Source organism: Bacillus sp. EB106-02-03-XG38, assembly GCF_058792175.1.
The window spans coordinates 1-48,400 of sequence record NZ_JBYTED010000012.1 but is presented as its reverse complement, the minus strand read 5'-3'; the positions used below and the strand labels follow the sequence as shown (position 1 = coordinate 48,400).

Below are 48,400 nucleotides of genomic sequence, written 5' to 3'. Positions count from 1 at the left end.
ACACGGAAGTTAAGCTCTCTAGCGCCGATGGTAGTTGGGACCTTGTCCCTGTGAGAGTAGGACGTCGCCAAGCAACTAAAAACACAAGTCTTTTGACTTGTGTTTTTTTGTGTTTTTTAAACAGTATGTAAAAAGAAGTAATGGTAATACAAACACGTTGCCCAAGGATGAATCATATTATATAAGAAATTGATGTATATTTTTCTGTAAATTGTTAAGGAATAGAAGTATGAAATATGTCCATTTAAACAGGGAGGGAAGGATATGAAATCACAAAACGAAGTTTGTATTGTTTGTGAGACAGAAAGAAAAGAAGGAATATATGTTTATAATAATTTAATATGTTATGAATGTGAAAAGGACATGGTGAATACGGAGACAAATGATCCGAAGTATATATATTATTTAAAACAGCTTCGGAAATTAGAAGTATCATATTTTTAAATAGGCATATGCCTATTATTTTTTTTGTTCTGTATAATAAAGAAAGAATGAAATAATAAGGAAGAGATATAGATGAATCAAAATCGCATACCTTTATATGAGGCATTAATAGAGTTTAAAGAAAGAGGGCCGTTGTCCTTTCATGTTCCAGGTCATAAAAATGGTTTAAACTTCCCTCAGGAGGCAATAGAGGAGTTTAAAGACATATTATCTATCGATGTAACTGAGTTGTCAGGATTAGATGATTTACATAGTCCGTTTGAATGTATAGATGAGGCACAACAATTATTAGCTGATGTATATGGAGTCGAAAAAAGTTATTTTTTAATTAATGGTTCAACAGTCGGGAACTTAGCAATGATTTTGTCTTGCTGCGGGGAACATGATATTGTTCTTGTACAAAGAAACTGTCATAAATCAATTATTAATGGTTTAAAACTAGCAGGAGCAAATCCTATTTTTTTAGATCCATGGATTGATGAATCTTATAATGTACCGGTGGGAATTCATGATGAAATTATTAAGGAAGCAATTGAAAAGTATCCAAATGCGAAAGCACTCATTTTAACACATCCTAATTATTATGGTATGGGGATAGATTTAGAGGCAAGCATCGCTTATGCACATGCACATAAAATCCCCGTTTTAGTAGATGAAGCACACGGAGCTCATTTTTGTTTAGGCGGGGCATTTCCAAAGTCAGCGTTAGCATATGGTGCAGATATTGTAGTTCATTCTGCACATAAAACATTACCCGCGATGACAATGGGTTCCTATTTACATATAAATAGTCGCTTAGTGAAAGAAGAAAAAGTTTCTACTTATTTAAGTATGCTACAATCTAGTAGTCCGTCGTATCCAATTATGACCTCTCTTGATATTGCTCGTTTTACAATAGCGCGTATAAAAGAACAGGGACATGATGAAATCGCCGAATTTTTACAGGGATTTAAAGAAGCATTGCGTTCTATTCCACAAATAGCTATTTTACAATATCCATTACAAGACGAGTTAAAGGTTACCGTACAGACACGTTGTCAGTTATCAGGATACGAATTACAGTCTGTATTTGAAAAGGTCGGTATATATACAGAAATGGCAGATCCATATAATGTCTTATTTATATTGCCTTTGCAAGTAAATAAGGAGTATATGAAGGCTATAGAGATGATCCGAGTGGCATTGCAATCTTATGAGGCGAAAGACAAGAAGGAATCTATTCGTTATACTTATAAAGGAGAAATTTCTCCTTTACCGTATACATATAAGCAACTGGAAGGATATGAAACAAAAGTAGTATCTGTAGAAGAAGCAGTTGGGATGATAGCTGCGGAAATGGTAATTCCGTATCCACCTGGCATTCCATTGATTATGTATGGAGAAAGAATTACTTTAGAACATAAAGAGCAAATTATGTATTTAGAGAAAGCAGGCGCTCGTTTTCAAGGAAGTACGAAATACATGAAAGTGTATGATATAGAAAGTAGGTTTTAGGATGAAGGGATTATTTGTAACAATTGAAGGTCCAGAAGGCTCGGGTAAAACAACATTAATTCAAAGTTTATTGCCATACTTTGAACAAAAAGAAAAAAAGGTAATGGCGACGAGAGAACCAGGTGGTATTGCAATTTCTGAGGATATTAGAACGATTTTACATAAACAAGAGTATACGATGATGGAAGCACGTACAGAGGCGTTGTTATATGCTGCAGCACGTAGACAGCATTTAGTAGAAAAGGTTATGCCAGCACTTAATGAGGATTACCTTGTATTATGTGATCGTTTTATAGATAGCTCTTTAGCGTATCAAGGATATGCAAGAGGATTAGGTATGGATAAAGTATTTGAAATAAATCGCTTTGCAACAGAAGACTGTATGCCTAGTTTAACAATTTACTTAGATATTGAGCCAGAAGTTGGCTTAGCTCGAATTGCAAAAGATGCAGGACGTGAAGTGAATCGACTAGATATGGAAGATATCACTTTCCATAAACGTGTGCGCGAAGGATATTTACAAGTTGTAGAACGTTTCTCAGATCGTATTGTATTAGTAAATGCCGATCAGCCAATGGAAAAACTTATAGAAGAAGTTATTCAGGTTATAGAAGATAAATTGTTATAATAGAAGGAAAGAATTGAAATAAGTGAGGTATGCATTATGACGAAGACGTGGGAGCAGCTTTCTGCTATACAACCCATCGGTGTAAAAATGTTGATGAATAGCATTGCAAAAGAGCGTATATCCCACGCTTACTTGTTAGAAGGAGGGAAAGGGACAGGAAAGTTTGCGACTGCAATTCAAATGGCAAAGAGTTTCCTCTGTTCTCAGCGGAATGGGGTAGAACCTTGTCATGTATGTACAAATTGTAAGCGAATTGATTCAGGTAACCACCCGAACTTACATATTGTAAAACCAGACGGATTATCTATTAAGAAGCAGCAAATTCATGATTTACAAGAAGAGTTTTCAAAAACAGGATTAGAAGCAAATAAAAAAGTATATATTATTGAGCACGCAGACCGTATGACGGCAAATGCAGCGAATACACTTTTGAAATTTTTAGAAGAACCAAGTAGTGATACAACAGCTATTTTACTTACTGAACAAAGTCATCAAATTTTAAATACGATTTTATCTCGCTGTCAAGTTGTTACATTTAGACCTTTACCAACGGAATCTTTAATTAGAAGATTACAGGATGAAGGTATTACGGCATCTTTATCGACACTTGCTGCACAGCTCACGAATAGTTTTGATGAAGCTTTAGCTTTATGTAGTGATGAATGGTTTGCACAAGCACGAGCTTTAGTGATAAAATTATGTGAAGCGCTCGAAAAAGATAAAGCCTCTATTTTTTTTGTACAAGAAAAATGGGGAAAACACTTTGGAGAGAAAGAGCAATTACAGCAAGGTTTAGATATGTTACTCCTTATTTATAAGGATTTATTATATGTTCAACTTGGAGAAGAAGATCGTCTTGTTTTTCATGAGCAGAAAGAGATGTTTGAATCTTTCTCCTACGCTCAGAAGCGCATTGTATCAGCTCTCTTTAATATATTAGAGGCAAAAAATAGAATCAACGCTAATGTAAATGCGCAGCTTGTGTTCGAACAGTTAGTGTTGCGGTTGCAGGAGGGATGACCGTTTTGTATGATGTAGTAGGTGTTCGCTTTAAGAAGGCCGGAAAGGTGTATTACTTTGATCCAAATCAGTTCGATATCTCTGAAAATGAGTTTGTAATTGTAGAAACGGTAAGAGGTATTGAATACGGAAAAGTAGTTATTACCAAAAAGCAAGTTGATGAAAACGACGTTGTATTACCGCTAAAAAAGGTTATTCGTATTGCAAATGAAAATGATCGTACCATTGTTGAAGAGAACAAACATGCTGCGAAAGAAGCATATCAAGTTTGTCAGCAAAAGGTAGTAGAACATAATCTTGATATGAAACTTGTAGATGTAGAGTATACGTTCGATCGCAATAAGATTATTTTCTACTTTACTGCGGATGGTCGGATTGATTTCCGTGAACTAGTGAAGGACTTAGCGGCAATTTTTAGGACAAGAATTGAACTAAGACAAATTGGTGTTCGTGATGAAGCGAAGATGCTTGGTGGTATTGGTCCATGTGGTCGTATGCTTTGTTGTTCTACTTTTTTAGGAGATTTTGAACCTGTATCCATTAAGATGGCAAAGGATCAAAATTTATCATTAAATCCTGCAAAAATCTCTGGTTTATGTGGTCGCTTAATGTGTTGCTTAAAATATGAGAACGATGAATATGAGGCAGCAAAGGAACAACTTCCTGATTTAGATCAACGTATACAAACCCCGCATGGTACTGGCCGTGTTATCGGATTAAATATTTTAGAAAGATTAATTCAAGTGGAACTAGTAGACAAGGAACGGATAGTAGAATATACGTTAGATGAGTTAGTGAATAAAGGGGTCGTTTCGAGTCAAACCACAGATTAATGAGGTGGGTGCTTGTGGAGAAAAAAGATATTTTTGCATCGGTTTCTAGTATGGAAGAGCAAATTGGACATTTATACAAACAGTTGGGCGAATTAAAACAACATCTTGCAGAGTTGTTGGAAGAAAACCAACATATAAAAATGGAAAATGAAAATTTGCGACACCGCTTTGAAGAAGTGCAGATTAAAGAAAAACAAAAAACTCAAAAACGTAAAGAAGTGAAGCCGAAGACAGATATTGGTGAAGGCTACGATAATTTAGCAAGACTATATCAAGAAGGTTTTCATATTTGTAATCTGCATTATGGAAGTGTACGTAAAGAGGGAGATTGTTTATTCTGCCTGTCATTTTTAAATAAAAAGTGAAATTACCTTTCCAATGATAATTGGAAAGGTAATTTTTTATACATGAGAGTAGAATGAAATATGTTTTTTATTAGTTGAAGATGAAATAGGGTAGGTTAAGTGTAAGAAAAGGAGTAACATATGAATTTATATGAAGATGAACGTTTAGATTACTTATTAGCACAAGAGTTAAAGATTATACAAAGCCCGTCAGTATTTAACTTTTCGTTAGATGCTGTTTTACTTGCAGATTTTGCTTGGGTACCAATTCAAAAAGGTAATTTACTTGATTTGTGTACAGGTAATGCAGTTGTGCCCCTTCTATTAAGTACAAGAACGAAAGGGAATATTACTGGCGTGGAAATTCAAGAACGCTTATATGATATGGGAATAAGAAGTGTTCAATATAATAAGTTGGAAGAAAGAATTAACTTAATACATGGGGATTTGAAAGATATGCCGGGGAAACTTGGACGTCATCAATATGATGTTGTCACATGTAATCCGCCTTATTTCCAAACGCCTGCAACTTCTGAAAAAAATATGAATGAACATTTAGCGATAGCTCGTCATGAAATTATGTGTACATTAGAGGATGTTGTATCTGCAAGTAGTCAGCTAGTAAAGCAAGGTGGGAAAGTAGCATTTGTACATCGCCCAGGTCGTTTACTAGACATTGTTACATTAATGCGTAAATACAAAATTGAACCAAAGCGTGTACGATTTGTGTATCCTAAGGTAGGAAAAGAAGCGAATACATTGTTAATTGAAGGAATTAAGGACGGAAATGCCGATCTGAAAATATTGCCACCTCTTTTTGTATATGAAGAAAATAATGAATATACAAAGGAGATTCGTTCTATTTTATATGGAGAAGAATAAGCATTGTTTTTATGTAGTAGAGTGCTCTGATGGAAGTTATTATGCTGGATATACAAATCATATAGAGAAGCGGATTGAGACCCATAATGGCGGAAAAGGGGCTAAGTATACGCGTGCTAGACTTCCTGTTGTTTTAAAATACGTAGAATTTCATGAAGATAAACGTACAGCTATGCAAGCAGAGTATTATTTTAAGCAATTAAATAGAAAACAAAAAGAAGAATATATGCAAAAAGGAGAACGCTATGTGGCAACAAAAAAGCTTTCAACAAAATGAAAAGGGAGTTTTATATTTAGTACCAACTCCTATTGGAAATTTAGAAGATATGACATTTCGTGCAATTCGAATTTTAAAAGAAGCTGATTTAATTGCTGCTGAAGATACGAGACAAACGAAAAAACTTTGTAATTATTTTGAAATTGAGACGCCTGTGATGAGTTACCACGAGCATAATAAGGAAGTAAGTGGAAAGAAAATATTAGAGAAGCTAGACGAAGGGAAGACTGTAGCACTTGTTAGTGATGCTGGTATGCCGTGTATTTCCGATCCAGGTTACGATATTGTTGTAGAGGCTGTAACGGAACAGTATCATGTAATCCCGCTTCCTGGGGCAAATGCAGCCCTTACAGCATTAATTGCATCAGGTCTTGAAACAAAACAGTTTTATTTCTATGGTTTTTTACAAAGAAATAAAAAAGAAAGAAAATTGGAGTTAGAGAAGCTTCGTTATGTACAAACTACAATGATGTTTTATGAAGCGCCTCACCGCCTGGATGATACTTTAATCTCGATGCAAGAAGTGTTGGGAAATAGAGAAATTGTATTATGTCGAGAGTTAACGAAAAAATTCGAGGAATTTATTCGAGGAACAGTCGAAGAAGCCATTGAGTGGACGAAACAAAATGAAGTTCGTGGTGAGTTTTGTATTTTAGTAGCTGGATCAACAGAAGAACCTGCTCCAGAAGAACAATGGTGGGAATCTATTTCAGTATATGATCATATTGAACATTATATAAATGAAAAAGGGATGAATTCAAAAGAGGCGATAAAAACAGTCGCGAAAGATCGAGATTTGTCGAAACGCGATGTATATCAAATCTATCATGTCGATAAAAAATAAGCTTCTCATAATTGAGAAGCTTATTTTGCTGTTTCGATATAATCTTGAAGTTCGTTTAAGATTTGCTCAGCGCCTTCTTTGCTTAAGATAATTTTACCTTCAGCTAAAGATAGGTTACCATCAGATACTTCACCAGTTACTTGGCAAGTCATGTTTGGCTTATATTTTTTTAAGATGATTTTCTCGTCATCAACGTAGATTTCAAGAGCATCCTTTTCTGCAATACCTAAAGTACGGCGTAATTCGATTGGAATTACTACACGACCTAATTCATCAACTTTACGAACGATACCAGTAGATTTCATAATTCTTTTCCTCCTAAAGAAATAGTTTATAAGTTTCGAGTCTATTTTCTAGATTCGTCATTTTTCGACAAAATACCCTATGGACATATGATACCAATCATTTACATTTCCGTCAATTCTTAAATTCTATATTTTTTAAAAAGATTTATAGATTTCTTACTTCTTATATATAATAGAATGTGAGTAATTTCTACTATTATTTCACTCTATTTTCAGAAAAATTTATAAATTATAAGTGAGGACTGTATATTTTCTTGAAATATGAGTAATAGATGATAAAGGTATCAAGTATTAACTCGTTTTTATCCCGCATTAATAAGCGGTAAGGTTTTAAATTTAAAATTCGGCTGGAGCAAATAGGTTAACTAGGATCCGGATTGCTCGTAAAAGCCCGATTGGTGCAGGCTAATAATCCACGGGAATGAACAAAACCCCTTACAGATTAAAGTTTCACTTTATATATAAGTTTTTGATATACTATTTATAAATACATATGAGGTTATCCGGGAGGTCCAAAACAATGACAGAGGAAAACAAATCCTTTTATATTACTACCCCAATTTATTATCCAAGTGGAAAATTACACATTGGACATGCTTATACAACAGTAGCAGGAGATGCAATGGCACGATATAAGCGTATGCAAGGATATAATGTTCATTATTTAACAGGAACTGATGAGCATGGACAGAAAATCCAAAAGAAAGCAGAAGAATTAAACGTTACACCACAAGCATATGTGGATAACATCGTTGCAGGAATTAAAGAACTTTGGGAGAAGATGGATATCTCTTATGATGATTTTATTCGTACAACGGAAGATCGTCATAAAGATGTTGTTGAAAAAATCTTCAAACAACTAGTAGATCAAGGTGATATTTACCTTGATGAATATGAAGGTTGGTATTCCGTACAAGATGAGACATTCTATACGGAGCATCAATTAGTAGATCCAATTATGGAAGGTGACAAAGTAGTTGGAGGAAAAAGTCCAGATAGTGGTCATGATGTAGAACTTGTTCGTGAAGAATCTTATTTCTTTAGAATGGGTAAATACGTCGACAGACTATTAAAATTCTATGAAGATAACCCGCATTTCATTCAGCCAGAATCTCGTAAGAATGAAATGATTAATAACTTCATTAAACCAGGCTTAGAAGATTTAGCAGTTTCTCGTACTTCATTTGACTGGGGAGTTCGTGTTCCAGGTAACCCAAAACACGTTATTTACGTATGGGTTGACGCATTATCTAACTACATTACAGCATTAGGTTATGGAACAGAAAATGAAGAGATGTATAAGAAGTTCTGGCCGGCAGACGTGCATTTAGTTGGAAAAGAGATCGTTCGTTTCCATACAATTTATTGGCCAATCATTTTAATGGCATTAGATTTACCTCTTCCGAAAAAAGTCTTTGCTCACGGTTGGATTTTAATGAAAGATGGAAAGATGAGTAAGTCAAAAGGAAATGTAGTAGATCCAGTTACATTAATTGATCGTTACGGATTAGATGCATTACGTTACTACTTACTTCGTGAAGTTCCATTCGGATCAGATGGCGTATTCACACCAGAAGGATTTGTGGAGCGTATTAATTTCGACTTAGCAAATGACTTAGGTAACTTATTAAATCGTACAGTAGCTATGATTGATAAGTACTTTAACGGAGAAATCCCTGCATTTAAAGCAAATGTAACGGAATTCGATGAAACGTTAGTAACATTTGCGCAAGATACATTGAAAAAAGTAGAAGAAGCAATGGAGAATATGGAATTCTCTGTAGCACTAAGCTCAATTTGGCAATTGGTTAGCCGTACGAATAAATATATTGATGAAACACAACCATGGGTACTAGCAAAAGATGAGAATGATCGTGAGAAGTTAGCTTCTGTAATGGCTCATTTAGCAGAGGTACTTCGTCAAACGGGTATTATGCTTATGCCATTCTTAACAGTAGCACCAAGCAAGATGTTCGCTCAGCTTGGCCTTACTGAAGAAGCACATACATCTTGGGAAAGCCTATCTACAATTGGCTGCATTCCAGCTGGAACAAAAGTAGAAAAAGGAAACCCAATTTTCCCTCGTTTAGAAATGGAAGTAGAGGTAGCGTACATTAAAGAACAAATGAAAAGTTCTGCTCCTAAAGTGGAAGAGAAAAAAGAAGAAGAACCGAAGGCAGAAGAAATTACAATTGATGATTTCTTTAAAGTAGAATTACGCGTAGCTGAAGTACTATCTGCTGAACCTGTGAAAAAAGCAGACAAGTTGTTAAAAATTCAACTAGACTTAGGCACAGAAAAGCGTCAAGTTGTTTCTGGAATTGCCAAATTCTATTCACCAGAAGACCTAAAAGGTAAAAAGGTTATTTGTGTAACAAACTTAAAACCTGTAAAATTACGCGGTGAATTATCACAAGGTATGATTTTAGCGGGTGAAGAGAATGGCGTATTGTCATTAGCATCAATTGATCAAAATCTACCAAATGGTACAAAAATCAAGTAATTAAGACAAGAAAAGAGATGTTTCACGTGTAACATGTGTGAAGCGTCTTTTTTCTTTTTACACTCTCAATTTTTGCATTAAGATTGTAGTATTGTTATCGTTAAGTTATGAAAAAGCTTATTTTTGTGGAATAAACTTGATTTCAATATAAAAGGAGTTATGTATTATGTTGTTTGATACACATTCACATTTGAATGCAGAGCAATTTGAAGAAGATTTACAAGAAGTTATTGCCCGAATGAAAGAAGCGGGAGTTACGTATACAGTTGTTGTTGGTTTTGATGAGATAACGATAAAAAAGGCGATTGAATTAGCTGAAGCCTATGATTTTATTTACGCTGCGGTTGGATGGCATCCAGTTGATGCAATCGATATGACAGAAGAACATTTAGCATGGTTAGAAGAACTTGCTTCTCATCCTAAAGTCGTTGCACTTGGAGAAATGGGCTTAGATTATCACTGGGATAAGTCCCCAAAAGAAATACAGAAAGAAGTATTCCGTAAACAAATTGCATTAGCGAAAAAGGTGAACTTGCCGATTATTATACATAACCGCGATGCAACTCAAGATATTGTTGATATTCTAGAAGAAGAGAATGCAGCTGAAGTAGGAGGTATTATGCATTGCTTTAGCGGCAGCGTAGAAGTGGCAGAGCGATGTGTTGATATGAACTTTTTAATTTCTTTAGGCGGACCAGTTACATTTAAAAACGCTAAGAAGCCGAAAGAAGTTGCTGCGGAGATCCCGTTAGAAAAATTATTAATAGAGACGGATTGTCCTTATTTAACACCGCATCCATTTCGAGGGAAACGAAATGAACCAAGTTATGTAAAACTCGTAGCAGAAGAAATTGCGAACTTAAAAGGAATTTCTTATGAGGAAGTAGCAGAAATAACAACAAAAAATGCAAAAGCTTTATTTGGTGTTGAATAAAAAGGAGTGGGAGAACCCATTCTTTTTTTATTTTTATAAAAAAGTAGCAGGCGTGATAGAGAAAATACGGTCAAATAAGGAAGTTTTACAATAAGGAGAGAGAACAAAGTTTTGGACATTCTATTTTTTAAAATGTAAGAATGGGGAAAATAATAATGGAAAAGTCGTCATTTTTTTGTTTTACTAAGTAGAGACGAAACGAGTGTGGAGGCAAGCATGAAAATTAAAGAGATTATCGTTGTAGAGGGTAAAGATGATACAGTTGCGATTAAGCGTGCTGTTGATGCGGATACAATTGAAACGAACGGTTCAGCAATCGGTGATCATGTTATTGAGCAAGTTAAATTAGCGCTGCAAAAAAGAGGCGTTATTATTTTTACAGATCCGGATTATCCTGGAGAGCGTATTCGAAAAATTATTTCTGATAAGGTGCCTGGATGTAAACATGCTTTTTTACCGAAAGAAGAAGCACTTGCTAAAAGGAAAAAAGGTGTCGGAATTGAACATGCTTCTAATGAATCAATTCGCCGTGCTTTAGAGAATATACATGAAGAAATGGAAGCTTATACAAGTGAAATTAGTTGGAGCGATCTAGTCGATGCAGGTTTAGTGGGCGGAGAAATGGCGAAGAGTCGCAGAGAAAGAATGGGTAAGCTATTAAAGATTGGTTATACAAACGCAAAACAGTTACATAAACGTTTACAAATGTTTCAAGTCTCAAAAGAATCATTTGCAGAAGCTTATAAGCAAGTCATACAGGAGGAAAGAAAATGAAGGATATCGCAACGCCAAATCGTACGAAAGACATTGTTGAAAAGTATGGATTTTCATTCAAAAAAAGTTTAGGACAAAATTTCTTAATTGATACGAATGTATTAAATCGTATCGTTGATCACGCTGAAATTGGACCAGAAAGTGGTGCAATTGAAATTGGACCAGGTATAGGTGCATTAACAGAACAATTAGCGAAGCGTGCTAAAAAAGTTGTGGCTTTTGAAATCGATCAAAGATTATTACCGATCTTAGATGAGACGTTAGCTCCATATGGCAACGTTACAGTTATTAATAAAGATGTACTAAAGGCAGATGTACACGAGGTGTTTAGCGAGCAATTTGAAGAAGGGCAAGATGTAATGGTAGTAGCTAACTTACCATACTATATTACAACGCCAATTTTATTTAAATTGCTAGAAGAGAAATTACCGGTTCGTGGATTTGTTGTTATGATGCAAAAAGAAGTTGGGGATCGTTTAGCTGCTAAACCTGGAACGAAAGAGTATGGTTCTTTATCAATTGCTATTCAGTATTATACAGAGGTAGAAACAGTTATGACTGTGCCGCGTACAGTGTTTGTACCACAACCAAATGTTGATTCTGCAATTATCCGTCTCCTAAAGCGTCCGAAACCAGTTGTAGAAGTAACAGATGAGACTTTCTTCTTTGAAGTAGTACGAGCAAGTTTTGCACAGCGTCGTAAAACGTTAATGAATAATTTATCAAATAATTTAAATGGTTTCCCGAAAGATAAAGAACTGCTGGATCGAATTTTAACAGAGGTAGGAATTGATCCAAAACGAAGAGGCGAGACGTTATCTATCGAGGAATTTGCAACATTAAGTAACGCATTAGTTCTTCATAAATTATCATAAGAATATAAAAGGGACAGTTCAACTTGAACTGTCCCTTTTGTCACCTTTCCCCTCCTACATTCATACTTTAAAAACAGGTAAGATGGCCTAACGAGTTTGGAGGTAGGAGAATGGCTTTACATGTTGGAGAATTAGTGGAACGATATTCTCATAATAGGGATATCCTTTTTCGTATTATAGAAATAAAAGGCGAGATAGCTATATTGTTTGGTGAAGAAATTAGATTGGTGGCAGATGCGCCACTTGAAGATTTAATTAGTATAGATCAACGAGAACACAAAAAGAGAGCAAAGCGTGAGAAAGAAACAATGGAGCGCACGTATCGTTTGTTTCAACAAGATTATGTATTAATGAAACAAAGGCATGAACACACCTCAACTGGTGGATATACAAGTGAGGTGAATTATTTTCAAATGCCGGGACGTGTATTGCATATAGATGGAGACCCATTATATTTGCGCAAGTGTCTAGACTTATATAATAAAATTGGTGTTCCTGTACAAGGTATTCATTGTAAAGAAACAGAGATGCATGAAAAGGTAGTAGATTTAATAGACCATTTTCGTCCGGACATCTTAGTAATCACAGGGCACGATGCATATACAAAAGCAAAAGGAGTAAAGGGAGATTTAGCGGCATATAGGCATTCAAGGCATTTTGTACAGGCTGTTCGAGAAGTGCGAAAAAAATATCCATCACTAGATCAACTCGTTATTTTTGCTGGGGCATGTCAATCACACTTTGAAGCGTTAATTCGAGCTGGTGCTAATTTTGCTAGTTCCCCATCTAGAATTAATATTCACGCACTAGATCCTGTATATGTGGTTGGTAAAATTAGTTTTACTTCATTTATGGAGAGAGTCAATGTATGGGACGTTGTACGTAATACGATTACTGGCGAAAAGGGACTTGGTGGCATTGAGACGAGAGGCATTTTACGAACCGGATTACCCTTTCAACATTATGAAGAATAAGCAAGGTGCATATGTATCTTGCTTTTTTATGTGGAAAGGATTTAAATCAGCTTGGATAAAAAGAGACAAGAACGCACAAACTACATAATGATACTTTTACAATATAGTATTTCTTCTATCTATTCGAACGCATAATGCTTTTATAATGATATTGTCTGTGAGTTGCGGTTAATAATTGGGATAGATATATCGTGTTTTAAGTGTTCAATCTAAATTACAGCGAGGTGTAACGAAGTATATGTCAAAACGTTTAGATGAAATTAAAAGCGAATTAGATCACCATCTTGGACAGAGACTGATGTTAAAGGCAAACAGTGGGAGAAGAAAAACGGTAGAACAATCAGGTGTACTTGCAGAAACGTATCGTTCTGTTTTTGTTGTACAACTGGATCAGCAAGAAGACGCGTTGCAACGTGTATCGTATAGCTATGCGGATGTTTTAACAGAGACAGTAGAATTAACATTTTATGGTGACCCTCATAATGAAGTGATTTTATAATTCATGTATCGTTACATATATTCCCACAAATGAAAAGCTATATTATTTTGCATACTAATTATACCGTAGCAAAATAAGGAGGGACTCTGCATTGAGTAGACGAAGAGGTGTCATGTCAAATCAATTTAAAGAAGAGCTTGCAAAAGAGCTAGGCTTTTATGATGTTGTTCAGAAAGAAGGCTGGGGCGGAATTCGTGCGAAAGATGCTGGTAACATGGTGAAACGTGCTATAGAAATTGCAGAACAGCAATTAATGAAACAAAACCAGTAGTTGTAAGATACTTTCTATGCTACGGTAGCCGAGGAGTGATTCCTCGGCTTTTTGTACTATAAAAGGTGCCATCATTTTACATAAGTAGTTTCATTCTGAATGCTTTTCGTTATAATTAGGGAAGTGTCATCGTCTTACTATAAATTTATGGTAAAATAAACGATAAAAGATTGAGTACATAGAGTGGGTGAATAGATTGAAGCTACTAGTGAAAGCACCAGCAAAGATTAATCTGTCGTTAGATGTACTGGGAAAAAGACAAGACGGATATCATGAAGTGAAAATGATTATGACAACAATTGATTTAGCGGATCGTTTAGAACTAATGGAATTAGCAGAAGACCGTATTGAAATTTTATCCCATAATCGGTATGTCCCAGACGACCAAAGAAATTTAGCTTATCAAGCAGCGAGATTATTAAAAGAGAAGTTTAATGTGAAAAAAGGCGTATCTATTACTATTGAAAAAACGATTCCAGTAGCAGCTGGATTAGCAGGTGGAAGTAGTGATGCAGCAGCGACATTACGTGGCCTTAATAAATTATGGAATTTAGGGCTTACAATTGATCAAGTAGCAGAGCTTGGCGCAGAAATTGGATCAGATGTATCGTTTTGCGTATATGGTGGGACAGCAATTGCCACTGGAAGAGGAGAACAAATTGAGCACATAAAAACTCCACCTTCTTGTTGGGTTATTTTAGCAAAACCCCATATTGGTGTATCTACTGCTGATGTGTATGGGAATTTAAAATTAAATCGAGTTACACATCCGGATGTAGATAAAATGGTTGATGTCATAAATGCCGGGGATTACAAAGGGATTTGTGATACTGTTGGTAACGTTTTAGAAGATGTAACGTTTGCGATGCATCCTGAAGTTGCACGTATTAAGGCACAGATGAAGCGATTTGGGGCGGATGCTGTTTTAATGAGTGGAAGTGGTCCAACTGTATTTGGTCTTGTGCACCATGATTCGCGAATGCATCGTATATATAACGGATTAAAAGGATTTTGTGAACAAGTATACGCAGTACGTTTATTGGGAGAGCGAGAAACGCTTGAATAAAGACGTATAATACGTTATGATTTGTTTAGAATATTCGTGATTTGAGGTGAGAGTATGAAAATTAGACGAAGTACAAGATTAGTCGATATGACGTATTACTTGTTACAAAACCCTCGTCAGCTAGTTTCTCTCACTTTTTTTGCTGAAAGGTATCAATCAGCTAAGTCTTCTATTAGTGAAGATTTAGTTATTATTAAGCAAACGTTTGAACAACAAGGGGTCGGCACATTGCAAACGATACCAGGAGCAGCAGGAGGAGTGAAATATATACCGTATATAAGTGAGGAAGAGGCAGATCTAATTATTGGTGAGCTTTGTAGCTTATTTGAGAATCCAGATCGTATTTTGCCTGGTGGTTACTTATATATGACAGATCTTTTAAGTAATCCTCGTCATATTAATGGCGCAGGTCGTTTGTTTGCTTCTGTTTTTGCTAGGCAACCAATTGATGCAGTTATGACGGTGGCAACAAAGGGAATTCCACTTGCTTATGCAGTGGCGAATTACTTAGATGTACCGGTAGTAATTGCAAGGAAAGACAATAAGGTAACAGAAGGTCCAACTGTTAGTATTAACTATGTATCAGGTTCTTCTAAGCGCATTCAAACAATGACGCTAGCGAAGCGTAGCCTTCCAGAAGGATCAAATGTTTTAATTATTGATGACTTCATGAAAGCTGGCGGAACCATTCAAGGTATGATGAGTATGTTAGAAGAGTTTAAAGCTAATGTTGTTGGTATTGGTGTATTAGTAGAGTCCACAGATATTGAAGAAAGACTAATTAATAACTTTGTATCATTAATTCGTTTATCAGAAGTTGATGTGAAAGAAAAAGCGATTCAAGTGGAAAAGGGAAATTATTCACTGGCACCATTTGATGAAGGGCTTGTAGAGGCTGAGTAAAAAGGTAAAGCAAATAGCTTTATCTTTTTTTTATTCTATTTATAAATTATAAAATAGATGGACAAACTGCTTTTCGTGCACTATTTTTAAAGAGTAAAAATAAATAATAAAAGGGTGACAGATATGAAAGTTGTTCAAACAAACAATGCACCACAAGCAATTGGACCATATTCACAAGGGATTATTGTAAATAATATGTTCTACAGCTCAGGACAAATTCCGTTAACTGCAGGTGGAGAGCTTGTAGCAGGAGATGTAACAGTACAAACAGAGCAAGTATTTCAAAACTTACAAGCAGTATTAGAAGAAGCGGGTGCTTCATTTGATACAGTAGTAAAAACAACAGTATTCTTAAAAGATATGGATGATTTTAATGCTGTTAATGAAGTATATGGCTCTTATTTCTCTGCTCATAAGCCAGCTCGTTCTTGTGTACAAGTAGCAAAATTACCGAAAGATGTTTCAGTTGAAATTGAGGTAATTGCCCTAGTTAAGTAATTCTTTGTAAGCGATAACCTCCGCAAATCTCTATATTCAATTACATTAAAAATTTTTATCTTAAAAATTTTTAAAAAATTAAAGGGAAAATAGAAATTTTGTGGAATTTATACAAATATATCGCTTATTTAGAAAAGGGTGGTGAACACAAGATGGAAGTGACTGACGTAAGATTACGCCGCGTAAACACAGAAGGCCGCATGAGAGCAATTGCCTCTATTACTCTAGACCATGAATTTGTTGTTCATGATATTCGTGTAATTGATGGTAATAATGGATTATTTGTAGCAATGCCAAGTAAACGTACTCCAGATGGAGAGTTCCGTGACATTGCACATCCAATTAATTCTGGTACACGCTCTAAAATTCAAGATGCGGTTTTAACAGAGTATCATCGTTTAGGCGAGTTAGAAGAGGTTGAGTTTGAAGAAGCGGGTGCTTCGTAAAATTCGAATGAAAAGGGCTTTTTAGAGAAAGCCCTATAATTTTGCAACAAACTCCTGTAAGCATTTACAGGGGTTTGTTTTTTGTGTTTATACATATGTTTAATTTAGAAAATTCTAAAATAAACAAAAGAAAAGGGGAAACTTCTAATTTTTTCAAAATGATTTTAAATAGTATAGCTTATTTCTTAAAAAAGATACTAAAGAGTAAAACATCTTATAAGAATTATGGTAAAATTTAATAGTTAAAATGTGTTTCTTGAAATATATGATGATTTAGGATAATATCGTTAATGGATAAATAGGTTGCGATGGAGGGTCTATATGTCAAACAGATTTGCAGTGATTCTAGCTGCAGGTAAAGGCACACGTATGAAGTCTAAGCTATACAAAGTGCTTCATCCTGTATGTGGAAAACCTATGGTACAACATGTTGTCGATCAAGTATCTCAATTAGGATTGCAGAAACTTGTAACAGTCGTAGGACATGGTGCTGAAATGGTACAAGAACAGCTAGGGAACGTAAGTGAGTTTGCATTACAAGCAGAACAACTTGGTACAGCACATGCTGTAGATCAAGCTGCAAGTGTACTTGCAAATGAAGAAGGAACAACTTTAGTTATTTGTGGCGATACGCCGCTAATAACTGCTGAAACGATGGAAGCATTGCTTCAGCAACATAAAGAAGCAGGGGCAATGGCAACGGTGCTAACAGCTTACATAGAAGAACCTGCTGGATATGGTCGTATCGTTCGTAATGAGAATGGTCATGTTGAAAAGATTGTTGAGCATAAGGATGCAAATGAGAAAGAATTAGCTATTAAAGAAATCAATACAGGTACGTATTGTTTTGATAATAAAGCTTTATTCGCTTCACTTTCTAAAGTTTCAAATGATAACGTACAAGGTGAATATTACCTGCCAGATGTTATTGAGATTTTAAAAAATGAAGGTCATATTGTATCGGCTTATCAAACAGAGCACTTCGATGAAACGTTAGGTGTTAACGACAGAGTCGCTCTATCGCAAGCGGAAATTATTATGAAAAACCGTATCAACCGAAAGAACATGGTAAATGGTGTTACAATTATCGATCCAAGTAACACGTATATTTCTGCTGATGCAATTATCGGTAGTGATACAGTTCTTCATCCAGGAACAATTATTGAGGGAAACACTGTAATTGGTTCTGATTGTGAAATTGGACCGCATACAGTAATTCGCGATAGTGAAATTGGAGATCGTACGACAATTCGTCAATCTACTGTACATGATAGTAAACTTGGTACAGAAGTATCGGTTGGTCCATTTGCACATATTCGCCCAGATTCAGTTATTGGAGATGAAGTACGCGTTGGAAACTTCGTGGAAATCAAAAAAACTGTATTTGGTAATAGAAGTAAAGCTTCACACTTAAGTTATATCGGGGATGCGCAAGTTGGAGAAGACGTGAATCTTGGTTGTGGTTCAATTACGGTGAACTATGACGGTAAGAATAAATTCAAAACTGTGATTGGTAACGGGGTATTTATTGGATGTAATTCAAACCTTGTTGCTCCTGTAACAGTTGAAGATGGTGCTTATGTGGCAGCAGGCTCTACAATTACAGAGAATGTTCCATCAAAAGCATTATCTGTAGCACGTGCACGTCAAGTTAACAAAGAAGACTATGTTGATCAATTGCTGAATAAGAAAAAATCATAATGTGGAGGGTTAATCTAGATGTCGACTCAATATCTAAATTCTAATTTGAAAGTATTCTCTTTAAACTCTAATAAGGAACTTGCTGAGCAAATTGCAAAGCACATTGGAGTAGGACTAGGAAAATGTTCTGTTGATCGTTTTAGTGATGGAGAAGTTCAAATTAACATTGAAGAAAGTATCCGTGGTTGCGATGTATTCATTATTCAATCTACAAGCTTCCCAGTAAACGAACATATCATGGAATTACTTATTATGATCGATGCATTAAAACGTGCATCTGCAAAAACAATTAATATTGTTATTCCTTACTATGGTTATGCGCGTCAAGACCGTAAAGCGCGTTCTCGTGAACCAATTACATCGAAACTTGTAGCAAACTTGCTTGAAACAGCAGGTGCAACTCGTGTAATCACTCTAGATTTACATGCTCCACAAATTCAAGGGTTCTTTGATATCCCAATCGACCACCTAATGGGTGTACCGATTCTTTCAGATTACTTTGAAACAAAAGGTCTTAAAGATATCGTAATCGTGTCACCTGATCACGGTGGAGTAACTCGTGCTAGAAAAATGGCAGATCGCCTGAAAGCACCAATCGCTATTATCGATAAGCGTCGTCCTCGTCCAAACGTATCAGAGGTAATGAATATTATCGGTAATATTGAAGGTAAAACAGCAATTTTAATTGATGACATCATTGATACAGCTGGTACAATTACATTAGCAGCAAACGCTCTTGTTGAGAACGGTGCTTCTGAAGTATATGCTTGCTGTACACACCCAGTATTATCTGGTCCAGCAATTGAGCGTATCCAAAATTCAAATATTAAAGAGTTAGTTGTAACGAACTCTATCGTATTACCAGAAGAGAAGAAGATCGACAAAGTACATGAACTTTCAGTTGCTCCACTAATCGGAGAAGCAATCATTCGTGTATACGAAGAAGAATCTGTAAGTGTATTATTCAATTAATTGGATAGAATGAGACGTAACCAAGATTGGTTACGTCTTTTCGTATCGAAAAAAGAAAGTAGTGGTACAAGAATGAAATTGATAGTAGGACTTGGGAACCCGGGTAGAGAATATGAATTAACAAGGCATAATATTGGATTTATGGCAATTGATGAACTTGCAAAGCGTTGGAATATTTCTTTAAACGAACAAAAATTTAAAGGAGTATTTGGTGCAGGGTTTGTTAATGGGGAAAAAGTAATCTTATTAAAGCCACTTACATATATGAATTTATCTGGGGAAAGCATTCGTCCACTTATGGATTACTACAAAATTGATGTAGAGGACTTCGTTGTTCTGTACGATGATTTAGACATCCCAGTAGGTAAATTACGCCTTCGTATGAAAGGTAGTGCTGGTGGACATAATGGTGTGAAATCAACAATTTCACATTTAGGAACACAAGAGTTTCAACGTATCCGCATGGGAATTGATCGTCCGAAAAATGGAATGAAGGTAGTGGATTATGTATTAGGACGTTTTACATCAGAAGAAATTCCTGATGTTAATCATTCTATTGAAAAAGCAGCGGATGCATGTGAAGAATGGTTAAATAAACCTTTTCTTCAAATTATGAATACTTTCAATAGTTAAGGATATGATTGAGAATATTTTGCTTTATTTTTACCCATACTAGCAGTAATTGGATTTTTAGGAGGCTAGTATGGAAGGGTATTATTATTGCAGACATTGCGGGAGCAATGTAGGCTCCGTTACTGCAGAAAAAGTGTATAGCGACGTTTTATTTCAACTAACAGAGCAAGAAGTAGTAGAGATGATTCATTTTCATGAGAATGGAAATATATATATACAAACGATTTGTGAATCGTGTCAAGAAACGCTCGCATCTTATCCTGAGTATTATGAATATGAAAAATTTCTGCAATAAAATGTTGTCGCTTTGGCATGTCCAAAGCATTTTTCTGTTTTCTTTTTCCGAAATATTTGCATAAAATATAGTGGCTTGCTCTTTATGTTGAGAGGGGTTTTGAAAATGATAGGTTTATTAGAGCAGTTTTATAAAAATGAAGAGATCCAATCGGTTATTAATGGATTAGAAGATGGTTTAAAAGAACAACTTGTATCAGGTATGGCAACCTCTTCTCGTTCGTTATTAATGGCGGCCTTATATAAAAAAACAAAAAAATCACAACTTATTGTGACGCATAATTTATATCAAGCACAAAAAGTACATGAAGATTTAGTGGCGTTACTTGGTGAAAAAGATGTGTGGCTATACCCAGTAAATGAATTGATAGCATCAGAACTTGGTGTTGCAAGCCCAGAATTGAAGGCACAACGCATTGAAGTATTAAATCGTTTAGCTGCAGGAGAGAATGGGATTATTGTAGCACCAGTTGCGGGGTTACGCAGATTTTTACCAATGAAAGAATTGTGGAAGCAAAGGCAAATCGAAATCAGTCTAGGGCAAGAGATTGATTTAGATACATTCTTGCATACTTTACACCATATTGGCTATGAGCGTAAGTCGATGGTAGAAGCTCCTGGGGAATTTAGTTTGCGCGGGGGGATATTAGATATTTATCCACTAACTGAAGAGTTACCAGTTCGTATTGAATTCTTCGACACGGAAGTCGATTCTATTCGATTATTCGATGTGGATGAACAGCGCTCTCAAGATAAAAAAGAAAGTGTTAGATTTGGTCCAGCAACGGAGTTTTTATTTTCACAGGAAGAATTAAAGTCGGGAGTTAAGCGTCTTGAGGAAGGCTTGACTAAGACGATGCAAAAACTTTCCGATGATAAATTGAAGACTACAGTGCTTGAAACGGTAAGTCATGAAATTGAGATGTTGAAAAACGGGCAAAGTATAGAACAGATGTTTAAATATTTATCTATTTTCTATAACGAACCTGCTAGTCTGATAGATTATTTACCAGAAGATGGTGTTGTAATTTTAGATGAGATTTCCCGTATTCAAGAAACAGCATCACATCTTGAAACGGAAGAAGCGGAATGGTATATATCACTTCTTGGTGAGGGAACGATTATTCAAGATCTATCCTTCTCCCATTCGTTTGAAGAATTTCTTCATCATAAAAAAAGAAGCTTTGTATATTTAACGTTATTCTTACGTCATATAGCACATACACATCCGCAAAATATTGTGAATGTAACATGTAAAACGATGCAAGATTTCCATGGACAGATGCAGTTGTTGAAAACTGAAATTGATAGATGGAACGAAGGGCATTTTACGACGGTTGTGCTCGGCACAGATGATGAACGTGTAAAAAAACTACAACATATTTTAAGTGATTATGATATTGAGGCGGATATTGTAGAGGGCACAGATATATTATTGCCTGGAAGGTTACAAATTGCTGTAGGTGATTTACATGCAGGATTTGAAATGCCGATGCAAAAACTTGTTGTTATTACTGAAAAAGAGCTTTTTCATAAGAAAGTTAAAAAATCACAACGCAAGCAAAAGTTATCTAATGCTGAACGCATTAAAAGTTATTCTGAATTAAAAGTTGGGGATTATGTAGTCCATGTAAATCATGGTATAGGTAAATTTTTAGGTATCGAGACATTAGAGATTAATGGTGTTCATAAAGATTATTTAAATATTAAATACCAAGGCAATGATAAGTTATACGTTCCAATTGAACAAATTGATCAAGTGCAAAAATATGTAGGATCTGAAGGAAAGGATCCGAAAGTTTATAAACTGGGCGGAAATGATTGGAAGAAAGTCAAAACGAAGGTTGAAAAATCTGTACAAGATATTGCCGATGACCTAATTAAACTATATGCCGAGCGCGAAGCTTCAAAGGGTTATGCATATACGCCAGATACGGCAGAACAACAAGAATTTGAGTCTTCTTTCCCGTATCAAGAGACAGAGGATCAATTACGTTCTATTGAAGAGATTAAAAAGGATATGGAACGCGGACGTCCAATGGATAGGCTTCTTTGTGGTGATGTAGGATATGGAAAAACGGAAGTGGCTATTCGTGCGGCATTTAAGGCAATTATGGATGAAAAACAAGTTGCAATTTTAGTGCCGACAACGATCCTTGCACAACAACACTATGAAACAATTCGAGAGCGTTTTCAAGATTATCCAATCAATATAGGATTGTTAAGTAGATTCCGTACGAGAAAACAGCAAAATGAAACGATTAAGGGCTTAAAAGATGGCACGGTAGATATTGTAATCGGAACGCATCGTATTTTATCTAAAGATGTTACTTATAAAGATTTAGGTCTTCTTATTATTGATGAAGAACAAAGATTTGGTGTAACGCATAAAGAAAAAATTAAACAATTAAAAGCGAATGTTGACGTATTAACATTAACGGCAACCCCGATTCCACGTACGCTCCATATGTCTATGCTTGGTGTGCGTGATTTATCTGTTATTGAGACACCGCCGGAAAATCGTTTCCCAGTTCAAACGTATGTAGTAGAGTATAATCCAGCATTAATACGAGAAGCGATAGAACGAGAGCTTGCAAGAGGTGGTCAAATTTACTTCCTATACAATCGTGTAGAGGACATCGAACGAAAAGCAGATGAAATTTCGATGTTAGTTCCAGACGCGCGTGTAACGTATGCGCATGGGAAAATGAATGAGAGTGAATTAGAGTCTGTTATGCTATCGTTTTTAGAAGGGCAGCATGATGTTCTTGTAAGTACAACGATTATTGAGACGGGTGTAGATATTCCGAATGTAAATACATTAATTGTATTTGATGCAGACCGTATGGGATTATCGCAGTTGTATCAGCTTCGTGGACGTGTTGGACGTTCTAACCGTGTTGCGTATGCATACTTTGCATACAAACGAGATAAAGTGTTATCGGAAGTTGCGGAGAAGCGTCTGCAAGCCATTAAAGAGTTCACAGAGCTTGGATCAGGTTTCAAAATTGCAATGCGAGACTTATCCATTCGTGGTGCAGGTAACTTATTAGGGGCCGAACAACATGGATTTATTGATTCTGTCGGATTTGATTTGTATTCTCAAATGTTGAAAGATGCAATTGAACAACGTAGAGGAACAGACGGAGTTGAAAATACCGTTAATGTTGAAATTGATTTAGAAGTCGATGCATATTTACCTGATGCTTATATTTCAGATAGTAAACAAAAAATTATGATGTATAAACAATTTAGAGGTGTTTCTGCAATTGAGGATATTGAAGAGTTGCAGGAAGAGATGATAGATAGATTTGGTGATTACCCACAAGAAGTTGGTTACTTATTGCAAATTGCAAATATTAAAGTATTGGCAATGAAAGAACAAATTGAATTAATTAAGCAAAATAAATTTGAAGTAACTATTCTATTCTCAGAACAAGCGAGTCAAAATATTGATGGCGGAAAATTATTTATGCTCGGAAATAGTTTTGGACGTATGATTGGTCTAGGAATGGAAGGATCACAATTGAAAATCGTCATGAAAACAAATGGCTTAGAGACATCGAAGTGGTTAACAATTGCTGAAAATTTATTAAAAGGCTTGCCAGAAGTAAAAAAAGAAGTCATAAATGCCTAATATTAGATAAAAAAATACAATTCGACGTGCATAGAAGAACTAATGTGTAAAATACTATGTCTAACAGTTGGTGATTTTTACATGAACAGGTAAATTCACCACTTTGATCATCAGTAGAAAGTGAGGCAGCATTAGAATGAAAGCAACTGGAATCGTACGTCGAATTGATGATTTAGGTAGGGTAGTAATCCCGAAGGAAATTCGTAGAACTTTACGTATTCGAGAAGGGGACCCACTAGAAATATTTGTTGATCGCGATGGAGAAGTAATTTTAAAGAAATACTCTCCAATTAGCGAATTAGGTGATTTTGCAAAAGAATATGCAGATGCTTTATATGATAGCTTAGGACATAATGTACTTGTATGCGATCGAGATTCTATTATCGCAGTATCAGGTGTATCAAAAAAAGAATACTTAAATAAAAGCGTTGGCGATCTAATTGAAAAAACGATGGAAGAAAGAAAGTCCGTTATTATGACGGATGAAAGTGAAATTTCCATTATCGATGGTGTAACAGAAAAGGTTCATTCTTATACAGTTGGACCGATTGTTGCAAATGGAGATCCAATTGGAGCTGTTATTATCTTTTCGAAAGAAGCTATTATAAGTGAAATTGAGCATAAAGCAGTTAATACTGCTGCAAGTTTCTTAGCGAAACAAATGGAACAGTAAGGGTTTATAATTTTAGAAGTAGCAATCTTTCCTAATTATGATATTTCTTCTTGAGAAATCAATTATTTGGAGATATATGTATATTGAATGAAGGTAGCGCTTTGCTACCTTTTTTCGTTGAACATTTCTAGCGTGCACGAACGTATGATTACTCCTGTAGGTAAGGAAGCTTGTCCTTTTCTTTATGATATAATACGAGGGGTGAGAATAGAAAAAGGAGTTTTCTTGTATGGAATCGAAGAAGTATCAAGCCTTTTGGCGTGGGGCTATTATATTAACAATAGCAAGTTTTGTTACAAAGGTATTAAGCGCCTTTTACCGTATTCCATATCAAAATATAGCGGGTGACATTGGTTTTTATATTTATCAACAAATATATCCGTTTTATGGATTTTGTTTAATTTTAGCTACTTATGGGTTCCCCATTATAATTTCAAAAATGGTTGCGGAACGATTAGAACGAGGGGAAAAGCAAGAAGCAGAAGAAATTATTTGTGTATCTTTTTGGTTTTTATTAGGGATTGGTTTCATAGGATTCTTTATATTGTTCTTTGGTGCCGAAGCAATTGCAACAGCTATGGGTGATATATATTTAGATAAGCTATTGCGTGTTATTTCCTTTTCATTCCTATTGATGCCGTTTTTATCTGTAGCAAGAGGATATTTTCAAGGGTTCAATAATATGATGCCTACGGCTGTTTCGCAAGTAATAGAACAAACGATTCGCGTTTCTATTATTGTATTTTTATCCTTATTCCTAATTGCTCACGGATTTGATTTATATACAGTTGGTGCAGGTGCTATGTTAGGTTCAATTGCAGGCGGGCTGATTGGGATTATCGTACTTGTACTTTATATGCGTCATGATTTTCGTTCTATATTCTTTAAAAGTGTAAAAAGAATTAGAGGGAAAAAGAAAATCATTAAAATCCTGTTTTGGCAGGGATTGGCGATTTGTATTAGTAACTTAGTACTTATTTTTATACAAATGGCTGATTCAGTTTCTTTCTATTCGTTACTCATTGGTGCAGGAGAGCAAGCTGAAAACGCAAAGGTGCTAAAAGGTGTGTATGACAGAAGTATCCCACTTATGCAATTAGGTACTGTCGTGACAACTTCTTTCTCGTTGTCGCTTATTCCAATTATTACAGCGGCGAAGGAAAGAGGAGATCTTACCTTTATTCAAGAAAAGGTAAAGTTAGCAATGAAAATAACATTTGTTATTGGATTTGCAGCAGCCATTGGATTAACTTGTATTATTCAACCTACGAATATTATGCTGTTTGAAAATAGTGATGGGTCAGATGTTTTATCCATTTTATCTTTATCTATTTTATTTAGTTCATTGTCGATTACAACTGCTTCTATTTTGCAAGGGTTAGGACAAACGTTAAAACCAGCAATATTCGTTATATTTGGGGGTTGTTTAAAGTTAGCTTTAAATTATATATTAATGCCGTATTTTGGTGTGAAGGGAGCTGCAATTGCAACGCTAGTTGCGTTAATTGTAATTTCTATTCTAAATAGTGCGTTACTTATGCGAGCTGTATCCGAATCACTTATCGATAAGCGTAATATGTTAGGTGTAGTTATTAGTGGTATCGGTATGGGATTTGTATTAATAATGTTTATGCGTGTATTGCAAATGTCTGGGTTAGTAATTGATACAGAACATAGAGGAATCGCGACACTTGAGGCGTTGTTAGGTGTAGCTATCGGCGGATTAGCATATATGTTTTTAATTTTAAAATTACGTGTATTTACAAAAGTGGAAATAGGAACCGTTATGAAAAAAGAGAAAAAAGAAAGTTCATTGAAGAAGAGTGGATAGAGGTGGCAGGTTGTGAGTGGAATCATTACTATTTTAGGATTAGGTGCTGGTGAATTAGATCAGTTAACGATGGGTGTATATCGAAAAATAAAAGAAGCAGATCACATGTTTGTTAGAACGAAGGAACATCCCGTTATAGAAGAGTTGGAGAAAGAAGGTATACAATATACTGCCTTTGACAATGTATATGAAGCGCATGATACATTTGAAATTGTATATGAAACAATTGCGAATACATTGATAGAAAAAGCTAAAGGCACAGAAATCATCTATGCTGTTCCAGGGCATCCCCTTGTAGCAGAAAGAACGGTTCAGCTACTGTTGGAAAAAGGTGAAGTAGCGAATATTGAGGTGCGAATTGAAGGTGGACAAAGTTTCCTTGATCCTATGTTTGCCAGTCTAAAGATTGATCCGATTGAAGGATTTCAATTAATTGACGCCACATCATTTGAAAGAGGACAATTAGAATTACGTCAACATTTAATCTTTTGCCAAGTATATGACGCATTCGTTGCATCTGATGTGAAATTAACATTAATGGAGATGCTACCAGATGATTATGAAGTGTATATCGTAACAGCTGCGGGAACTTCATTTGAACAAGTTAAAAAGGTACCGTTGTACATGTTAGATCATGAAACGGAGTTGAATAACTTAACGAGTGTGTATGTACCACCAGTTCAGGAACGTACGTCCTTGTATCAACAGTTTGATGTGCTTAGAGAAATTATTGCAGACCTTCGCGGACCGAATGGTTGCCCGTGGGATAAAAAGCAAACACATCAATCTTTAAAGAAGTATTTAATTGAGGAAGCTTATGAAGTATTGGAAGCAATTGATGAAGAGGATGATGATCACTTAGTAGAAGAACTGGGTGATGTATTATTACAAGTTATGCTGCATGCCCAAATCGGAGAAGATGAAGGTTGGTTCTCTATAGACGACATCATTCGAACTTTATCTGAGAAAATGGTTCGTCGCCACCCGCATGTATTTGGGAATACAGATGTAGATAATGCCGATGAAGTAATTGCCAATTGGGAAGAAATTAAAAAACAAGAAAAAGGATTCGTGAAAGAATCTGTTTTAGATGGAATTCCAAAAAGTTTGCCACAGTTACTACGTGCTTATGAAATCCAGAAAAAAGCTAGCAAGGTTGGTTTTGATTGGGTTGATGTACAACCGATGATAGAAAAAGCTTTAGAAGAATGGCAAGAATTCCAACAAGAAGTTACAAACATGGATGAGGCGAAGATGTTAAGTGAATTTGGTGATTTACTATTTGCGTTTGTTAATATCGCTCGTCATTATAAAATAGATCCAGAAGAGGCGTTACATTCAACGAATGAGAAATTCGTCGGTCGTTTCTTATACATGGAAGCAAAGGTAGCTGAAATGAATAAAGAGATGCAAGATTTATCATTAGAGCAGTTGGATGTTTTATGGGAAGAGGCAAAACAAACAGAGCGTTAATAGGGGGATTTAATATGCGTCTAGATAAGTTTTTAAAAGTATCACGTTTAATTAAAAGAAGAACATTAGCAAAAGAAGTAGCTGATCAAGGAAGAATATCCATTAATGGTCAAGTGGCAAAAGCGAGTTCTGATGTGAAAGTAGCTGATGAATTAACAATTCGTTTCGGTCAAAAAATAGTAACTGTAAAAATAAACGAATTGAAAGAAACAACTAAAAAAGAAGATGCAGCAAATATGTATAGCTTAGTTCGCGAAGAAAAAGTAAAGGCCGAAGAAGGCTTGTTCTAAAATCGATTATCCCTTCATACATTACTATTAGCTAGTATAAATGTATGGGGGGATTTACGTGCATAATGGCTACTCACCTATGTCTTCTAATCAACAAAATGTTTCTGTAGAGCATGATATTATTATGCGTGGCAGGCGTGTAATTGATATTACCGGTGTAAAGCAGGTAGAGAGTTTTGATAGCGAAGAGTTTTTACTTGAGACCGTAATGGGCTTTTTAACAATTCGTGGTCAAAATTTGCAAATGAAAAATTTAGATGTAGAAAAAGGTGTTGTGTCGATTAAAGGGAAAGTTCATGAGATGCTGTATATTGATGAGAATCAAGGGGAGAAAACTAAAGGATTCTTTAGTAAGTTGTTTAAATGAGTTTAACAATTCAGTTGTATACGATGCTCTCAATGATCGGAATGGGTGCTTGGATTGGAGCGTCTTTAGATACATACCAACGATTTTTAAAACGTCAGGAACGTAAACGTTGGCTTGTATTTATACATGATATACTATTTTGGATTGTCCAAGCATTATTCGTTTTTTACGTATTGCTTCTTGTAAATGAAGCTGAACTACGTATATATGTGTTTTTGGCATTATTATGTGGTTTTGCGGCATATCAAAGCTTATTGAAAGCACTATATATGAGACTGTTAAATTTTCTCATCTATATTTTTGTACAAACAACACACTTTTTTGTTCAAATTATAAAGCTACTCATGATAAAACCTGTTATTATTATAGCGCAGCTATTTATTGCATTTATATTATTCTTATTTCGTATACTGCTTTCAATTGGACATGTGTTATGGAAAATGGTGATTTGGATATTACTTTTCATATGGAAAGTTTTTTTCTGGCCTGTTCGATTTATTGCTTCGCTCATATGGAAACTTCTCCCTAATCGTGTTAAACTTTTTATAATGAAACATGTAGGGTTCCTGCAATATATAGCAAAATTGAAGGGACATATCTTCCAATTATGGGAGCGTATAAAAAAGAAGTTAGGGGGACCTCGGAAATGAGGGAACTGAGACAAAGAACAATCGAAAAACAGAGTCCAAATCCTGTTAAAGAGCATATAATACAAACGGATGAGAACAGGAAGCGACTTTATCGCCGTTTAGCGGTTTTTCTTGTCTTTGCTTTTACAATTATTGCGAGTATTAGTGTAACGTTTTATCAACAAAACAGTTCCATTAAAGCAAAAGAAGCAAAAGTTAAGGACATGAAAAAAGAACTGGATTCATTAACGAATAAAGAAAAGAGTCTAAAAGACGAAGTTCAAAAGTTAAATGATGAAGAGTACGTATTAAAGATTGCTAGAAGGGATTATTTCTTCTCTGGAAAAGGGGAGATAATTTTTCCTGTTTCTAAGTAGAGTATGTCTTATTGACACTATATTTTAGGATTATATATAATAAAGTAAAATTTGACTTTTTAACCACTAAGGAGGAGCATTTTTTTTATGTCAATCGAGGTAGGCAGCAAGTTACAGGGTAAAGTAACAGGTATTACAAATTTTGGGGCTTTTGTGGAGCTGCCAGAAGGCTTAACGGGTCTTGTTCATATTAGTGAAGTTGCTGATAATTATGTGAAAGATATTAACGATCACTTAAAAGTGGGCGACCAAGTAGAAGTAAAAGTTATTAACGTTGAAAAAGATGGCAAGATCGGTCTATCTATTAAAAAAGCGAAAGAGCGTGAAAAAACAGAAGGAGATCGCCCACGTGGTGAATACCAACGCGGTGGCGATCAACAACGTTCTGGACGTCCACAACGTAATCGTTCTTTCAACAGAGATAACCGTGGTGGCGGTAACGACCGTGCTCCAAAAGAAACATTCGAACAAAAGATGGCTCGTTTCTTAAAGGATAGCGAAGATCGTTTAACTTCTTTAAAGCGTAACACTGAATCTAAACGTGGTGGCCGTGGCGCACGTCGCGGATAATAACAATGTTTAATTCTTAGCATATAGAGAGGTACCCAGGGTGATTGCTCGGGGTACTTTTTTATATGTGAAAATATATTTTAAAAAACTTTTCAAGATGTGTTGACTTTAAATTGTATCTGAGGTAAGATACTAATTGTCCGTTAAATAAGACGACATGGCGGTGTAGCTCAGCTGGCTAGAGCGTACGGTTCATACCCGTGAGGTCGGGGGTTCGATCCCCTCCGCCGCTATATTTAATTTAACGGCCCGTTGGTCAAGTGGTTAAGACACCGCCCTTTCACGGCGGTAACACGGGTTCGAATCCCGTACGGGTCATCCTAAAAAGATCATGCAAATTTGCATGATCTTTTTTTGTTAAATAAATTAAGACATACAACACTTCTACAAAATCACCCTATATTTTCTGAATGTTCGATTAAAATATTAAAAATAAATTACATACTGTGTATATATGTAGAGTTATTTCGAATAAAAAGTCGAACGATTATAAAAGTGAAAACTGTTGTTTTGACAAAAATCCCAATAATCATCTTTTATAATGACAGTAATTAAACTATGCAGGTGGTGTTAAAAATATGCCTAAAGCAGGAAGGAATACTATGAATACAAGTGCATTGGCAATGAATGAAGGTCAGCTTGGAGGAGTAAAGTGGACGAGTAAGTTGCGAATGAAGTTTGAGCAAGTTTTCTTTAGATGGGGATTTATTATTGTTGTTATTGGTTTTCTTTTGGGACGAGCATATATATTAACAAACATTTTACCGTTTGCACTACCGTTTTTTGCTGCTGTTTATGTTATGAAGCGGGATAAAATGCCGCTCGCGTTCTTGGCTTTAATGGGGGGCGCACTTTCAGTTTCGATAGATAATTTATTCTTTACCTTTGCGTCTATTTTTACTTTCTTCATTTATAATATCTTCTTTAGTCGGTTTACACGTAAAACTGTTGGACTTGTTCCATTCCAAGTATTTATCTCCGCATTAACCGCACATTTAGTTGTTGTATATTTTGCACAACAAACTGTCACCATGTACGATTTACTCGTTAGTACGATTGAGGCAGGGCTTAGCTTCGTATTAACTATGATATTTTTACAAAGTGTCCCGCTTTTAGTAGAAAGAAAAGGGAAACAACAAGCATTAGAGACGGAAGAAATCGTTTGTTTAATTATATTACTAGCATCTGTTTTAACAGGTACAACAGATTGGTTCGTATATGAAGCTTCTATTCAACATATTTTTACTAGATATTTAGTGCTCGTGTTTGCATTTATAGCGGGGGCTGCTACAGGATCTACAGTGGGGGTCGTCACTGGATTAATATTAAGTTTAGCGAATGTCTCCAGTTTGTCTCAACTTAGTCTACTTGCTTTTTCTGGGCTGCTTGGTGGTTTGCTAAAAGAAGGGAAGCGTTTAGGTGTTAGTTTAGGTTTATTAATTGGGACGAGCTTGATTACGCTATATGTAGACAAGCAAACAAACATCGTGACAACTTTAATTGAATCTGGTGTAGCAATTGCTTTCTTCTTATTAACACCGAAACTTGTTATGGATCGTATTGCTAAATTTATGCCAGGCACACAGGAACATTCGCAAGATCAACAACAGTATTTAAGAAGAATGCGTGATGTTACAGCGAATAAAATCAACCAATTTGCCAATGTATTTGCTGCTTTATCTAATAGCTTTTCTGTATATGGCTATGTGGAGGAGGAAGATAAAGAGACGGAGGCAGATTTGTTCTTAAGTACAATTACCGCAAAAACATGTCAAACCTGCTTTAAGAAGGACCAATGCTGGGTAGTTAATTTCGACAAAACGTACGATTATATGAAACAAATAATGAGCGAAACGGAAGAAGGAACTCTGCAGCATAATAGGAAGTTAGTTCGTGAATGGGACAAGCATTGTGTGAGAGGGAAGAAAGTGACGGATTTAGTAGCAGGTGAATTAGATCACTTTTATGAGGGACAAAAATTACGAAAACAAATGAAAGAAAATCGTAGAATAGTAGCAGAGCAATTGCTAGGTGTATCAAAAGTTATGGAGGATTTTGCTAAGGAGATACAAAGAGAACGAGAAAATCATCAAGTACAGGAAGAACAGATTCTGCAAGCGTTTCGTGATTTTGGTGTAGAAGTAGAGCACGTGGATATTTATTGTTTAGATAGAGGAAGTATTGATATTGAAATGTTGATTCCAGTTGCATCTAATGAACATGGAGAGTGTGAAAAGTTAGTCGCACCGATGCTTTCTGATATTCTAAAGGAAAATATTGTTGTTAAACATGAAGAAAAATCTTCTTATCCAAATGGCCATAGCTTAATATCATTTGGTTCAGCGAAAACGTATTCTCTTGATACGGGCCTAGCCACAGCTGCAAAGGGCGGTGGGTTTGTTTCGGGTGATTCTTATGCGATGATGGATTTAAGTGTCGGTAAATATGCCCTTGCTATTAGTGATGGTATGGGAAATGGGCAAAGAGCTCATATGGAGAGTAAAGAAACGGTGAAATTATTACAAAAAATACTTCAATCAGGCATTGATGAGGAAATAGCGATTAAGTCTATCAACTCTATTCTTTCTTTAAGAACAACAGAAGAGATGTTTACAACGTTAGATTTAGCTATGGTAGATTTACGGGATGCGAGTGCGAAGTTTTTAAAGATTGGATCGACGCCGAGTTTTGTTAAACGCGCAAATAATATTTTGAAAATTGAAGCAAGTAACTTGCCGATGGGAATTATTGAGGATGTTGAAGTTGATGTAGTGGGTGAGCAATTAAAAACGGGCGATATTCTTATTATGATGAGCGATGGGATTTTTGAGGGAGCGCAACACGTGGAAAATCATGAACTATGGATGAAGCGGAAAATTAAAGAGTTACAAACTGAAGACCCACAAGAAATTGCTGATATCATTATGGAAGAAGTGATTCGCTCTTGTGATGGTTATATAAATGATGATATGACTATTGTTGTGGCGAAAGTGAAGAAAAATATGCCGAAGTGGGCTACGATTCCAATTGTAGGAATGCAGGCGCAATAAGGTGAAATTTTAAGTGTGATATTTCTTTCAAAAAACCTAGGTGAATGCCTAGGTTTTTTGTTTTAAAAGATAATGTTATTATTTTTTTGAATATGTACGGATGATGTAAGATAAAAATGCAATTTTTGTATATCTTTTTTTTGCACAATGTTTGTAAAAGTTGTACCATTATAAACAAGGTAACTAACGTTGCTGTTCTTGTTTAATGAAAGGTGATTACGAAGTTGAAAGATACATTTGTTGAGAAGGTAGATGACTTTGTAAAGCAGCATGATGTATTAAAGGAACGTTCAACAATTGTTGTAGGGGTTTCTGGTGGTCCTGACTCTTTGGCTCTTTTATATTATTTGTTAGAAAAAAGAGCAGCAAAACAGTTTAAAATTGTAGTGGCACATGTGGATCATATGTTTAGAGGTGACGAATCTCATGAGGACCTACAGTTTGTGCAGGAACTTTGTAAAGGACTGGGAGTTATTTGCGAAACAATAAGGATTAATGTGTCGCAATATCAACAGCAATACGGGATGAATGCACAGGTTGCTGCTAGAGAATGCAGATATGCATTTTTGGAAAGAATAATGAAGAAATATGATGCGAGATATGTAGCCCTTGGACATCATGGTGATGATCAAGTAGAGACGATTTTAATGCGCCTTGTACGAGGGAGTACTCCGAAAGGATATGCAGGAATTGCAGTGAAGCGTCCTTTTCATAATGGGTATTTAATTAGGCCGTTACTTGGAGTAACGAAGGAAGAAATTGTTGATTACTGTCATAAGCTGAAAGTAATTCCACGTATAGATCCAAGTAATAAAAAGGAAGTATATACAAGGAATCGATTACGTAAATATGTTCTCCCTCATTTGAAAGAAGAAAATTCACAGGTGCATGAGAAATTCCAAAAATTTAGCATGCAGATGCAAGAGGATGAGGCGTATTTGCAGGAATTAGCATTTGAGAAAATGAATAAAGTAATTACAAAAAAAAGTGATAAACAAATTAGCTTATCAATTCCTGCCTTTGAATCCATGTCTATGCCTTTACAAAGAAGAGGGATTCAACTAATATTAAACTATCTTTATGAATATAAGATTCCATCTTCTCTTTCCTCTATACATATTGACAAAGTGATTGAGTTTTTTAAGCGGACACAACCTTCGGGTTCACTTGATTTCCCAGGTGATTTAAAAATTGTCCGTGCATACGAGGAGTGTAGCTTTGAATTTAAACAAGAAATTGTTTCTCCTTTTTTACAAGATTTATCAGTGCCCGGGACAATTATGCTATCGAACGGGGATAAACTTGTAACAGAGGTGAGCGAAGATATACCAAGTAACATGAATGAAACAGTTTTTGTTGCTAAGTATAATGATATATCATATCCACTTCGTATTCGTTCTAGAGAAAATGGAGATCGCATGTCAATACAAGGTATGAATGGCACGAAAAAGATAAAAACTATTTTTATCGAAGCAAAAGTACCAAGAGAAAAAAGAGAAGAATGGCCGGTCGTTTGTGATGCAAGTGGGAATATTATTTGGTTACCCTTGTTGAAGCGATCTGCATTTGCCATCTCGAAAGAGACAGCAAAGAAGGATAAATATATGATTATTCACTACAAAAGCAAGGAGTCTTCCGGGAGGATAATGAAATGATGAATCAAGATATCGAAAAAGTATTAATTTCTGAAGAACAAATACAAGAAAAGGTGCTCGAATTAGGCGCGGTTATTGCAGAGGATTATAAAAACACAGTACCTCTTGCAATCGGTGTACTAAAGGGTGCAATGCCATTCATGGCAGATTTATTAAAGAGAACAGATACATATCTTGAAATGGATTTTATGGCTGTATCTAGTTACGGTCACTCAACTGTTTCAACAGGCGAAGTGAAAATTTTAAAAGACCTTGATACTTCTGTAGAAGGTCGCGATATTTTAATCGTTGAGGATATTATTGATAGTGGTCTTACGCTAAGCTACTTAGTAGACCTATTTAAATATCGTAAAGCGAAGTCTGTAAAAATTGTTACGTTATTAGATAAACCAACAGGCCGTAAGGTAGATTTGAAAGCGGATTATGTTGGATTTACTGTACCGCATGAATTTGTTGTAGGGTATGGATTAGATTATAAAGAGCAGTACCGTAATCTTCCTTATGTAGGAGTATTAAAACCAAGCGTTTACTCAAATTAATTAAATACAGGCGTCACAATTGTATAGGAAAGTTTTTCTATGTTACGATTTACTATAGTGTTTATGCCGTGAGAGGAGGTTAGGAATGAATCGTATCTTCCGTAATACCATCTTTTATTTACTGATATTCCTAGTAGTAATTGGAATCGTGAGCTATTTTAATGGTTCGACACAAAAAACGACATCAGTTAGCTACGATAAATTCATTACTAAACTAGAAAAAGGTGAAGTGCGTAATGTGCAACTTCAACCGAAAAATGGTGTATTTGAAGTAAAAGGACAATTTAATAACTCTAGCCAGGGAGAACAATTTGTTACTTATGCACCAAATACTGAGGAATTACAAAAGAAAATTAATGAAAAAGCGCAAGGTGCTGAAGTTAAGTATCAACCAGCAGAAGAAACAAGTGCTTGGGTAACATTCTTTACTTCTATCATTCCGTTTGTCATTATCTTCATTTTATTCTTCTTCTTATTAAACCAAGCTCAGGGCGGCGGTAGCCGTGTTATGAACTTCGGGAAAAGTAAGGCGAAGTTATATAATGACGAAAAGAAAAAAGTTCGTTTCAGAGATGTTGCTGGAGCGGATGAAGAGAAACAAGAGCTTGTTGAGGTAGTTGAATTCTTGAAAGATCCTCGCAAGTTCGCTGAAGTTGGTGCCCGTATTCCTAAGGGTGTTCTATTAGTGGGACCTCCAGGTACAGGTAAAACTTTATTAGCACGTGCTGTTGCAGGTGAGGCAGGCGTTCCGTTCTTCTCTATCAGTGGTTCTGACTTCGTAGAGATGTTTGTTGGTGTCGGTGCATCACGTGTACGTGATTTATTCGAAAATGCAAAGAAAAATGCTCCTTGTATCATTTTCATTGATGAAATTGATGCAGTAGGACGTCAACGTGGCGCGGGTCTTGGTGGTGGCCATGATGAGCGTGAGCAAACGTTGAACCAATTACTTGTTGAAATGGATGGATTCGGTGCAAACGAAGGTATTATTATCATCGCTGCGACAAACCGTCCTGATATTCTTGACCCAGCATTATTACGTCCAGGTCGTTTTGACCGTCAAATTACAGTAGATCGTCCAGATGTAAATGGTCGTGAAGCTGTACTGAAAGTACATGCTCGTAATAAACCGCTTGATGAGAATATCAACTTAAGAGCAATTGCAACTCGTACGCCAGGATTCTCTGGTGCCGATCTTGAAAACTTATTAAATGAAGCTGCTTTAGTAGCTGCACGTCAAGATAAGAAGAAAATTGATATGAGTGACATTGACGAAGCGACGGATCGTGTTATTGCAGGTCCGGCTAAGAAAAGTCGTGTTATCTCTGAAAAAGAACGTAATATCGTTGCTTTCCATGAAGCGGGTCACACTGTAATTGGTGTTGTTCTTGATGAAGCTGATGTCGTTCATAAAGTAACAATTGTCCCTCGTGGTCAAGCTGGTGGATATGCAGTAATGCTTCCGAAAGAAGATCGTTACTTCATGACAAAACCAGAGTTACTGGATAAAATCACTGGTTTACTTGGTGGCCGAGTAGCTGAGGAGATTGTATTTGGTGAAGTGAGTACAGGTGCTCACAATGACTTCCAACGTGCGACTGGCATTGCAAGACGTATGGTTACGGAATTCGGTATGAGTGATAAGCTTGGACCAATGCAATTTGGTAGTTCACAAGGTGGTCAAGTGTTCTTAGGAAGAGACTTCCATTCAGAACAAAACTACAGTGATGCAATTGCACACGAAATCGATGTGGAAATGCAAACGATTATGAAAGAATGTTATGCTCGTGCAAAAGACATTCTTACTGAAAATCGTGATAAACTAGATCTTATTGCGAAAACGTTACTTGAAGTAGAAACGTTAGATGCAGAGCAAATCAATCACTTATGTGATTACGGCAGATTGCCAGAACGTCCAACATCTTCAGCTGATGTGAAAGTAAACATCAACATGAAGAAGGACGATGAAGAATCAGAAGATAAGTAAGAGATGAAGGAGTGACGATAGTCACTCCTTTTTTTATTTGTGGAACGAAATGAAGCAGAAAAAGAATTTAAATAAATCTGGTATTAAAAATTGAAATAGAGCGTAATCTTTTTGTAAAATGATGAGGATAGAAAAGCTGATTATATAAGTATGTGTGATATGATGTTTTTATAAGTTTTATACATACTGCACAAATATAGATTAAATAAGATAAGTGGTGAGAATATGATTTTTGTATTGGATGTAGGGAACACAAATGCTGTACTAGGCGTGTTTGAAGAGGGGGAACTTCGTCAACATTGGCGCATGGAAACAGATCGTCATAAGACAGAAGATGAATATGGAATGCTTGTAAAACAGTTGCTTGAGCATGAAGGTCTTTCGTTTGAAGATGTGAAAGGGATTATCGTGTCTTCAGTTGTACCACCAATTATGTTTGCTTTAGAGCGCATGTGTGAAAAATATTTTAAAATTAAACCGCTTGTAGTAGGTCCTGGAATAAAAACAGGGCTAAATATTAAATATGAAAATCCACGTGAAGTAGGCGCGGACCGAATTGTAAATGCAGTAGCAGGAATCCACTTATATGGAAGTCCTCTTATTATTGTCGATTTCGGTACGGCTACTACATATTGTTATATTAACGAAGAAAAGCATTATATGGGTGGCGTTATTACGCCGGGAATTATGATTTCAGCAGAGGCTTTATATAGTAGAGCGGCAAAACTTCCACGTATTGAAATTACAAAACCAAGTAGTGTTGTTGGAAAGAATACGGTAAGTGCGATGCAATCTGGTATTCTTTACGGTTATGTGGGACAAGTGGAAGGTATTGTTAAGCGTATGAAAGAGGAAGCTAAACAAGAACCGAAAGTTATTGCAACAGGTGGATTGGCAAAATTAATTTCAGAAGAGTCGAATGTAATTGATGTTGTAGATCCATTCTTAACGTTAAAAGGCTTGCATATGTTATACGAGCGTAATGCAAATTTACAGCATGAGAAAGGTGAATAAATGAGTATGAAAGATTATTTAGTAAAAGCGTTAGCGTTTGACGGAGAAGTGCGTGCATATAGTGTACGTACTACAAATACGGTAAGTGAGGCGCAAAGACGTCATGATACATGGAGAACAGCTTCAGCAGCACTTGGTCGTTCTTTAACTGCAGGTACAATGATGGGCGCAATGTTAAAAGGTGACCAAAAGTTGACGATTAAGGTAGAAGGTAATGGCCCTATTGGTCCTATCTTAGTAGATGCTCATGCAAATGGGGATGTACGTGGTTATGTAACGAATCCGCATGTTGACTTTGAAGGAACGGAACAAGGGAAATTGCGTGTATATCAAGCGGTAGGTAACGAAGGGTTTGTAACAGTAATTAAAGATATTGGTATGCGTGAGCCGTTTATTGGTCAATCTCCAATTGTTTCAGGAGAATTAGGGGAAGACTTCACGTATTATTTTGCGGTTTCTGAGCAAACACCTTCGTCTGTAGGTGTTGGTGTACTTGTAAATGGAGACGACAGCATATTAGCGGCAGGTGGATTTATCCTTCAAATTATGCCGGGTGCACAGGAAGAAACAATTTCGTTCATTGAAGATCGTTTGCAGAAGATTCCTCCTGTATCAACGTTGATTGAACAAGGGCTTTCTCCAGAAGAGTTACTGTATGCAGTTCTTGGAGGAGATAAAGTAAAAGTATTAGAAACGATGGATGTGCAATTTAATTGTACATGCTCACGCGAACGTATTGAGAGTGTGTTGATTAGTTTAGGTAAAACAGAGTTAGAGCAAGTTCGTGAAGAAGAGGAAGAGACGGAAGTTCATTGTCATTTCTGTAATGAGAGATACAAGTTCTCTAAAGAAGATATTACAAATTTAATTGAGAATTTGTAATAAGGAAATTAAAGGGATTCACCCCCTAAATAGATTGACAAACAGGGAATTTTCTGACAAAATCTAAATATAGATAAAACCAATAAAAATACTCGGTGTTAGGAGTGACAGGAATGCGAGTGGCACAATCAGTTTCAGAATTAATCGGGAAAACGCCGATCGTTAAGTTGAACCGCATCGTAGAATCAGACAGCGCAGATATATACTTAAAATTAGAATTCATGAATCCGGGAAGCAGCGTTAAAGATCGTATTGCATTAGCTATGATTGAAGATGCTGAAAAAAAGGGATTATTAAAAGAAGGCGATACAATCATTGAGCCAACAAGTGGTAACACAGGAATTGGTTTAGCGATGGTAGCGGCTGCTAAAGGATATAAGGCAATTTTAGTAATGCCAGAAACAATGAGTATTGAGCGTCGTAATTTATTACGTGCTTACGGTGCAGAATTAGTATTGACTCCAGGGCCTGAAGGAATGGGTGGAGCAATTCGTCAAGCGACTGAATTAGCAAAAGAGCATGGCTACTTTATACCACAACAATTCAAAAACCAATCGAATCCAGAAATTCACCGTTTAACAACAGGTCCAGAAATTGTTGAACAAATGGGTGACCAATTAGATGCATTTATTGCAGGTATTGGTACAGGTGGAACAATTACTGGTGCTGGTGAAGTACTGAAGGAAGCGTATAAAGATATTAAAATTTATGCAGTAGAACCTGCGGATTCACCAGTACTATCTGGTGGGAAACCGGGTCCACATAAAATCCAAGGAATTGGAGCGGGATTCGTCCCAGAAACGTTGGATGTAGAAGTATATGATGAAATTGTTCAAGTGAAAACAGAACAAGCGTTTGAGTATGCGAGAAGAGTGGCAAAAGAAGAAGGTATTTTAGTCGGTATCTCTTCTGGAGCAGTTATTTATGCAGCAACAGAAATTGCGAAAAAGTTAGGTAAAGGGAAGAAGGTACTTGTTATTATCCCAAGTAACGGTGAACGTTATTTAAGTACACCACTTTATCAATTTGAGTCTTAATTATGTGTGATTGAAAAAGCATCCTTGAAAAAGGATGCTTTTTCTTTTTGGATTGGAAATAGGAAAAGAGTGAATGACTAGAAAACTTCATGTAAAATAAGATGTAGTATAATTAATTTATTTTCACTAGCCTTCGGGTATAACCCTTCTGCATACATAATAAATGTAGTTTGAAGTGGCTACTTTAAGAGGGTGGGATAAAAGAAGACGGGGTGTTGATATGCAACGAAGAAAATCTTTAGCGCTTTCTATTCCATATCAGTTAGATTTCTTTAAGCAATATAAATTTCTTTCTAAGGATAAACCGCAACATATTTTGTTAGAGAGTGGACGTGGCGGTCGTTATAACATTGTGGGGTTGAACCCAGTAGCGGTAATCCGTGGGAAGGGTGAAACGTTACATATAAGTGAAAGTGGTAAGGAAACAATAAAGCAAGGAAATCCATTAGATTTAATGCAGGAATACATGGAGCGATGGAAAACGGACTATAATCCGGAGTACCCGCCATTTCAAGGTGGTGCAATTGGTTATTTTAGTTATGATTGCATCCGTTATATTGAAAAACTTCCTTCTCTTGCAGAGGATGACATTAATATACCTGATATATTCTTTTTATTATTTGACGATGTATTTGTGTATGATCAAGAAGAGAAAGTATTATGGATTATTACACATTATGTAGATAAGTATGAAGAGGCACAAGAGCGACTAAATGAATGGAAGATTCTTTGGGCGACAGAAGCGCCGGAAGTGACTATACCATTTGCGTGCCCTGAAAAGAAAAGTGAAGCAGTTGCTTTTACTGAAGAAAGCTTTATGAAGGCAGTTGAATGTATTCAAGAATATATTGGTGCTGGTGATGTGTTCCAAGTAAACTTGTCGACGAGACAAGAAAGAACGTTACAAACACACCCACTAGAAATTTATACAAGTCTTCGTGAAATTAATCCATCTCCATATATGGGTTACTTGGAGCTTGGGGATTTCCAAATTGTTAGTGGGTCGCCAGAGTTGTTAATTAAGAAACAAGGAACCGAAGTAAGTACAAGACCAATTGCTGGAACGAGATCTAGAGGTTCAAATGCGCAAGAAGATGAAGCGTTAGCAAGGGAATTAATTGAGAACGAAAAAGAAAGAGCAGAGCACGTCATGCTTGTAGATTTAGAACGAAATGATTTAGGGCGCGTTTGTAAATATGGTACGGTAGAAGTAGATGAATTTATGGTAATTGAGAAATACTCACATGTTATGCATATCGTTTCTAATGTGCGTGGTGAGGTGGAAGAAGATAAGGATGCTTTCGATTTAGTGAAAGCTGTATTCCCTGGTGGAACAATTACTGGTGCTCCGAAAATACGTACGATGGAAATTATTGAAGAATTAGAACCTGTTCGACGAGGGATTTATACAGGTTCAATTGGATGGATCGGTTATTCTGGAGATACAGAATTGAATATTGTAATTAGAACACTTCTTGCTAAAGATGGAAAAGCGCATGTACAAGCAGGAGCGGGGATTGTAATTGATTCAAATCCGGAAAATGAATATAAAGAGTCGCTAAAAAAGGCGATTGCTTTATGGCGTGCAAAAGAACGTAGCGAAGAAACGGTTAGGTGAGAGAAATGATATTAATGATTGATAATTATGATTCTTTTACATTTAATTTAGTGCAGTTTCTTGGAGAACTTGGACAAGAGCTCGTTGTTAAACGTAACGATGAAGTGACTATTTCAGATATTGAGAATATGAAACCAGAATTTTTAATGATTTCGCCAGGTCCATGTAGTCCAAATGAAGCAGGGATTAGTATGGAGGTTATTCGATACTTTGCTGGAAAGATTCCGATTTTTGGGGTTTGTCTAGGGCATCAATCTATTGCGCAAGTGTTTGGTGGAGAGGTTGTTCGTGCTGAGCGATTAATGCATGGGAAAACGTCGCCTATGCATCATGACGGAAAGACGATTTTTTCGGATATTCCTAATCCATTTACTGCGACGCGCTATCATTCCCTTATCGTTAAGAAAGAGACGTTACCGGAATGCTTAGAGGTAACATCTTGGACAGAAGAAGGGGAAATTATGGCCCTCCGTCATACAACATTGCCGATTGAAGGTGTACAGTTCCATCCGGAATCTATTATGACTTCTCACGGGAAAGAGTTATTGCAGAATTTCATTCGGAAATACAGTCCAAGTGTGACATCATGTTGATTTACGTAAATGGTGAGTATGTAGAAGCAAGTGAGGCGAGAATTTCTCCTTATGACCATGGTTATTTATATGGTCTTGGAGTTTTTGAGACGTTTCGCATTTATAATGGTCATCCTTTCTTATTGGATGATCATTATGACCGTTTAGTAGATGCGCTGGATACGTTGCAAATTAAATGGGCGATGACGAAAGAGGAAGTAATGCTTATTTTGCAGAATTTACTCGTTAAAAATGAGTTAGAGCATGCATACGTTCGTTTTAATGTATCAGCGGGTATAGATGAAATTGGATTGCAAACGGAAATGTATGAAGAGCCGTCTATTATTGTTTTTATAAAACCTTTAGCAATCCCGGGAGATGAAGTGGAAAAAGAAGGGGTTATTTTAAAACAAGTGCGTAATACACCAGAGGGTGCATCTCGCTTAAAGTCTCACCATTATTTAAATAACATTTTAGGAAAACGTGAAATTGGAAATGTTGCAAATAAAGAAGGTATTTTCCTTACTGAAACAGGTTATGTTGCAGAGGGGATTGTTTCGAATCTCTTTTTTGCGAAGGATGATATTTTATATACACCTTCGCTCGAAACAGGGATTTTAAATGGCATCACTCGTGCGTTTATTATAAAGGTTGCTGCAGAACTAGGCATAGAAGTGAAGGAAGGTTTCTTTACAAAAGATGAATTGCTTTCAGCTGATGAAGTCTTCGTAACAAACTCGATTCAAGAAATTGTTCCGCTTAATCGTATAGAGGGGCGAGATTTCCCGGGTAAAGTAGGGATGATTACAAAAAGATTTATGAATCATTATGAAATGCAGAGAGAGAAATTGTGGAGCAGAAATGAATTGTGAAGAGGAGATGTGTAGTTTGAAGTGGGATTATGATTTGCGCTGCGGCGAATATACATTGAACTTAAATGAAAAAACGTTAATTATGGGGATTTTAAATGTAACACCAGATTCGTTTTCTGATGGCGGGAGTTACAACGAGGTAGAGGCTGCAGTACGCCATGCGAAAGAAATGCGAGATGAAGGTGCTCATATTATTGATATCGGCGGTGAATCTACTCGTCCTGGTTATGCTAAAGTATCAGTGGAAGAAGAAATAAAGCGAGTTGTTCCAATGATTGAGGCTGTTTCAAAAGAAGTAAAATTACCTATTTCTATTGATACGTATAAAGCTGAAGTTGCAAAACAAGCAATCGAAGCGGGTGCTCATATTATTAATGACGTTTGGGGAGCTAAGGCGGAACCGAAAATTGCTGAAGTTGCAGCTCATTACGATGTACCTATTATTTTAATGCATAATCGCGATAACATGAATTACCGCAATTTAATGGCTGATATGATTGCTGATTTATATGACAGTATTAAAATTGCTAAAGATGCTGGCGTGCGAGATGAGAATATCATTTTAGACCCGGGTATCGGTTTTGCTAAAACGCCTGAACAAAATTTAGAAGCGATGCGTAATTTAGAACAGTTAAACGTACTAGGTTATCCTGTCCTCCTAGGTACTTCAAGAAAATCCTTTATTGGGCATGTACTAGATTTACCGGTAGAGGAACGTCTTGAGGGAACGGGAGCTACCGTTTGTCTTGGTATTGAAAAGGGCTGTGAGTTTGTTCGTGTTCATGATGTGAAGGAAATGGCGCGTATGGCTAAGATGATGGATGCGATGATGGGTAAGGGGGTAAAGTAATTGGATAAAATTTATATTCATGATATGGAGTTTTACGGTTATCATGGTGTATTCCCAGAGGAAAATAAATTGGGCCAGAGATTTAAAGTGGACTTAACGGTAGAATTGGATTTGAAGCAGGCAGGAGAAAGTGATGACTTAGAGCATTCTGTCAATTATGGAGAGCTTTTCGAGTTATGTAGAAAAGTTGTTGAAGATAGAACGTATAAGCTTGTAGAGAGCATTGCTGAAAATATTGCTGCAGATATATTGAAACAATATGAGAGTATTTCAAGATGTACGATAAAGGTGATTAAACCAGATCCGCCAATACCAGGACATTATCGTGCTGTAGCAGTGGAAATTACGAGAGAACGTCCATGAATAATATAGCGTACATTGCACTAGGCTCAAATATTGGAGAGCGTTATACGTATTTAACTGAAGCAATTCAGTTTTTAAATAAAAATCCTTATATCCAAGTTGAGGATGTTTCATCTGTATATGAAACGGAACCAGTTGGCTATACTGACCAAAATTCCTTTTTAAATTTAGTTATAAAAATTTCTACCAATTTATCACCACAAGAATTATTGAAAATCACGCAAAAAGTAGAAAACGACCTAGGAAGAAAAAGGGAAATCAGGTGGGGTCCGAGGACTATCGACCTTGACATTTTACTATATAATCAAGAAAATATTGAAACAGAGAATCTTATTGTTCCGCATCCGCGGATGTTCGAAAGAGCTTTTGTTATCGTTCCGTTGTTAGAGATTAATCAAGATATAAAACAAAACATTTCACGTTCACAAGTAGAAGAAATGAAAAGGCGAGAGGGAGTAACGGTATGGAAGCAGAAAAATGGGGAAGACGCATTCGTGCTTTTCGAAAGCTAAAAGGTTATACGCAAGAAGGTTTTGCGAAAGAATTAGGGGTATCTGTATCTGTTTTAGGTGAAGTTGAGAGAGGGAATCGATCGCCTTCCCAAGATTTTGTAGTGGAAGTTGCTAAGGCGTTAAAGGTCTCGATAGATGAGCTAATGCCAAAGTGACCATGAAGGAAGGAGTAACTCGAGTGTTAAAAATCGCAAATATTGAGATGAAAAACCCGGTTGTATTAGCACCGATGGCGGGTGTGTGTAATTCTGCATTCCGTTTGACAGTAAAAGAATTCGGTGCAGGCCTAGTTTGTGCCGAGATGGTAAGTGATAAGGCGATACTACTGAACAATAAAAGAACATTAGATATGTTATATATCGACGAGAGAGAAAAGCCATTAAGTTTACAAATTTTTGGTGGAGAGAAAGAAACTCTTGTAGATGCTGCGAAATATGTAGATCAATATACGACAGCGGATATCATTGATATTAATATGGGTTGCCCGGTACCGAAAATTGTTAAGTGTGATGCAGGAGCAAAGTGGCTGTTAGATCCGAATAAAATATATGAAATGGTAGCGGCAGTTGTAGATGCTGTAGAAAAACCAGTTACAGTTAAAATGCGTATTGGTTGGGATGAGGATCATATTTTTGCAGTCGAGAATGCAAAAGCTGTCGAGCGTGCTGGTGGACAAGCGGTAGCAGTTCATGGGCGTACACGAGTACAAATGTATGAAGGGAAAGCGGATTGGGATATTATTAAACAAGTAAAGCAAGCTGTAAATATCCCGGTTATCGGAAATGGTGATGTCGCGACGCCGCAAGATGCAAAGCGCATGATAGATGAAATTGGTGTAGATGGTGTTATGATTGGTCGCGCTGCCCTTGGAGATCCATGGATGATTTATCGTACGGTAAAATATTTGGAGACTGGTGAATTAATGCCGGAACCGACAGTGCGTGAGAAAATTGACGTATGTATGTTGCATCTAGATCGTCTTATCGATTTAAAGAACGAAAGTGTTGCTGTAAGAGAGATGAGAAAACATGCAGCTTGGTATTTAAAAGGTATTCGTGGTAATGCAACTGTACGTAATGGTATTAATGCTTGTAATACGCGTGAAGACCTTGCGAATGTATTGGGTGCATTTGTAGAAGAAGTAGAAGCGAAACAACAAACAATTCACGTTGGTTAATAATAGGAAGGGAAGATTGACATTCTTCTATACACTTCCTATAATTACGTGAAAGAAAGAAGAACTGCCAGTTAGTTGCTGGCAGTTTTTCTAGTTGAGTAGAAAATGCTATACTGTATATATTGTAAAAATTAATAGAGCTGGAGTGATATCAATACCATGGATAACATGAACCACGAAGAATTAAACGACCAATTGCTTGTTCGTCGTGAAAAGCTACATAACTTACGTGAGCAAGGAATCGATCCGTTCGGTAAACGATTTGAACGTACAAATGCAACAAATGACTTATTAAGCTTATATGGAGAGTTCTCTAAAGAAGAATTAGAAGAAAAAGAAATCTCTGTTTCTATCGCTGGTCGTATTATGACGAAACGCGGTAAAGGAAAAGCTGGATTTGCGCATATTCAAGATTTACATGGACAAGTTCAAATTTATGTTCGTAAAGATGCTGTTGGAGATGAAGAGTACGAATTATTTAAAACGGCAGATTTAGGTGACTTAGTAGGTATTGAAGGTAAAGTGTTCAAAACGAACGTTGGAGAACTTTCAGTGAAAGCAACGGGCTTTACGCTATTAACGAAATCCCTTCGTCCATTACCGGATAAATATCATGGATTAAAAGATGTTGAACAACGCTACCGTCAACGTTACTTAGACTTAATTACAAGTATGGAAAGCCGTGAAACATTCGTTACTCGCAGTAAGATCATTCGTGAAATGAGAAGATACTTAGACGACAACGGTTATCTTGAAGTGGAAACACCTATGATGCATGCAATTGCAGGTGGAGCTTCTGCTCGTCCTTTCACTACGCATCATAATGCGTTAGATATGGAATTATATATGCGTATCGCAATTGAACTTCATTTAAAACGCCTTATCGTGGGTGGATTAGAAAAAGTTTATGAAATTGGTCGTGTATTCCGTAATGAGGGTGTATCAACTCGTCATAACCCTGAATTTACGATGATTGAATTATACGAAGCGTATGCTGATTATAAAGATATTATGAAACTAACAGAAAATATGGTTGCTCATATCGCGAAGCAAGTACTAGGTACAACAACAATCCAATATGGTGATTATGAAATTAATCTAGAGCCAGAATGGACACGTCTTCATATGGTAGATGCAATTAAAGAACATTCTGGAGCGGATTTCTGGAATCCAATGAGTGTGGGAGAAGCGCGTGAACTTGCGAAAGAACATAATGTAGATATTAAGGATACAATGGAAGTTGGTCATATTATAAATGAATTCTTCGAACAAAAAGTAGAAGATAAATTAATCCAACCAACATTCATTTACGGTCATCCTGTAGAAATTTCGCCACTTGCGAAAAAGAATGACGAAGATCCACGATTTACAGATCGTTTCGAATTATTTATCGTTGCACGTGAACATGCAAATGCATTCACTGAGTTAAATGATCCAATCGATCAAAAAGAACGTTTTGAAGCGCAATTAAAAGAACGTGAACAAGGTAATGACGAAGCTCACATGATGGATGACGATTATATCGAAGCTCTTGAGTACGGTATGCCTCCAACAGGTGGACTAGGAATTGGTATTGATCGTCTTGTTATGTTATTAACGAATGCACCATCTATTCGTGATGTACTATTATTCCCTGCTATGCGTCATAAACAAGACTAAGCTTTGGAGATTTCTCCAAAGCTTTTTTATTTAAGTATGAATAGTGGAGTTTGGTGGTGCGAGAAATTATATTCATATAGAAGAAATATGCTGTTTTTATACTTTTTTACTAAGTTAAAAATTTTATTAGAAAAACTATTGCATTTTAATAATCAAACTGGTATATTTATATTCGTTGCCACGAAAGGTAACAAGCAAAACAAACGAAAAACAACTTATTGAAAAAGTTGTTGACGAAAATATAACGAAATGTTATATTAATAAAGTCGCTTCTGAGCGGCAGACAAGTTCTTTGAAAACTGAACGAAACAAACAACGTGAAACGTCAATTTTTATTTTTAGATGCTAGACA

At 36.2% G+C, this 48,400-nt stretch carries 50 protein-coding genes and 2 tRNA genes; 51 read left to right on the top strand and 1 reads right to left on the bottom strand.

Annotated elements, in window-relative coordinates:
• The first annotated feature begins 264 nt into the window (after positions 1–264).
• The 9 genes from AC3WTI_RS28075 to rsmI all read left to right on the top strand — a co-directional run bounded on the left by AC3WTI_RS28075 (position 265) and on the right by rsmI (position 6,766).
• Positions 265–444, top strand: coding sequence for a sigma factor G inhibitor Gin (locus AC3WTI_RS28075; RefSeq protein WP_000842028.1), 180 nt, complete (start codon positions 265–267; stop codon positions 442–444).
• 72 nt (positions 445–516) lie between these two features.
• A complete protein-coding gene (locus AC3WTI_RS28070; protein WP_087959041.1) occupies positions 517–1,938 on the top strand; it encodes an aminotransferase class I/II-fold pyridoxal phosphate-dependent enzyme in 1,422 nt (473 codons plus the stop codon).
• A 1-nt stretch (position 1,939) separates the two neighbouring features.
• Entirely contained in the window at positions 1,940–2,566 is a 627-nt protein-coding gene (gene tmk, locus AC3WTI_RS28065) for a dTMP kinase (protein ID WP_087959042.1), read from the top strand.
• Between the two features lie 36 nt (positions 2,567–2,602).
• The gene (gene holB / locus AC3WTI_RS28060; RefSeq protein ID WP_000169570.1) at positions 2,603–3,586 is read left to right on the top strand and encodes a DNA polymerase III subunit delta'; all 984 of its coding nucleotides are present in this window, start codon (positions 2,603–2,605) and stop codon (positions 3,584–3,586) included.
• Between the two features lie 5 nt (positions 3,587–3,591).
• Positions 3,592–4,419, top strand: coding sequence for a PSP1 domain-containing protein (locus tag AC3WTI_RS28055; RefSeq protein WP_000272429.1), 828 nt, complete (start codon positions 3,592–3,594; stop codon positions 4,417–4,419).
• Between the two features lie 14 nt (positions 4,420–4,433).
• Positions 4,434–4,784, top strand: coding sequence for a DNA replication initiation control protein YabA (gene yabA, locus AC3WTI_RS28050; protein WP_000412056.1), 351 nt, complete (start codon positions 4,434–4,436; stop codon positions 4,782–4,784).
• A gap of 120 nt (positions 4,785–4,904) precedes the next feature.
• Positions 4,905–5,645, top strand: coding sequence for a tRNA1(Val) (adenine(37)-N6)-methyltransferase (locus AC3WTI_RS28045; RefSeq protein ID WP_087959043.1), 741 nt, complete (start codon positions 4,905–4,907; stop codon positions 5,643–5,645).
• Positions 5,632–5,922, top strand: coding sequence for a GIY-YIG nuclease family protein (locus AC3WTI_RS28040; protein ID WP_048526382.1), 291 nt, complete (start codon positions 5,632–5,634; stop codon positions 5,920–5,922). Before AC3WTI_RS28045 ends, AC3WTI_RS28040 begins: the two co-directional genes overlap by 14 nt.
• The gene (gene rsmI, locus AC3WTI_RS28035; RefSeq protein ID WP_048526383.1) at positions 5,891–6,766 is read left to right on the top strand and encodes a 16S rRNA (cytidine(1402)-2'-O)-methyltransferase; all 876 of its coding nucleotides are present in this window, start codon (positions 5,891–5,893) and stop codon (positions 6,764–6,766) included. The genes AC3WTI_RS28040 and rsmI overlap by 32 nt, the downstream gene beginning before the upstream one ends.
• Positions 6,767–6,786: 20 nt before the next feature.
• Here the strand turns inward: rsmI and abrB are convergent, their stop codons facing one another.
• On the bottom strand, positions 6,787–7,071 hold the full coding sequence (abrB, locus tag AC3WTI_RS28030) for a transition state genes transcriptional regulator AbrB (protein WP_000843036.1): 285 nt from the start codon (positions 7,069–7,071) through the stop codon (positions 6,787–6,789).
• A 520-nt stretch (positions 7,072–7,591) separates the two neighbouring features.
• Here abrB and metG point away from each other — a divergent pair.
• The 42 genes from metG to lysS all read left to right on the top strand — a co-directional run bounded on the left by metG (position 7,592) and on the right by lysS (position 48,048).
• Entirely contained in the window at positions 7,592–9,574 is a 1,983-nt protein-coding gene (gene metG, locus AC3WTI_RS28025; protein WP_097842066.1) for a methionine--tRNA ligase, read from the top strand.
• 166 nt (positions 9,575–9,740) lie between these two features.
• A complete protein-coding gene (locus tag AC3WTI_RS28020) occupies positions 9,741–10,508 on the top strand; it encodes a TatD family hydrolase (protein WP_087959045.1) in 768 nt (255 codons plus the stop codon).
• A gap of 216 nt (positions 10,509–10,724) precedes the next feature.
• Positions 10,725–11,282, top strand: a complete 558-nt coding sequence (gene rnmV, locus AC3WTI_RS28015; protein WP_000692830.1) for a ribonuclease M5 — start codon at positions 10,725–10,727, stop codon at positions 11,280–11,282.
• On the top strand, positions 11,279–12,157 hold the full coding sequence (rsmA, locus tag AC3WTI_RS28010) for a 16S rRNA (adenine(1518)-N(6)/adenine(1519)-N(6))-dimethyltransferase RsmA (RefSeq protein ID WP_071758545.1): 879 nt from the start codon (positions 11,279–11,281) through the stop codon (positions 12,155–12,157). The genes rnmV and rsmA overlap by 4 nt, the downstream gene beginning before the upstream one ends.
• A 110-nt stretch (positions 12,158–12,267) precedes the next feature.
• The gene (gene yabG / locus AC3WTI_RS28005) at positions 12,268–13,131 is read left to right on the top strand and encodes a sporulation peptidase YabG (RefSeq protein ID WP_048526387.1); all 864 of its coding nucleotides are present in this window, start codon (positions 12,268–12,270) and stop codon (positions 13,129–13,131) included.
• Positions 13,132–13,369: 238 nt separating this feature from the next.
• Entirely contained in the window at positions 13,370–13,630 is a 261-nt protein-coding gene (gene veg / locus AC3WTI_RS28000) for a biofilm formation stimulator Veg (RefSeq protein WP_000044347.1), read from the top strand.
• A 91-nt stretch (positions 13,631–13,721) separates the two neighbouring features.
• Complete coding sequence (gene sspF, locus AC3WTI_RS27995; protein ID WP_001985066.1) at positions 13,722–13,901, top strand: acid-soluble spore protein SspF; 180 nt, start codon at positions 13,722–13,724, stop codon at positions 13,899–13,901.
• 196 nt (positions 13,902–14,097) lie between these two features.
• Positions 14,098–14,967, top strand: a complete 870-nt coding sequence (gene ispE, locus AC3WTI_RS27990) for a 4-(cytidine 5'-diphospho)-2-C-methyl-D-erythritol kinase (RefSeq protein WP_492304480.1) — start codon at positions 14,098–14,100, stop codon at positions 14,965–14,967.
• Between the two features lie 54 nt (positions 14,968–15,021).
• Positions 15,022–15,870 (top strand): pur operon repressor, encoded by an 849-nt coding sequence (purR, locus tag AC3WTI_RS27985; RefSeq protein WP_000702473.1) that lies wholly within the window; start codon positions 15,022–15,024, stop codon positions 15,868–15,870.
• A 123-nt stretch (positions 15,871–15,993) separates the two neighbouring features.
• Complete coding sequence (locus tag AC3WTI_RS27980; protein ID WP_048526389.1) at positions 15,994–16,368, top strand: RidA family protein; 375 nt, start codon at positions 15,994–15,996, stop codon at positions 16,366–16,368.
• A gap of 152 nt (positions 16,369–16,520) precedes the next feature.
• Positions 16,521–16,814 (top strand): septation regulator SpoVG, encoded by a 294-nt coding sequence (spoVG, locus tag AC3WTI_RS27975; RefSeq protein ID WP_000454041.1) that lies wholly within the window; start codon positions 16,521–16,523, stop codon positions 16,812–16,814.
• 321 nt (positions 16,815–17,135) lie between these two features.
• Positions 17,136–18,515 carry a bifunctional UDP-N-acetylglucosamine diphosphorylase/glucosamine-1-phosphate N-acetyltransferase GlmU gene (glmU, locus tag AC3WTI_RS27970; protein WP_000071036.1) on the top strand — a complete coding sequence of 460 codons (1,380 nt, stop codon included), beginning with the start codon at positions 17,136–17,138 and terminating at the stop codon, positions 18,513–18,515.
• An 18-nt stretch (positions 18,516–18,533) separates the two neighbouring features.
• Positions 18,534–19,487, top strand: coding sequence for a ribose-phosphate diphosphokinase (locus tag AC3WTI_RS27965; protein WP_000107420.1), 954 nt, complete (start codon positions 18,534–18,536; stop codon positions 19,485–19,487).
• A 72-nt stretch (positions 19,488–19,559) separates the two neighbouring features.
• Entirely contained in the window at positions 19,560–20,120 is a 561-nt protein-coding gene (gene pth / locus AC3WTI_RS27960; RefSeq protein ID WP_001979768.1) for an aminoacyl-tRNA hydrolase, read from the top strand.
• A 70-nt stretch (positions 20,121–20,190) separates the two neighbouring features.
• Entirely contained in the window at positions 20,191–20,415 is a 225-nt protein-coding gene (locus AC3WTI_RS27955; protein ID WP_000399442.1) for an anti-sigma-F factor Fin, read from the top strand.
• A gap of 105 nt (positions 20,416–20,520) precedes the next feature.
• On the top strand, positions 20,521–24,051 hold the full coding sequence (gene mfd, locus AC3WTI_RS27950) for a transcription-repair coupling factor (protein ID WP_098904037.1): 3,531 nt from the start codon (positions 20,521–20,523) through the stop codon (positions 24,049–24,051).
• A 136-nt stretch (positions 24,052–24,187) separates the two neighbouring features.
• Positions 24,188–24,724 carry a stage V sporulation protein T gene (spoVT, locus tag AC3WTI_RS27945; protein WP_048526393.1) on the top strand — a complete coding sequence of 179 codons (537 nt, stop codon included), beginning with the start codon at positions 24,188–24,190 and terminating at the stop codon, positions 24,722–24,724.
• A 229-nt stretch (positions 24,725–24,953) separates the two neighbouring features.
• On the top strand, positions 24,954–26,555 hold the full coding sequence (locus AC3WTI_RS27940) for a putative polysaccharide biosynthesis protein (RefSeq protein ID WP_097842064.1): 1,602 nt from the start codon (positions 24,954–24,956) through the stop codon (positions 26,553–26,555).
• Positions 26,556–26,567: 12 nt separating this feature from the next.
• A complete protein-coding gene (yabN, locus tag AC3WTI_RS27935; RefSeq protein WP_087959050.1) occupies positions 26,568–28,028 on the top strand; it encodes a bifunctional methyltransferase/pyrophosphohydrolase YabN in 1,461 nt (486 codons plus the stop codon).
• Positions 28,029–28,042: 14 nt separating this feature from the next.
• Positions 28,043–28,318, top strand: a complete 276-nt coding sequence (locus AC3WTI_RS27930) for an RNA-binding S4 domain-containing protein (protein ID WP_001234876.1) — start codon at positions 28,043–28,045, stop codon at positions 28,316–28,318.
• A 58-nt stretch (positions 28,319–28,376) separates the two neighbouring features.
• Positions 28,377–28,685 (top strand): sporulation protein YabP, encoded by a 309-nt coding sequence (yabP, locus tag AC3WTI_RS27925; RefSeq protein WP_492304479.1) that lies wholly within the window; start codon positions 28,377–28,379, stop codon positions 28,683–28,685.
• Entirely contained in the window at positions 28,682–29,335 is a 654-nt protein-coding gene (gene yabQ / locus AC3WTI_RS27920) for a spore cortex biosynthesis protein YabQ (RefSeq protein ID WP_078419795.1), read from the top strand. Before yabP ends, yabQ begins: the two co-directional genes overlap by 4 nt.
• A complete protein-coding gene (gene divIC, locus AC3WTI_RS27915) occupies positions 29,332–29,691 on the top strand; it encodes a cell division protein DivIC (protein ID WP_001208736.1) in 360 nt (119 codons plus the stop codon). Before yabQ ends, divIC begins: the two co-directional genes overlap by 4 nt.
• 87 nt (positions 29,692–29,778) lie before the next feature.
• The gene (locus AC3WTI_RS27910; RefSeq protein ID WP_000021452.1) at positions 29,779–30,261 is read left to right on the top strand and encodes a S1 domain-containing RNA-binding protein; all 483 of its coding nucleotides are present in this window, start codon (positions 29,779–29,781) and stop codon (positions 30,259–30,261) included.
• A 159-nt stretch (positions 30,262–30,420) separates the two neighbouring features.
• Positions 30,421–30,494: transfer RNA gene (locus AC3WTI_RS27905), tRNA-Met, on the top strand.
• A gap of 13 nt (positions 30,495–30,507) precedes the next feature.
• A tRNA-Glu gene (locus AC3WTI_RS27900) sits at positions 30,508–30,579 on the top strand.
• Between the two features lie 260 nt (positions 30,580–30,839).
• On the top strand, positions 30,840–33,311 hold the full coding sequence (gene spoIIE / locus AC3WTI_RS27895) for a stage II sporulation protein E (protein ID WP_253621462.1): 2,472 nt from the start codon (positions 30,840–30,842) through the stop codon (positions 33,309–33,311).
• A 224-nt stretch (positions 33,312–33,535) separates the two neighbouring features.
• On the top strand, positions 33,536–34,966 hold the full coding sequence (gene tilS / locus AC3WTI_RS27890; protein WP_144651144.1) for a tRNA lysidine(34) synthetase TilS: 1,431 nt from the start codon (positions 33,536–33,538) through the stop codon (positions 34,964–34,966).
• On the top strand, positions 34,963–35,505 hold the full coding sequence (hpt, locus tag AC3WTI_RS27885; protein ID WP_000981839.1) for a hypoxanthine phosphoribosyltransferase: 543 nt from the start codon (positions 34,963–34,965) through the stop codon (positions 35,503–35,505). The genes tilS and hpt overlap by 4 nt, the downstream gene beginning before the upstream one ends.
• 85 nt (positions 35,506–35,590) lie before the next feature.
• The gene (ftsH, locus tag AC3WTI_RS27880) at positions 35,591–37,492 is read left to right on the top strand and encodes an ATP-dependent zinc metalloprotease FtsH (protein ID WP_071758861.1); all 1,902 of its coding nucleotides are present in this window, start codon (positions 35,591–35,593) and stop codon (positions 37,490–37,492) included.
• 225 nt (positions 37,493–37,717) lie between these two features.
• Positions 37,718–38,506 carry a type III pantothenate kinase gene (locus tag AC3WTI_RS27875; RefSeq protein WP_048526400.1) on the top strand — a complete coding sequence of 263 codons (789 nt, stop codon included), beginning with the start codon at positions 37,718–37,720 and terminating at the stop codon, positions 38,504–38,506.
• Positions 38,507–38,512: 6 nt separating this feature from the next.
• The gene (hslO, locus tag AC3WTI_RS27870; protein ID WP_087959061.1) at positions 38,513–39,388 is read left to right on the top strand and encodes a redox-regulated molecular chaperone HslO; all 876 of its coding nucleotides are present in this window, start codon (positions 38,513–38,515) and stop codon (positions 39,386–39,388) included.
• A 113-nt stretch (positions 39,389–39,501) separates the two neighbouring features.
• Positions 39,502–40,425 (top strand): cysteine synthase A, encoded by a 924-nt coding sequence (cysK, locus tag AC3WTI_RS27865; RefSeq protein WP_087959052.1) that lies wholly within the window; start codon positions 39,502–39,504, stop codon positions 40,423–40,425.
• A gap of 220 nt (positions 40,426–40,645) precedes the next feature.
• Positions 40,646–42,043: an aminodeoxychorismate synthase component I gene (gene pabB / locus AC3WTI_RS27860; RefSeq protein WP_087959053.1), complete on the top strand. Its 1,398-nt coding sequence runs from the start codon at positions 40,646–40,648 to the stop codon at positions 42,041–42,043.
• Positions 42,044–42,048: 5 nt separating this feature from the next.
• Positions 42,049–42,636 (top strand): aminodeoxychorismate/anthranilate synthase component II, encoded by a 588-nt coding sequence (gene pabA, locus AC3WTI_RS27855; RefSeq protein ID WP_087959054.1) that lies wholly within the window; start codon positions 42,049–42,051, stop codon positions 42,634–42,636.
• Positions 42,630–43,487, top strand: a complete 858-nt coding sequence (gene pabC / locus AC3WTI_RS27850) for an aminodeoxychorismate lyase (protein ID WP_087959055.1) — start codon at positions 42,630–42,632, stop codon at positions 43,485–43,487. The genes pabA and pabC overlap by 7 nt, the downstream gene beginning before the upstream one ends.
• Positions 43,477–44,337: a dihydropteroate synthase gene (gene folP / locus AC3WTI_RS27845; RefSeq protein WP_142286443.1), complete on the top strand. Its 861-nt coding sequence runs from the start codon at positions 43,477–43,479 to the stop codon at positions 44,335–44,337. The genes pabC and folP overlap by 11 nt, the downstream gene beginning before the upstream one ends.
• Positions 44,338–44,700 (top strand): dihydroneopterin aldolase, encoded by a 363-nt coding sequence (folB, locus tag AC3WTI_RS27840; RefSeq protein ID WP_048526406.1) that lies wholly within the window; start codon positions 44,338–44,340, stop codon positions 44,698–44,700.
• The gene (gene folK / locus AC3WTI_RS27835; protein WP_048526407.1) at positions 44,697–45,212 is read left to right on the top strand and encodes a 2-amino-4-hydroxy-6-hydroxymethyldihydropteridine diphosphokinase; all 516 of its coding nucleotides are present in this window, start codon (positions 44,697–44,699) and stop codon (positions 45,210–45,212) included. Before folB ends, folK begins: the two co-directional genes overlap by 4 nt.
• On the top strand, positions 45,164–45,367 hold the full coding sequence (locus AC3WTI_RS27830) for a helix-turn-helix domain-containing protein (protein WP_000387027.1): 204 nt from the start codon (positions 45,164–45,166) through the stop codon (positions 45,365–45,367). Before folK ends, AC3WTI_RS27830 begins: the two co-directional genes overlap by 49 nt.
• Before the next feature lie 23 nt (positions 45,368–45,390).
• Positions 45,391–46,389 (top strand): tRNA dihydrouridine synthase DusB, encoded by a 999-nt coding sequence (dusB, locus tag AC3WTI_RS27825; protein WP_142286442.1) that lies wholly within the window; start codon positions 45,391–45,393, stop codon positions 46,387–46,389.
• A gap of 159 nt (positions 46,390–46,548) precedes the next feature.
• Positions 46,549–48,048, top strand: a complete 1,500-nt coding sequence (gene lysS / locus AC3WTI_RS27820) for a lysine--tRNA ligase (protein ID WP_253621463.1) — start codon at positions 46,549–46,551, stop codon at positions 48,046–48,048.
• The last annotated feature ends 352 nt before the right edge of the window (positions 48,049–48,400 follow it).

Excerpts from the sequence above, each read along its gene's own strand:
- AC3WTI_RS27875 (WP_048526400.1), top strand. The coding sequence starts at position 37,718 with ATGATTTTTGTATTGGATGTAGGGAACACAAATGCTGTACTAGGCGTG.
- AC3WTI_RS27910 (WP_000021452.1), top strand. The coding sequence starts at position 29,779 with ATGTCAATCGAGGTAGGCAGCAAGTTACAGGGTAAAGTAACAGGTATT.
- AC3WTI_RS28045 (WP_087959043.1), top strand. The coding sequence starts at position 4,905 with ATGAATTTATATGAAGATGAACGTTTAGATTACTTATTAGCACAAGAG.
- folP (WP_142286443.1), top strand. The coding sequence starts at position 43,477 with ATGAATTGTGAAGAGGAGATGTGTAGTTTGAAGTGGGATTATGATTTG.
- mfd (WP_098904037.1), top strand. The coding sequence starts at position 20,521 with ATGATAGGTTTATTAGAGCAGTTTTATAAAAATGAAGAGATCCAATCG.
- AC3WTI_RS27955 (WP_000399442.1), top strand. The coding sequence starts at position 20,191 with ATGGAAGGGTATTATTATTGCAGACATTGCGGGAGCAATGTAGGCTCC.
- AC3WTI_RS28020 (WP_087959045.1), top strand. The coding sequence starts at position 9,741 with ATGTTGTTTGATACACATTCACATTTGAATGCAGAGCAATTTGAAGAA.
- spoVG (WP_000454041.1), top strand. The coding sequence starts at position 16,521 with ATGGAAGTGACTGACGTAAGATTACGCCGCGTAAACACAGAAGGCCGC.
- pabC (WP_087959055.1), top strand. The coding sequence starts at position 42,630 with ATGTTGATTTACGTAAATGGTGAGTATGTAGAAGCAAGTGAGGCGAGA.
- AC3WTI_RS27965 (WP_000107420.1), top strand. The coding sequence starts at position 18,534 with ATGTCGACTCAATATCTAAATTCTAATTTGAAAGTATTCTCTTTAAAC.
- spoIIE (WP_253621462.1), top strand. The coding sequence starts at position 30,840 with ATGCCTAAAGCAGGAAGGAATACTATGAATACAAGTGCATTGGCAATG.
- ftsH (WP_071758861.1), top strand. The coding sequence starts at position 35,591 with ATGAATCGTATCTTCCGTAATACCATCTTTTATTTACTGATATTCCTA.
- tmk (WP_087959042.1), top strand. The coding sequence starts at position 1,940 with ATGAAGGGATTATTTGTAACAATTGAAGGTCCAGAAGGCTCGGGTAAA.
- AC3WTI_RS27930 (WP_001234876.1), top strand. The coding sequence starts at position 28,043 with ATGCGTCTAGATAAGTTTTTAAAAGTATCACGTTTAATTAAAAGAAGA.
- lysS (WP_253621463.1), top strand. The coding sequence starts at position 46,549 with ATGGATAACATGAACCACGAAGAATTAAACGACCAATTGCTTGTTCGT.
- rnmV (WP_000692830.1), top strand. The coding sequence starts at position 10,725 with ATGAAAATTAAAGAGATTATCGTTGTAGAGGGTAAAGATGATACAGTT.
- folK (WP_048526407.1), top strand. The coding sequence starts at position 44,697 with ATGAATAATATAGCGTACATTGCACTAGGCTCAAATATTGGAGAGCGT.
- cysK (WP_087959052.1), top strand. The coding sequence starts at position 39,502 with ATGCGAGTGGCACAATCAGTTTCAGAATTAATCGGGAAAACGCCGATC.
- rsmA (WP_071758545.1), top strand. The coding sequence starts at position 11,279 with ATGAAGGATATCGCAACGCCAAATCGTACGAAAGACATTGTTGAAAAG.
- metG (WP_097842066.1), top strand. The coding sequence starts at position 7,592 with ATGACAGAGGAAAACAAATCCTTTTATATTACTACCCCAATTTATTAT.
- holB (WP_000169570.1), top strand. The coding sequence starts at position 2,603 with ATGACGAAGACGTGGGAGCAGCTTTCTGCTATACAACCCATCGGTGTA.
- pabB (WP_087959053.1), top strand. The coding sequence starts at position 40,646 with ATGCAACGAAGAAAATCTTTAGCGCTTTCTATTCCATATCAGTTAGAT.
- purR (WP_000702473.1), top strand. The coding sequence starts at position 15,022 with ATGAAAATTAGACGAAGTACAAGATTAGTCGATATGACGTATTACTTG.
- hpt (WP_000981839.1), top strand. The coding sequence starts at position 34,963 with ATGATGAATCAAGATATCGAAAAAGTATTAATTTCTGAAGAACAAATA.
- abrB (WP_000843036.1), bottom strand. The coding sequence starts at position 7,071 with ATGAAATCTACTGGTATCGTTCGTAAAGTTGATGAATTAGGTCGTGTA.
- divIC (WP_001208736.1), top strand. The coding sequence starts at position 29,332 with ATGAGGGAACTGAGACAAAGAACAATCGAAAAACAGAGTCCAAATCCT.
- pabA (WP_087959054.1), top strand. The coding sequence starts at position 42,049 with ATGATATTAATGATTGATAATTATGATTCTTTTACATTTAATTTAGTG.
- yabG (WP_048526387.1), top strand. The coding sequence starts at position 12,268 with ATGGCTTTACATGTTGGAGAATTAGTGGAACGATATTCTCATAATAGG.
- AC3WTI_RS27830 (WP_000387027.1), top strand. The coding sequence starts at position 45,164 with ATGGAAGCAGAAAAATGGGGAAGACGCATTCGTGCTTTTCGAAAGCTA.
- AC3WTI_RS28070 (WP_087959041.1), top strand. The coding sequence starts at position 517 with ATGAATCAAAATCGCATACCTTTATATGAGGCATTAATAGAGTTTAAA.
- pth (WP_001979768.1), top strand. The coding sequence starts at position 19,560 with ATGAAATTGATAGTAGGACTTGGGAACCCGGGTAGAGAATATGAATTA.
- yabQ (WP_078419795.1), top strand. The coding sequence starts at position 28,682 with ATGAGTTTAACAATTCAGTTGTATACGATGCTCTCAATGATCGGAATG.
- rsmI (WP_048526383.1), top strand. The coding sequence starts at position 5,891 with ATGTGGCAACAAAAAAGCTTTCAACAAAATGAAAAGGGAGTTTTATAT.
- AC3WTI_RS28040 (WP_048526382.1), top strand. The coding sequence starts at position 5,632 with ATGGAGAAGAATAAGCATTGTTTTTATGTAGTAGAGTGCTCTGATGGA.
- AC3WTI_RS27940 (WP_097842064.1), top strand. The coding sequence starts at position 24,954 with ATGGAATCGAAGAAGTATCAAGCCTTTTGGCGTGGGGCTATTATATTA.
- glmU (WP_000071036.1), top strand. The coding sequence starts at position 17,136 with ATGTCAAACAGATTTGCAGTGATTCTAGCTGCAGGTAAAGGCACACGT.
- AC3WTI_RS28075 (WP_000842028.1), top strand. The coding sequence starts at position 265 with ATGAAATCACAAAACGAAGTTTGTATTGTTTGTGAGACAGAAAGAAAA.
- spoVT (WP_048526393.1), top strand. The coding sequence starts at position 24,188 with ATGAAAGCAACTGGAATCGTACGTCGAATTGATGATTTAGGTAGGGTA.
- hslO (WP_087959061.1), top strand. The coding sequence starts at position 38,513 with ATGAAAGATTATTTAGTAAAAGCGTTAGCGTTTGACGGAGAAGTGCGT.
- veg (WP_000044347.1), top strand. The coding sequence starts at position 13,370 with ATGTCAAAACGTTTAGATGAAATTAAAAGCGAATTAGATCACCATCTT.
- AC3WTI_RS27980 (WP_048526389.1), top strand. The coding sequence starts at position 15,994 with ATGAAAGTTGTTCAAACAAACAATGCACCACAAGCAATTGGACCATAT.